This window comes from Rickettsia endosymbiont of Lasioglossum villosulum, from assembly GCF_964026455.1.
Lineage (GTDB): Bacteria > Pseudomonadota > Alphaproteobacteria > Rickettsiales > Rickettsiaceae > Rickettsia.
The window spans coordinates 1,441,786-1,499,456 of record NZ_OZ032152.1; the positions used below are offsets into that span (position 1 = coordinate 1,441,786).

The following is a 57,671-nucleotide window of genomic DNA, read 5'->3' on the forward strand; positions in this document are numbered from 1 at the left end:
GTTCTAAAATATTGTTAACTTTACTGACAAGCTCATTTTTGTTAGTCTTTAGGCTATTTTCTATATTTTTAAGTAACCCCTCTTTTTCTCTAATTAGCTTAATTACAAATTCACCGCAAACTGCTTCGATTCTACGAATACCTGCTGCAATAGCTGATTCGCTGGTAATTTTAAAGCAACCAATATCACCGGTATGTCTAACATGCGTACCGCCACATAGCTCGAGCGAAGTTTCGCCCATCTTAACTACTCTAACTTCAGAATCGTATTTCTCGCCAAATAATGCCATAGCTCCTTGTTTTACAGCATCTTCGGTAGACATAAGCGTAGTATCTACTTCATGATTATCTCTAATAATCTCATTTACCTTATCTTCAATTAAAATAATTTCTTCAGGAGTTAAAGCTTTAGGGTGGCTAATATCAAATCTCAAATAAGAAGTAGCAACGAGTGATCCTTTTTGCGTAACATGCTTGCCAAGTACCTGATGCAACACCGCATGAAGTAGATGCGTTGTCGAGTGGTGAATTCTTAAATTCTGTCTATATTTAACATCAATACTAAAATTAGCATTTTCATTCGTAGTAACCTTACCTTTTTTCAATATACATTTATGAACTATGATAGAACCTAGATATTTTAGAGTATCGACTACTTCTATTTCACAATTTTGGGTTTTAATTACTCCGATATCGCCCATCTGCCCACCTGACTCACCATAAAAAGGCGTTTGGTTGGCTATTAAGAGAAATTGCGTATCTATTTCGCTAATATCGTTTACTAAAGCATTATCTTTAATTAAAGCAACTATTTTTCCATCAGCTTCGTTAAGATTATAGCCTAAAAACTCTGTACTGCCATATTTTGCTTTAATATCAAACCATAGCTGATCGGTTTTAGATTCACCTGATCCAAGCCAAGATTTTCTAGCACGCTCTTTTTGCTCAAGCATTTGCTGCTCGAATCCTTGATGATCAACAGCAATATTACGATTTTTTAAAATATCTTCGGTTAAATCAAGAGGAAATCCATATGTGTCATATAACTTAAACGCTACTTCACCTGATAATCTACCACCTGCATTGAGGTTTTCCGTTTCTTCGGAAAGTAATTTTAAACCCCGCTCTAAAGTAGTTTTAAATCTAATTTCTTCCTGCTCCAATATACTGCTTATAAAGCTTTCTGCTCGTTTAAGCTCAGGGTATGTATTACCCATTAAATCAACAAGTTTCGGCAGTAACTTATACATTAGCGGCTCTTTTGACCCGAGTATATGAGCATGACGCATAGCTCTTCTCATAATGCGGCGTAGCACGTAACCACGTCCCTCATTTGACGGCACTACCCCATCAGCTATCAAAAAGCTACAAGCTCTTAAGTGATCAGCAATAACACGGTATGAGAATTTTGCTTCTGCCTCTACTTTCACCTTTAATATATTCTCTGTGAAACTAATTATTTCTTGGAATAAATCTATATCATAATTATTATTAACATGCTGTAGCACTGCTGTCATACGCTCAAGACCCATTCCAGTATCAATCGACTTCTTCGGCAAATCTATTCTGGTATCTTTATCAATCTGTTCATATTGCATAAATACCATATTCCAAATTTCGATAAAGCGGTCACCATCTTCATCTTTAGTGCCAGGTAAACCACCATATATTTGCTCACCATGGTCATAAAATATTTCTGAGCACGGACCGCATGGACCTAGATCACCCATTGACCAAAAATTATCATTTGTTTTAATTCTAATTATGCGGTCATCCGAAAACCCTGCTATTTTCTTCCAGTAAGAAGCTGCTTCGTCATCAGTGTGATAAACTGTTGCATAAAGCTTATCCTTAGGCAATTCAAACTCTTTAGTTAATAAATTCCAAGCATAATATATAGCCTGCTCTTTAAAATAATCACCGAAAGAAAAATTACCGAGCATCTCAAAAAACGTATGATGCCTTGCGGTATAGCCAACATTTTCAAGGTCATTATGTTTTCCGCCTGCCCGTAGCGATTTTTGACTGGTTACTGCTTTGTCGTACGGTCTTTTTTCTTGCCCAGTAAAGACATTTTTAAACTGTACCATACCAGAATTAACAAACATAAGGCTCGGATCGTTATGAGGAATGAGCGGACTGCTACTTACATGCGTATGATTATTTGCTTTAAAGTAAGATATGAATTTACTTCTAATTTCTTCGGTGGTAAATTTAGACATATTATATTATGATAAGTATAAAAATTAATTATATATAATGAATTATAATCAAAATAAACTTAATTTATAAAAAATATTCATGAAAAATATTTTTGACTTATTTAAACTGAAAAAAAATATTGTAGTTTTATTAGGCAATAAAGGCATTTTTCTTAGTGCTTTTCTTGGCGATAAAATATTAGATAAATTATTTATTCCTTATAAGGAAGAAGAGCAAATTGATTTAAGCTTATATAAGAATTTTTTTAATAAATTTTCCAAAAGCGATATTTACTTTTTACTTGATAACACTGAATGCAAGATGCGTCATGATCAGTTGCCAGTATTGCAATCTATAGTCAAGATAGATCCTATTGAACAATTTATTGCAGGGTATTTTGAAAAAGAAGATATTATAGCTCATTGTGTTTATGAGGTTACTTCTCAACCAAGCGAGATTTGGTCGCTTTTAATTATGTCATCTCCTTTAAGCGATATAGTTTCATGCGTAATAGAAAATAGATTGTTTAATTTTAAAGGAATGTATTTTTTAACGCTAGAACTACAAGTTATTATCAATAAAATAGTTCAAAATGTAGAAAATAATAAATTTGCAAATTATTTTCAAATTTGTGCTTTTGCAACACAAGCTAGCGGTATAAAGTTCATTATCAAACATAAAAATAATATAATCACCATTAGAAATTTTGAATATCAATTTGATAAGACAGCTAGCTATGTTCAAGGTATTATAGAACAGGAAATTAATGACTGCTTTATATTATTTAAAAACTATATCAATAATCTCAATAAAGAAGTTTGCATTATTCTTATAGTAGATGAAGAATTAAAATCTTTATTAGAGCCTATAAGCTTTGAAGATTATCGTGTAATCCTTGTTCCAGTTGATAACATATTAAACGAACCAAATTTAGAGAATACTCGACTTATAGATACAAATATCAGTAAATTACTTATCAAACATAAAAATTTTCCTGCTTCTAATAGTTATCTAAAATCAATAAAAAAGCTAACTATTATAAGAAGCTTAACATTTAAATTATCTGCTGCATTACTTGCAATACTAATAATTACTGCTGGTGTTATGAAATATCGTACAGATATAAATTATAAAGACACTAACTTTATTAATGAAAAATATTATGCCACAAATCAAGAATATGATAATATAAAATATAAATATCCATATATTAAAAATACTACTAGCCTTGCTGACTTATACGTAATAGACAAATTACTGGAAGCACCAGTACCATTACCATTTGAACTACTTGAAAAACTTATTATTACCCTTAATCCATCTTTTAAAGTAAAAGAAATAAAATGGGAATTAACAAATATAGATAATATTTTACTGGTTTCAAAAAGACACTTATTAATTAAACTATTGCTTAATTATAATACTCAAGGTATCTCGGTAGATGAGTCAATCAAAATGCTTAATGATCATATGACAAGCGTAAAAAATAAATTACCTCATTTGTATATAGATTACGTTATATATAAGGATAAAATAATTGATATATCAAATAGAGTAGAAATCCCTTTATTTGTTAGTATCATTGACGAAAAAACTTAAATTATTTAAGGTAAAGAGATGTTTCAAAAATATATTGTGTATTTAAAGAATCTTATATTCTTTCAATTTATTATATATTTTTTCTTTATTTCATTAACTGTTTGGGTAATAAAAAGTTTACAGCAAGAATATGCACAATCAATTCTTGATAAACAATTAGCTCAAGAAAGTTTAACTGAAGAAGTATTAAAGCTTTATTCCGTGCAAAATTCTAAAGAAGAAATTTTAGAATCCTATAAGAAATATGTCGATTTAAGTTTACCAAATAAAGTAACCTGCTTAAATTATCAAGAATTAATTCCTAAAATAAAAGGTTTGAGCAATAAATATAATCTACTAGAACCTATAGATATATCAATAAACTCAGTCTTTTTTAAAAATAATATTCCGGCAAACGAAAATGAAAATATTCGTGTAAATAATTATAGTATAAATATAAAATATGCAGCTGTGGATTTTATAACTTTCCTAAAAATATTTCATGAAATCTATTCTTATATGCCGCCTAACACGCTTATATCATTTGTAAGAGTACGAAATGAAGAAGTATTAACACCTAAAAATATTTACAAACTTTCAGTAGCTCACCCTCCTAACCTTATTTATGCCAAATTAATATTATATATACGAGAATTATCTTCAACATGAATAATATAGATACTACTTTATTTAAAAAAGACATTATTAATAATTTTATTAATAACCTTACCGAAATTACCTGCTCAACTCTTGCAAATATGCTTGCTATAGATTATGCGGTAAGACTTAATTCAAAACCTGAAGCTAAAAAATATATAAATGTATGTATTTCAAGGCTTAAAAATCACTTAAGGCTACGTGTTATTAATGATGATAGTTTTTCTCTAGCTCTAAAATTATTTGTAATTCTGATTACTCCAGAAGATGAGAATAATCAAAATATTTCTGAACAATCACAGGATATCGTAGCAGAAAATCTAGTAGAAATGTATTTTGGAGCTGAAAAAATAAGTAGCGAAGAAAAATTAAAAATAAAAAACGTGTTTAAAGTTCTTTTAAAAGAAAAGAATTTCGACGAAATAATTAATTATGCACAATCGCACGTAAAATTATTCCGTATGTCTTTAAGATATGGCATAAATAAGTATAAGACTCCCAACGAAATAAGTGTTTATATACAACAAGAATTTAGTAAAGTATTAGAAATATCTTCAGAACTTACAAGAAGAAGTAATCTATTTAAACAAACTACCGGGAAAATTGCCGGTGCTGCTTGTGCCCTTTTAGTCGGAGCGATTAGCGTTGCAACAGCAGGAGCAGCTTTTTCTATTGTAGTTTTGCCTGTTTCAATTTTTGCCGTGAAATATGCCCCTAAAATTGGTGAAAAAATTGGAGAACTAATTTTAAATAACGATAAAGCGATAAAACTGGAGCAGAATAATATTAATCAGATTATAGCGAAAATATCCAATAATAATGAAAATTTATTATCTCAAGAAAAAAGACAAAATATTCAAAAAAGCATAATAACAACACCAACTAAATTAAACGTCAAATTAGATAAGAAACTAGGACATGAAAAACATAGATAAAATAAATTAATCAGTTAAATATAATATTTCAAAACGTTTCTTATCAGCAAGCGACTGAGCTTTAGGAACTTCCGGATACTCCAGTAATAATGGCAAAAACAAGCTGCCTCCAATCACAATACGACTATTTTCGTTTTTAGGACGCAATCCCCATATATTTTGATAGGTCATAGCCATTAAGGTACTTTCTTTATTATGAACGTTGGGATAATTACCTATATATAAAAATACATGTCCTTCAATATGTATTATAGTAAGAAAAGGTTTTCCATTTTTAATTAGATAAGATAATCTTTCTAACGGAGTGGCAGCACTCATATCAACTGCATAAAAATTTTCCTTAATAAATTCTGCCTGAGCACCTGAGTTTCTAGGTAGCCATATACCAAAAGGTGTAAAAAGATTTTTTAATTCTGCAGAACAATCATTATAAAAATACATATTTCCCCAACCATAAGGTCTACCTATTAAACTACTCATAAGGTTTGCCATATTATGCTGAGTAAAGCTTAAAGGCATAACTTCAACATTTTCATTAGGTACTGATACATGTTTAATAATAGCTCGATTATTTTCTACTACTGGTATCATTAATTTTTTATTTGAGGTATCTTTACTATCTACTATAGGAAATACCGATCCTATATAAGCAGTAAATAAAGACCTGCCATTTAAATCTATAATATTTGTATTTGTTTGAGTAATCGCACCAAGCTTTAATTTAGCTGCTTTTTGCCAATTATCTATAAACCTGCTTGATGCTTTAGCGATGCCCCTACTTTCTACCCAAGTTAAAAACGATGAAGGGGCTATTACTAAAGACCAATTTTTATCCATAGTAGTTCCAACTACATATAGAGGTGTTCCTGCCCAAATAGCAGTTTCTTGAAGATTGTCGAAAGGATATCCTTGTCCAGCAATTTTATTGCTGTAAAAATGTACATCATTTGTTGGCAATGCTCTAGCATGTAAATTATCAATAGCTATAGCTCTATTATTAGGGTTATAATCTAAATTAGCGAATTGAGCTATATTCATATTATAAGTAATTTGATCAGCCCAAGCAGGTGAGTAAGGACGATAATTTTCAGCATAACCTATATCATTTTCTGCTTTTTTACCTCTATTGCTATATTTACTCACTATTTCTTCTTGTATAGATACTATATCTTCCGGAGAAGTTTTATGCAGAACTAAATTAACAAAATTTTGATCCCACGGAGATAATTTACCATATTTATACTCATAAAATAATTTAAAATGTCTCTGCTGCGTATCTACAGCTAATAATGGAGTATTATAATTAGGATCATTAGGATTTAACCAAGTAGAAACGTTTTGGTCGTATTTTTCTAAAGGGAATAACGTTAAAACTTCTTTGCCTTGAGACAAATTTTTATTATTAATTGAATTACAGCTCATTAATAAGCAAGAGGCTACTATTGATAAAATAATATATTTTTGCATTAAGATTAACCAATAAATAAAAGCTAAATAATAATTATCAGATTTATTAATGCAAGTAATATTTGAAAGCTACTTTTAATCATCTTTAAAGCATAATTATTATTTAATCTTTTTTAAAACTCATCTAAGATATATTTTTACTTGAGAATATAAAATATTCACCTTATTATCCTGTTAATATTAATATAATAGTTTTAAATGAAAAAAGTAGTAATATCAGGCATGGTAGGCAATGCCTTAGAGTGGTATGATTATGCATTATATGCCCAATTTGCTTATATTATAGGTCAGCATTTTTTCCCTGATTCTGAAATGCGTGATACTCTAACTTTTGCAGTATTTGCTGCAGGTTTTATAGTACGTCCTTTAGGAGGTATCATTTTTGGTAATATCGGTGATAGATTCGGTAGACGTATTGCTTTAGTAGTCAGCATTATAACTATGGCAGTGCCAACTGCTGGAATAGGTTTACTCCCAGGATATAAAACTATTGGGATTGCTGCACCTATTATTCTAACTATTATAAGACTAATTCAAGGATTTTCCTTAGGCGGTGAATTTAGCGGCTGTATTTCTTATATAGTTGAGCATGCTTCATTTGAGCAAAGAGGGCTTGCGGGTAGTGCCTCATTCGTTAGTATGTGCGGGGGCATGCTACTTGGGCTTATAACCGCTGCTGGTTTTTCGTATTTTATGCCGGCTGATATGTTATTTGAATGGGGATGGAGAATACCTTTTATTGCTGGATTATTCATTAGTTCGGTAGGTTTATATATTAGGAAGAATCTATCAGAAAGCCCTATATATAAGAAAGCTAAAGAGAGCGGTAGGCTAGCACGTTTTCCTCTACGGGAAACCTTAACAAAATACCCAAAAGAGCTAATCGTAGCACTTGGACTTTATATTACTGTAACTGCACCTTTTTATACTTCGACGGTTTTTATCGGCAATTTTATGCAAACTCTTGGATATACTAACCAACAAAGCGTTATTGTAAGTAGCGTAATATTAGTTGTTATGATGGTAGTGTTTCCAATATCGGCTTATATTTCAGATAGAGTAGGGCGTCGTCCTGTACTAATATGCGGTATTATTTTACTAATTCTATTAGTTTATCCTATTTTCATTTGCCTTGGATCAATGAATTTTGCTTTAGCAATCATCTCACAAATATTATTTGCCGGAATTATTGCTGTTTATATGGGACCTATACCGACAGTGCTAGTAGAAATATTCCCAACTAGCGTAAGGTTTACCGGTGTTGCACTTTCATATAACCTTGCTGCTGCTATATTTGGCGGTACTGCTCCGATGGTAGCAATGTTATTAATGAAAATGACCGGCGACAATTACGCAATCTCATATTATTTAATTGCACTTGCTTTAGTATCCTCTATAATCCTGAGATTTTATAAAGAGACATATAAAAAGAATTTGGTGAATTAATATGAGTGAGGTTTTTGAAGTACCTGGCGGTGAAGAGAAAGTATTATTACATACTTGTTGTGGTCCTTGCGTTGGTCCTTTAATGGAAAAAATGATGAGTAGCGGTATTAATTTTACGCTATTTTTTTATAACCCTAATATTCATCCTAAGCAAGAATATGAATTGCGTAAGAATGAAAATATACGTTTTGCCGAAAAGCATAATATCGAATTTATTGATGCTGACTATGATCCGCAAAACTGGTTTAAACGTGCTAAAGGCTTAGAGTTTGAGCCAGAAAGAGGCAAACGCTGCTCTATGTGCTTTGATATGCGTTTTGAGCGTACGGCTTTATACGCTCATGAAAATGGGTTTAAAGTCATTAGTAGCTCGCTTGGTATTTCCAGATGGAAAGACATGAACCAGATTAATGAATCGGGAGTTAAAGCAGCATCACATTATGAGGGTATAACTTACTGGACTTATAATTGGCGTAAAGACGGCGGAGCAAGTCGTATGTATGAAATTGCTAAAGAGGAGCATTTTTATAAGCAAGAATTTTGCGGCTGCACACCATCGCTTCGTGATACTAATAAATGGCGAGTAGCTAACGGTCGCCCGAAGATCGAGATTGGTAAAGAGTATTATTAGGTGTCATTACGAAGATGGTTTGTTCCTTGGCATCCCACAGATCGGCTTTGTTGCACGACTCGAAAAACGTCCATGTTGTCATACCGTGGCTTGACCACGGGGTAACAAGGGGAAATGATCCACGCAGGCAAACCACTACGGTATGACAAAGGAAACCGATTGACTTTTTTGTTTGAAGTAGTTAAAGCTATTTTGGGGTGTCGAAACCTTTTGTAGTATGGTGGATGCATCAGCCATAAAATGGTGCAATCCTTGTTGTTTGTATTTTTTATTATTTCTGGATCCCATGATCAAATCTATAATACCGGACTATCGGACAGTTTTTATTCTATGTCATTCTTGCGGAAGCAGGAATCCAGCATAAAGCGAGATACTTAAGCTTTTAATTTTAAAAGCTTGCTGCTTTTATGTTTATTTTTCTAGATTCCTGCTTCTGCGGGAACGACATATAAGGTCACCTATACCTGAATAAAATATAACATTTTTTTAAAACTAACTATCTGGCACTATAGACTTGGTTACGGGATGACGAGTAGATAATTATATATAGTAAGAGGTGAAACTGTCCCAAAATTCAGGTGTATTGCCTATATCAGAAACATGCACATTATCTTCTATATTTTGACTCGTACCAGCAAAATATTCGCAAATATTTTTTGCTAAAGGAGCTATTACCTCTAACGCATAATTAAAACCATATACAACTGTATTATAAAAACTATTACTACTTTTTACAGGTAATGTGTCTTCTATCATCGTAAAAATGTCTATACTTTCTAATAAATCTTCTATCATCATTAGTGGCTCTATACTTGTACTTGTAAAATTTTGTTCTTTATTTTTCATAAAAATTCCTTTAATATAAGTTAATTAATTATTAGTAAAGGCATTATACATAGTTTCAATGTTCATGTCAATATATATTATTAACAAATTAATAACTATTTAATAATCTGCTTTTATGAAATAAAGACCGCAAGCAGGGGCGGTAGGACCGGCAGCTTTTCTATCTGCTGCCTCTAAAACTTGCTGCATTTGTTCAGCTTGCCAAATATTTTTACCGACTAATACTAGGCTACCGACTATATTACGCACCATGTGATGTAAAAAAGAGGGGGCAGAAAAATATAATTTTATTTCCTCATTTTCCTTTATAATATCAAGATTTGTTAAGGTTTTGATGGGAGATTTTGATTGACAAGAGCTAGCTCTAAATGAAGTAAAGTTATGTTTACCTAAAAGATATAAGCTACTTTTTTGCATAGCTGAAATATCTAACGGCACACTAATCCACCAAACACGATCAAAATCAATTACTGATGGGTAGGGTCTATTAAGAATTCTATATACATAATGACGTGCTATTGCGGAAAAACGTGCATGGAAATTATTGTCTACCAATTCACAATTACACACTCCTACTATATATGGTCTTGTAAAATAATTAATGGCTCTGATAATTTTATAAGGTTCAAAATATTTTGAGAGATCAAAGTGTGCTATTTGACATATTGCATGAACTCCAGCATCAGTTCTACCTGATCCGAATAATGTTACTTGCTCACCAGAAAATTTATAGATCGCTTCTTCTAATATCTGCTGTACCGACATTACTCCCGATTGTCTTTGCCAACCCGCAAGATTCGTGCCTAGATACTCAACACTAATTTTATATCGATACATAGTTTTACAATTATCATGCGGTGGTGAGATCTACTCGTTGCATGGCTTCTATGTCATTCCCACAAAGTATTGCCCGCATGGATCAATTTCCCCTCTGTCATCCCGCGGCGGCGTTGCCCGCGTGGATCGAGAGTCGTCATTGCGAGGAGCGAAGCGACGTGGCAATCTCAGGAAATAATGATGAGATTGCTTCGTCAAAACTTACAGTTTTTCCTCGCAATGACGAGAAAATGATCTACGCAACAATGCCTCCCCACGAAAGCGGGAATGACATACAGGACATTTTCCAAGCTATACAACAACCTAGCAACTAGATAACAGTTTAGATTTAAGCCTCTAACAAATCAGAAGGGTTACCATCACCACGTTTTCCACCGCTTCTAAAGCTATTAAGCTTTTTGGATCTGATAGGATGTTGTAACTTTCTTAAGGCTTTTGACTCAATTTGTCTTATACGTTCTCTAGTTACTTTAAATTGCTGCCCTACTTCTTCAAGCGTATGATCAGTATTCATACCTATTCCAAAACGCATTCTAAGCACCCTTTCTTCACGAGGCGTAAGGGTTGCAAGCACTCTAGTTGTAACTTCACGTAAATTTGATTGAATTGCCGCATCAATCGGTGCTACTGCGTTTTTATCTTCAATAAAATCACCTAAATAACTATTATCATCACCATCCCCTACCGGATTTTCAAGGCTAATCGGCTCTTTAGCTATTTTCATAACTTTTCTTACCTTATCAATCGGCATAGAAAGTCTTGCTGCTATTTCTGCTGGAGTTGGTTCATAACCAAGCTCATTAAGCATTTGTCTTGAAGTTCTGATTATCTTATTAATTGTTTCGATCATATGCACAGGAATACGTATAGTTCTTGCTTGATCGGCAATCGCTCTTGTTATTGCTTGTCTAATCCACCAAGTTGCATAAGTAGAAAATTTATAACCACGGCGATATTCAAATTTATCAACCGCTTTCATAAGTCCTATGTTACCTTCTTGAATTAAGTCTAAGAATTGTAAGCCTCTATTAGCATATTTTTTAGCAATAGATATTACTAAGCGTAAATTCGCCTCTATCATATCTTTTTTCGCTTGCAACGTTTGTCGCTCACTTTTTTGGATAGTATTTACTAACTTTTTAAAATCATTAACTAGAAGACCGGTATTAATCTCTATCGCTGATAATTCAGCAATCATCTGATCTATATAATCCGATTCTTTAGTGAGCAATTCTTTCCAACCAGCTTTCTTATTTTTCAGCATTTTTTCTTTCCATGCTGCATTAATTACGGCTCCTATATATTCATCTAAGAAGTTCTGACGAGTTATTCCGTATTTTTCAGCAAGCTTTAAGAAGGCTGTTTCTTTATTTATTAAATCACGATTTATCCCATACATTTCAGATAAAATTTCTTCTGTTCTTTTAGAATTAAAATGTATTTCTGAAACTTCGCTAATTAATAGTTCTAAATTATCATTATATTTTTTACTATTTTGTAATATTTTTGGATCAGCAGACTTTTCAAAAGATTTTTTAGTTTCAATTAATAATTCCTCACAAATAAAAGCGATTTTTTTCATCCGCTCTATAATATTAGGCAATATCTGTGTTTCTACTTTAGACATTGATAAGATATTTTCTTCATGATCGTGATCGTGATCCTGCTCTTCTTCTTCATGATCACTATTATGATCGTCTTCACTTTCCGAATTCTCATCATCATGCATCATATTAGATTCTAGATCTATGAGATCACGCAGTAACATATTATTCTCATTAACTAAATCCGCATACCACTTTCTAAACTTATCCATAGCAATAGGACTTCTACATAATGCAGCGATCAATGTTTTGCGACCTTCTTCAATTCTTTTTGCTATTTCAACTTCGTTTTCACGAGTAAGTAGATCAATCCCTCCCATATCTTTCAGGTAAAGCCTTACCGGATCATCGGTAGTACCTATATTTTCTTCCTCTGTTTCATCTTCAGGTTCATGATCAATATTGGTGGATATTTTAAAACCTTCTTCCATTCCCATGTCATCAATCTTAATTGCGTCATCCTCGTTAGTATCTAAAATATCTACTTCCGCCTCGGAAAATCTAAACATAACTTTATCTATCTCTTCTACAGATGTCCCATCAGGAAGAGCTCTATTTATATCATTATAAGTAACCGAACCTTTTTTAGATTTAGCTTTTTTTAGTAAACTATCTATTTTATTTAGATTATTATTATCTGTATTTGTCATTAAATACCTATGGAATTAAGCTGATTAAGTTATAATAATATTTTATTGTGAAACCGCCATAAATCACGATTTCTACAGTTTGTTATTATCAATAATATGATTAATAAAAGATTCATTTAAGTCTTGTAATTCACTTGCAATCTTTAAGATTTCTTTTTTATAAAACAAAACTTTCTCATAATCATCAATGTTAGTTATAACATATTCTTTTGTAATATGTGCATATTCTTGCTGTAAATTTAATAGATAATATCTTTTGTATAACCATTGCCATAATAAATCTAAGCGAACATTATCTTTATTAAATGCTATATCTAAGAATAAGTTGTCTGCTTCTGATAATAATAAAAAAATATCAAAAAAGCTAGTTTTTTCCACAATTGCGGCAATTTCACCTGCCTCTACAGCATTATCAATAATCTCACTTAAGTACCAATTACGGAATTCTTCAAGTAGTTTATTACTAAAATTTAAATTTAATATAAATTCTTTAATTTCGAATTCTTGTAATATTTGCGGGAATTTTATTAATAAAGCACAAAAAGCATGCTCTAATATTTCAAGCTCTGAATAACCGCTACTAAGAGGCAGCAAGTTTACATTTTTAGCTACAGTCTTTTGCTGTTTTGTAACTAAATTTTGCCATATTTGATCTTTAAAAAACCTATAATAGCTAGCTCTTAAATTACTATCAGATATTTTACTGCAATAATCTTTTAAATTCTTTTCTAAATTAGCTTTATCTTCTGCTGTTTTAAAATTTTTACCAGCATATTCTATTTGCCAAATCATTTCCGATAAGCTTATCCTTGTATCTATAAGCTTTGTAAAAAAATCCGCACCATTTTTATTTACTGCATCATCAGGGTCTAGCCCGCTAAGTAGCCTAATAAAAGAAATTTTCTTTTCACTATTAATAAGCGGCAAAGCTAAATTAATTGTCCTAACGCTTGCCTTTATTCCAGCATTATCTCCATCAAGACATAATATAATTTCATCTCCTGCTCGCCATAATTTGTGCAAATGATTTTCAGTAACACTAGTGCCAAGGCTTGCTACTGCTTCACTAAATCCTGCTTGATGCAGAGAAATAACATCGAAATAACCTTCTACTAAAATCGAGTAATTTTTTTTATAGCTACTGCTTATGGCTTTATGCTCACCATAAAGAGTTTCGCTTTTTTGGAATACTACAGTTTCCGGCGAATTCAAATATTTAGGTAGACCTTGCCCAATTACTCTACCCCCAAAGCCTACTATTTTATTGTAAATATTTCTGATAGGAATAGTTATGCGATTTGAAAATAAGCTATATATTTCGCCATCTTCTCTTTTTCCTATAAGACCTGCTTTTCCAAGTTGCACATTTGTTATATTTTTATCATGAAAAAATTTCTCAAATTTGTTACCTCTAGGTGCAAAACCGATTGAAAATTCCTTTATTGTCTCATTAGTAATATTTCTTTCATTTAGATAGTTTAATATTTCAGGTGTTAATTGTGATTTAAAAAACTTATTGGCAAGTTCAAGAATATTTAAAATCTCGTCTGATTCTTCATAAAACTCTTTTTGCTTCTGGGTTAATTTTGGTATTTCTATACCATAATCGGTAGCTAATTTTATAGCAGAATCGCTATAAGATAAACCGCTAACATTGGAGGTAAATTTTATAACGTCACCTGATGCCTTACAACCAAAACAATAAAAAAATCTTTTACTATCACTAACTGTAAAAGATGGGGTTTTCTCTTGATGGAAAGGGCATAAACCTACATAATTACCGGATTTTCTAGTTAAAACTACCTTTTGACGCACTACATCGGATATGTTAATACGATTTCTTAAAACTTCATAAAATTCCGGTGCAAGCTTCATGTTTTAAATAATATAAGAAAGGATAGCTGTAGAAAAACAATAAGTAAGCGGAATTGATAAATTATCATTAACTTTCAAATCCTTTGAATAAAATTCAATTGCTGTAGTTGCTATAGAACTTATAATAATAATAATAAAACTAGTATTAAATCCTAAGTAAAAATACACTAATATACTTATAAAAATTGCGGATAGCAAGAATGCTGTAGAGCCTGCAAAAGACTTACCATTATTTAAACTATTGCCTATTTTTGTACCAACAAGAGCTGCTAGACAGTCAGAAACAATTAAAATCAGCCAGGAACAAATTGCCAAATTTTTAGGAAAAAGAAGAGCTGTTAAGAAAAAACCAAGCATCATAAAGCTAGAGCCACTTAAGGCAAAAGAGCCATTACTTTCATCTGCTCTCATAATTTTTGTAAAAAACTTAGTTACAAACTCACTAATTTTAATGCTACTATGACGTGATATATCTAAATACAAAGTCGCAGCAGTTACTATAAATAATAGTATAGTAATAGAGGTTCTTGAGATAAGTATATATATTAAAGGTAGTATTATAGCAGATAAATGAAAAGCTTTACGCTTTTTTTCAAAATCAAAATCTTCAATGTTCATGAGGTTAATAATTTATTTTTAGGTATACGAAAGATAATAAAGATGATATAATATCATACTAAAATTACCAATTTTACACAATAACAATATGATGGCAAAATGATGGCAAAATTTCCTATCACTGACCAAGGCTTTGAAAAATTAGAACATGAGCTTAAGCATTTAAAACATGTAGAGCGTAAAAAAGTTAGCGAAGATATAGCAGAAGCACGAGCACATGGCGATTTATCCGAAAATGCTGAATATGAAGCTGCACGTGAAAAACAAGCATTCGTAGAAGCTCGTATTAAACATCTGGAAGATATAACAGCAAGAGCAGAAATTATAAATGTTGCTAAATTGTCAGGTGATAGAATAAAATTTGGTGCTACTGTCGTGTTAATAGATGACGAAACTGAAGAAGAAGTTATGTATCATATCGTTGGTGAATATGAAGCTGATATAACTAAGAAAAGAGTTTCTATTGCATCTCCTATAGCGAAAGCTTTAATTGGCAAATCAGTAGGTGATATTGTGGAAGTTATGACCCCTGGCGGCGTTAAATCCTACGAAGTTGTAACAATAAAATATGAAGAATTAGTATTTTAATTGTTTTAGATATGTCTTATTCTGGATCAGAAATTTGTCTAAGGTTATGCTTACGAAAAAAAGATTACTCTGATCCACCCAACAAATCTCATATCATATCAAAATTAAAATCTTTTTTTAAAGTAGCTATACATCCAAAATTACATTATTTTTCTTGCTATTGCTTTTTGGTTTGAATAGTATAACTTGTGGTTGTTATAACCACAACTAATATACTATAAAAATAAAAAGGAAAATATATATGAAATATAAATGTGGTACTACATGTCCTCCTGTTAATGGTATTCCCTGTATTGTAATATGCCCTCCTTCTTCATATAGCTATGATTTCTCTCTTCCTAAGGATTTTAATATAAAAGCTCCAGCACCAAGCATTAGAAGTTCTAGTAATTGGGCAAGTGCAGGGCATACAACTAATAATTCTAACTATACTCCTTCAATACCAGCCCCGTTTATATCAAGTTTACCTAAATACGCCGTGAGTACTAACGCTTCAGAAAATAACTCTCCAAAAAATACTAGGCTAACTTCAAAACCTCAGTTCCAATCTCTATTGGAAAAAATTAACAATCCTCAACATGGAAGATTAGTACCTGAAAAAGTAATAAATCTCAGTAATAACAATTTGCAAAATGGTGATATACTTTTATTAGTTCAAAAGTTACAATATCAAGCGTTGAATTTAGATTTATTAGATTTTAGTAAAAATCAAATCAGTTTTACAGGGGTAGAAAATATATTATATTCTTTCCATTTTGATGCTCCTAATGGTAGATATATTGTAACTATGAATTTATCTAACAATATTATCGGTGATGATGGTGCAGAGTACATAGCTACCTCCCTTAAATGGGGAAGATATCCTCATTTAAAAGCTCTCGATGTTTCTGGTAATCAGATTACTCCTGCCGGTCATGGATACATTGCTCAGGCTTTAAAGGCTGTGAATCAGACAATAGCAGTTACGCTTGTTAAGTCAAAAGAAGTCTCTAAGGCAATTTTAAAAGAAACTATGAAGGGTATGTTGTATATAGCTAAAAATAATGGAATTACTACGAATGAAATGCTCACCAATGATCAAACTGTAGAGTATTGTAAGAAAGGAGGCATTAATGTCTTGAAAAATATTATATGGGGTGGAATTACATGCAATACTAAATTAGGCAGAGCAGTAGATTTAGCTGAATTAGATATGGGTACCATAATGAAAGATGTTGTAGTACAAATAGCTAATCCTTTGAAAAAGCCTTATGCTTTTGTTTGTACGACAGAAGAAATAATTTTTAGTGTGAGAGATGAGGATTTTGCCAATTGTTTAATTGGCGTTAATAATCTATTAGAGGAATAATGATAAAAATTTTTATTAACAGTATAACTAAAAAAATATTTAATTTTAAAGGTAGATCTAATATAAAAGAATACTTTATTTTTATATTTTTTGAGATAATTATTGTTGGAGCTTTACTATTAGCTGAAAGAAAATATGGGAGAACAGATTTTCTAACTTTAATAGCTGGAATAGTCCTAATTGTATACTTATTTGCAAATACATCTTTGACAGTACGAAGATTACATGATTGTAATTTATCAGGGTTTTGGTTTTTGCTGGGTATTATTTTTTCCCCTCTTATAGGGCTGTTGCTTTTATTTATTAAGGGTACATCTGGCTCAAATCGTTATGGTAAGCCTCCTATGGATTGAAAAATTTGAGACAAAAAAACAGGTAAGTTATGCTTTATGAGTAGAATAATGTCAGTTGTTTAGTTGGTGTTAATAACTTACTTAATGAGTAATATTAATGTTTCATTTATTTATTAGATGTTTTACAAAAAAATACTTTCAATTTAAAGGCAGAGCTAGTAGAAAAGAATATTTATCTTTTTTAATTTTTAATCATTTGGTGGTACTCCTACTAAAGATTTTAATTAAAATTACAGCCTTAAAAATTACAGCAATTTTTTTAGGTGCTTATTTATTAGCTTCTCTTTCCCCTTTCATATTAGTAGCAGTTAGAAGAATGCATGATATTAATTTAAGTGGTTGGTGGGGTTTACTATTAACTATAATCATTATTGTATTGAGACTGATACCTGATAAAAACAATATAGTTTCAATTTTATCTATAATAGTACTTATTATAGTTATATTCATTATATGTAAAAAAGGTACTTCTGGCTCAAATCGTTATGGTAAGCCTCCTATGGATTGAAAAATTTGAGACAAAAAAACAGGTAAGTTATGCTTTATGAGTAGAATAATGTCAGTTGTTTAGTTGGTGTTAATAATTTACTTAATGAGTAATATTAATGTTTCATTTATTTATTAGATGTTTTACAAAAAAATACTTTCAATTTAAAGGCAGAGCTAATAGGAGAGAATATTTATCTTTTTTAATTTTTGATTTTTCTATAGTGTTCTTACTCATGATTTTAATTAAAATTACATTATCAAATATTTTTATTATAGTATTAACTATTTATGGCTTAGTATCTTTCTTTCCTAGCATATCAGTAATAGTTAGAAGGTTACATGATTTCAATATAAGTTGGTGGAGTTATTTTTTCTTTTATTGTGTCAGTATGATTATAATAATTTATCTTATGATACAAGATGGATCTATCCGAAGAGGAGTGGAAATGTCAACAACAACATCTATTTTCTCTTGGTTAATATCGATATTTCAATGGTTAGTGTTATTATGTATTAAGGGTACTTCTGGTTCTAATCATTATGGTAAGCCTCCTATTAATTAAATAGTTCTGTACTTTAAATAGTTATTTGATTAATATTACCTGTTATTAAAGCTTTCTTAAAAATGGAATTCATTACTATACCAACTCCTATAGATTATCAAGATAGCTTAATGTTAATGGAAGATTATGTTAACAAAGTTATTGATGGTGAAGCACCGGAAGCAGTCTATCTAGTTGAGCATTTAGATGTATATACTGCCGGCACTAATTATAAGCAGGAAGAATTATTAAACCATAATAATATTCCTGTTATTTATATTGGTCGTGGCGGTAAGTTTACCTTTCACGGAGCTGGACAGCGTGTTATTTACCCTATCCTTAATTTAGCCTTACCGAATCGTACAAAAGACTTAAAGCTATATGTAAGAATGCTTGAAGAATGGATTATAAATAGTCTAGATATTTTTGGAATAAAAGCATATATTATAAAAAATAAAGTAGGTATTTGGGTAAAAACAAATGATGATATTCCATCAAAAATTGCTGCGATAGGAGTGAGAGTACGGAAATGGGTTACATATCATGGCATAGCCATAAATATTTCAACAGACTTAAGCAAGTTCAACGGAATTATTCCTTGTGGTCTTGAAAATTCTTTAGTAACATCTCTAAATCAACTAGGAGTTTATATTGAAATGACTGAATTTGATAAAATTCTTCAAGCTGAATTTATTAAAATATTCAAATGATACGAAAAATTGCCCTTACAATTTTAACAATATTTGCTATTTGGGCTAGCGGTTTTGTTTATTATTTATATCTGGTAAACTCTTATAAACCAAGTAGTAATACTGCTAATGCAATAATAGTATTCGCTGGCGGAGGACACAAAATTGAAACCGGAATTGCTTTACTAAAAGCTGGATATGCACCTATATTATTTATTACCGTTTATTACCAGCATTGAAACTTCCGATCAGCTAAAAAATCTACTAAAAGAAAATAACGTTCTAGAACAGCAAGTGATACTTGCTCCAAATAAAATAATGTCGGAAGACGATTATATTAAGAAAGCCTCAGATTTTATTTTAAAGTATAATATTACTTCTGTGCGTTTAGTAGCTTATAATTACGATATACCCTCTATAGTGAACAACCTTACAACAGCTATCTCATCTTCTAATAATAATATTTATATAGCTCCATATCCTGTTATTGCTAAACAACAAAACTATATGACGTTAATTAAACACTACAATAATTATTTATTAAGTTTATAAATCGCTTATCTACTCTTTATTAGATATATACTTATAATAGAAAATCTTATATAATGCTTTCCTATTAGTTACAAGATGGCATTATGTCTGATAAAATAAAGCATGATAAGTTTTTCCAAAAGGCTTTATTCTTGCCTACTACTTTGGCATTGTTGCGTAGTTCGAAAAACGTGTTCGGTGTCATACCGTGGCGGCATTGTTGCATAGATCGGAAAACGCCCTCGGTGTCATGCCGTGGCTCGACCACGGCGTCCAGTAGTTTAAATTAAAAAGGCATTTTAAAACCTGGTGGCAAACTCATACCGCTTAAAGCACCTGACATAGAATTTTGTGAATCTGCATCACATTTCTGTTTTGCATCATTAAAGGCGACTTTAATTAAATCTTCTAACATCTCTTTTTCTTCTGCTTTTAGCAGGGATGCATCTATTGAAACCTTTTCGACTTCACCTTTGCCGGTTGCTATGATCTCTACAAGCCCACCTCCTGCTTTACCAGTATATCTAGTATTTGCCATTTGCTCTTGTGCTTCTTGCATTTTTTTCTGCATTGTTTGAGCTTGTTTTAAAAATTGATTAAAGTTTACCATAATTTTATCCTTTAATTTTTAAGTAGAATATCCATAATTTTTGCATCAGGAAAGTGTTTTTTTATTAAACTAAAACCATCACCTGACTCAATTTTATCTGTTAATTGAATTTTTAGAGTCGTTTGTTGCTGCTCTTTCAATATTATAATTTCGATTTTTTCATTACTAAAAGCAAACAATAAATTTTCTATTTGTTTCTTTATTTTGCTTGTTATCTCAGAACTCACAATTTCTAATTTATTATCATAAAAATTTTTAAGCTCTATGCTATTTAATAAGAAATAATATATTTCTATTTCATTATTTTCATAAAGATACTTAAGAAAATCTACAATTTCAAATTTTTTTTTTATTTCTTCAGTAGATGGCTGTTTTAAATCTCTATTATCACTCGGTGAATCATCCAATGGTAACGAGGCTGAATATATTGATTTTATAATCAACATTTCAGTTTCAATAAGTTGATTATAGGAAATTTTGATTTCCGCTACCCCTTTACTATATATTTGCCATAAAATTGATAAATGCGGGAAACTAATTTTACTCAAAATATTTTTAATTCTATCATTAAATGACTCATATAACGGCATGCTATAGCTAGGCAACATTTTTACTTTACTAAGATAAGCTATAAATTCTGATACTGATTCTATAAATGTTTCAAGATTAACTGAAGAAGAATAAAGCTTATTTATTAGAGAAATACTATTTGCGATATCTCTATTAACTATATACTCACTAAATTCTAGTATAACATTATTGTCGACAAGCCCAAGCATCTGATTAATCGCTTGTCTTGTAATCATACTATCAGATTTAGCGGATAAACTAGCTGCCTGATCTAGAATAGATACCGCATCACGAGCAGAACCATCTGATTTATAAGCTATTACTCTTAAAGCTTCTATATCTGTTTTTAGACTTTCTTCTTTAACTATATACTCAAGTAGCTTAAAAATTTCTTCAAAGCTAAGACGTTTTAAATCATATCTTTGGCATCTTGAAATAATCGTTGCTGGGATTTTCTGCACTTCGGTTGTTGCAAAAATAAATATCACATGTGGAGGCGGCTCCTCTAAAGTCTTAAGAAGTGCATTAAAAGCACCTTTAGAAAGCATATGCACTTCATCAATAATAAATATTTTATACTTTCCTTGCAGCGGCTTATACTCAGCTGACTCTATAATTCTGCGTATATCATCAACGCTAGTTTTACTTGCTGCATCGATTTCAATTATGTCAGAGTGGTTATGGTTGTTGAAACTAACGCAATTTACACATTGCTCACACGTCTTAATATCATTACCTTGAGTAATTAAAGCAGAGCAGTTTACCGCTTTAGCAATAATACGAGCGGATGTAGTTTTACCGACTCCCCTAATACCTGTTAAAAGATACCCACCAGCTAGGCGATTATTCAGGATAGTATAACTTAAGACTTTTACAAGTACCTCTTGCCCATGCAGCTCAGCAAAGCTACTTGGACGATATTTCCTAGCAAAAGGGATATATTGATTATTTGAATTTATATCGGTCACGATTTAAATTTTAGAAATTATCGTCATTGCAAGCGACTGCAAGGAGCGTGGCAATCTCAGGAATTTTATACTCCTGCTTTACGAGATTGCTTCGTCAATTACTTCGTAATTTTCTCGCAATGACGGAAAACTGTTACTAGTAGTGACCCAGCGAATCCTACTCTGGCTGCTTCCTCTCGGACCTGACCAACTAAATAAGCACGATGCCCACTACTAGCATAATTAACATAACCTTTTTAGCTAGAAGAAACAACATATTTTTTTTCTATTTCTGATTTTGTTAACCTATTAGGTGGACCAAATATTTCAGGATTTTTTAACTTAAATAAATCTTCATCAAATTTTTGTACTTTGACTATATTATCAAATTTAATGGTTACTACATTAGTATCCTCAAATATTTTAAGCAACTCAATTTGTTTATTAGCTTTATTTAAAGTAATTTCACTATGTCGTTCTGTTACTTTGTGATAAATATTAATCCTTGGGAACTCTTTTTCATTAACAAATGATTCAACTACAAAATCTTTGTCGAAATTTTCATTATCCTCAAGTAAAAAATTAAATATATTTTCATCCCTAGCAATACGGCTTACTTGCTCCATATCATAATCATACATTGATACAAAATTTTTAGTACCTACTATAATTATAGGGAAAGGAGGGTAATAATTACATCTGAAGTTATAAGGCTTACTGATCAATAATTTTCCTTGAGTTATATTACCTTTAGAATCTTCTTGTGTAAAATCTACTGCAATCGATTTCATCGTACTCAAATATGTTTTTAGCTCTAAAATAGCCGCTTTATCATCTGATCCAAATGCCGCAATCGAATTTGTAAAAATATAAACGATAATTAAAAAAAATATCTTTTTCATTTTCATTGTTTTATATTGTAAATTATGTTTAAAATACCTTAGTTATATACTTAAAACAAATAGTATTTATGAAAATTGTTGCCTTAAGAGAAAAAGTAAAGCACGAAACACGAGTTGCTATAACGCCTGAAGTAGCTAGCCTTTTGGTTAAAAAAGGCTTTGCCGTTACTGTCGAGAAAGATATAGGGGTTTATGCTGGCTTTCTTGATAAAGAATATATAGCAGTAGGTGCTAAAATATCGGCTGTACCACTCGAAATTATTTCTGATGCTGATATTATATTAAAGGTTCAACCATCGCCTGTTAGCGATAAATATAGCGAGCTTGAATTTGCCAAAAAAGGGGCTGTTATTATCGGGCTTCTATCGCCTTATTTGAATCACGAATATATCAAAGCAGCAGCTAAAAAAAATCTTACTAGCTTTGCAATGGAATTAGTACCAAGAATTACCAAAGCTCAAAATATGGATGCTCTATCTTCACAAAGTAACCTAGTAGGATATAGAGCGGTAATTGAAGCGAGCTATCATTATACCAAAGCTTTTCCAATGATGATGACAGCAGCAGGCACTGTTTCACCTTGTAAAACTCTAATACTTGGTATCGGTGTTGCAGGGCTACAAGCAATTGCAACAGCAAAAAGACTTGGTAGCGTCGTTGCAGGATACGATGTAAGATCTGCAACAAAGGAACAAGTAGAGAGTTTAGGGGCTAAATTTGTTTCGCCAAAACTGCAAGAGGATCTACAAGATAAATCAGGTTATGCTGGGGAAAGCTCTGAAAGCTATAAAGTCAAGCAAGAAGAGTTTTTAGCAAAAATCATTAAAAACTATGATATAGTTATTACTACTGCACAAATTCCTGGAAAAAAAGCACCTTTGCTTGTTACAGACAAAATGCTAAAATCAATGAAGCATGGATCGATTATTGTTGATATAGCAACCGCAACGGGTGGAAATGTTGAAGGCTCGGAACTCGATAAAATCATTACTAAACATGGCGTTACTATAATAGGCTTATCAAACCTTGCTGCTAAAATTGCAACTGATAGCTCAAAATTATATTCTAAGAATTTATATAATTTTTTAAATTATGCACTCCAAGACGGCAAACTTAATATGGATGATGAGTTAGTGCAGTCTATGTTGGTTACTAAGGATGGCAAAATTGTGAACGAGAAGTTTGGGTAAATAGGCTTTATCTGTGTCATCCCGTGGCTTGACCACGGGATCCAGCATAAAGCGAGATAAATCGAGCTTTTTTTATTTGTATTTTTTATTATTTTACTGGACCACGTGGGCAATGCCTCCACGGGATGACACAGTAAGCTTAACTCACGACGTTAAACAACATTTTAAGAGAAAAAATATGAATCAATTACCAATAATAGCTAAGCAAGCTAGTGAAATTGCCCAAAATACCCAAGAACTATCAGATAAATTAAAAGATTTAGTGATAGATGGCAGCTTGCAAGTTGCAGCTTCTACTATTGATCCTTTAGTGTTTGCTGTAACAGTTTTTGTACTAGCTTCTTTTGTAGGCTATTATGTAGTATGGAAAGTAACTCCAGCATTACACACTCCACTTATGTCAATCACTAACGCTATTTCAGGTATTATAGTGTTAAGTTCTATGATAGCAGCAAGTAGTAGTGCTTTTGGTTTTTCTGGCTTGCTAGGGATTTTTGCAACGCTGCTTGCATCTATCAATATCTTTGGCGGATTCATAGTCACAAAAAGAATGCTAGAGATGTTTAAAAAGAAATCTTAATTGATTTTTCATTTTGTTTTACGATCAAATAACCCAGTCATAGAGTAAGCTAGTACGCTGAAAATGCAAATATATAAAATAGGGAATAGGGTAAAATTATATTTTTTTATTACCAATAGACATACATAATTAGCAGTACCAGACATTAGCATCGAGCCTATAGTATGCCCAAAACTTATGACACGATAACGCTCTCTAACTGCAAAAGATTTAATAACCACGCTATGAGCAAGAGCATTAAACGGAGCAACTGAAGCAGCTAGCATTAAGCTAGCAAAAAGCCCCAAATTAGTCATTTGATACTCTACCGCTATCGTAAAAATTATACTTGCTATAATGGTAGATATGAGGGCAGTTTTTAATACTATATTAACACGAATACGATCGGCAATAAATCCGGCGATTGGCATAAAAACAGCAAAGCATAATACTACTAATACCGAAAAGGAACTCATTATAACGCCGGTTGCAGGCAGCACAAGCGGTAAATATTGCTTCATGAAAATGATCGCAATTTGATATGTTGCCCCAAAACCTCCTGCTAAAAATATGAGAGGCAAAATATTCTTCCATTGTTTTCTGATCAAAACATTAAATTTTTGAATAGAATTATTATTACCAGCCTTTTTAAATTCAGGGGTTTCATCGAATTTCTGACGATAATAAAGAGTTACAAGCCCTAATGGTACGCTTAATAAAAATGGAATACGCCAACTCCAATCAGGAAAGATATGTGCATTAAAGAAGTTAGTTACCCCAATTCCCGATAATAATCCAATAACTCCTGTACATCTAGTGATAGCTGAAGCGGTAAATTGGTATTTTGGATCTAAATGTTCAATAACGTAAATTGCAGCACCATCATACTCACCTGCAATAAATATGCCTTGCATAAAACGGCATAAAACAAGGATTATCGTACTCCAAACTCCAAGGGTAGAGTAGTCAGGTAATAACCCTATTATTAAGGTAGGGATTATAATGCCAATAATCGTGAAACTAAGAGCTTTTTTTCTGCCATATTTATCACCTATACGCCCAAATATATAAGCTCCAAGAGGCTTTGACAGATATGCAACAGCATATACAGCAAAAACATTTACAAGTTTTGTTAATTGATCCGTAGCAGGGGAGAAGAATTTTTCAGCAATAATTGCAGCAGAAAATCCGTATAGGCTATAGTCGTAATATTCAATGATGGTACCTAAAAAAGCACCAAGCACTTTATTAGCAGATTTTTTTTGTTTCATTTTAGAGGTGTAATGTTATTTTCGGTGTCATCCCATGGCAACTTCACTTCTGTCATCCCGTGATTTATTCACGGGATCTAGTAAAAGAATACGAATATTAAAAGCTCGATTTCTCGCTTTATGCTGGATCCCGTGGTCAAGCCACGGGATGACAAATGACCGCTTTAGTCGTTACTTAAAATCCTTCAAAGACCTTTATGTAAAGGTGGACTTCATATATCTAAACTTAAATGAGTATTAGACAGGGACGATGTCCTAAAGTTAGTGGTAGTCCTAGGCTAATATTAAGCTCACGAACCAAGCAGCCAAACGTTAATATATCACTTTTCCATCTTGCGTGCAAGGTTTTCTAGATAACCTGCTATAGTGGATACGGTTTCTGCAAATTTTTCTTCGTCTTGGGAATTTTTTTGAAGACTATTGGTCTCAATCTTATTAGCAAGATGTGTTATTTCGGATTGAGCATTAAGTAGGGCTATAACAAGCAACAAATCAAATGATGCAGCAGGATTTACTGCTTTGATTTCGCTTATTTTTTCATTTAATTTATTTGCTAAAAATAATAATTTTTCCTCTTCACCACTATTACAATATAATTGAAAGTTTTTATTATTTAATGTTATCGTAACAATTGCCATAATTATTTTTGTAATTTTTTTATTTCTTCAAGTTCATTAACATAAATGTTAATCTGATCTAATATTCTTACATAATCATTTCTTAGTTGATTATTTTCATTTTGTAATCTATGGATCTCATATTGATTATTTGCAAGCACATTTAATAGATTATCAAGCCTATACTCTACTTGTTGCATTAAGCTCATTAATATTTCATTATTCATTTTTTAAGCTAACTCTATAAATGGATAAATTATTATAATAATAGATAACATTACAATAGACATAAATATCAACTGCTTCTTATATCTATAATTTACTAAGGCTTTATTTTTATTTCTACTTAATAATTTTTCTTGTTCATTATTTTTTTTAGTTTCTAACTGCTCAGCATTACGATCTCTTATGTTAAGGTAATCTAAATATAATTTTAGGTAACCTTTTACATATACTTCCCCTGGTAAAACATCTAATTTCCCTTCTTCTAAAGCTATTAAATATTTTTTTCTAATTTTTAAATCTAGAGATACTTGGTTTAAGGTTTTACCCAAATCTAATCTGGTCTGCTTAAGCATTGATGGCATAATTATTCAAGTTTTTGTAAAAATATTTCGAATTTTTTATTTACTAAAATTATTACATTTAAGTCTATAACTTCCTGAGATTTAATTTCTTTAATAAAATCAAGAAAATTCTTAATTAAACTTTTATTATTATCAATCCATAAATCTAAATCAATAGTTGTTTGAGATTTATTAATAATTTTTATTAATAATCTACGTTGTTTGTCATATAAGTCATCTTTTAAGGATTGTAGACCCAAACGACGCCAATATGAATCGTTTAATTGTCTATCACAAGTTTTACGTAACCAGTCTAAACTAAACATATTACCGATTGTAAAATAAGCTTTTGCCATTTCTTCATCATTACCTGATACTTGTTTCGTTACATGTATTATATCAAATACCGAAATCAAACTATCAAAGGTAAGAATATCTTTAGCAAATGATTTGTCTATTCCGTTACTTACATAATAGTTTAACTTTTCTTCAAACTTTATTTTTGCTTCTCCGGCTAGTAAATTACCTACTACTTCTCTTAGATTCTGTGCAGGTTTTTTAAACTCTTCTATGGTTTTACTAATATTAATTGGATGTTTTAAATTTTTGATAACCCAAGAAATACCACGACGCATTAATTTTGTTATCTCAGTAAACATATCAATCTTAATGTTATAATCGATATTAGTAGCTAGATTGCTTACCTTTTCCCATATATCATCAAGTTCAAAAATTTCACAAATAATAGTATATGATCTTATTATGTCGCAAAGAGGAGCACCAGTTTCACGTTTTGTTATGCTAATAAGTGGTCCACCAAGCTGATTAACTATTTTATTTATTACAACAGTTTTAATAATTTCATGCTTAAGAGGATGAGATAAAATTTCTTCACGAAACTTCTCTTGCATTATTTTAGGAAAATAATTTACAAGATAAGAATCGAAATATTTATCATGAGAAAAGGTTGAGTTACGTAATTCATGAGAAGCCGATCTTTTACTATATGAAAGTAATAAGCAAAGTTCAGGATGAGTTAATACTTCCCCGTTTATGGCTCTTCTGTTTAATTCTTCGGAAGTTGGTAAAAATTCATTCTCACGTACTAATATTTTTTCTTCTTCTAAAATATCTATAAACTGACTGAATATACTGACTGTTAAGGTAGGCGATAACTGCATAATCGTTATTGCTTCGGTTTGCTTATAATTATCCTCTAAAACCAATTCTTCAACTTGCTTTGTCATATCAATTAACAGCTTGTTACGCTCATCTAAAGTAACCTTACCGGAAGCAACAGAATTACTAAAAGCAACTTTAATATTTACTTCATGGTCAGAACAATCAACACCTGCTGAATTATCAATAAAGTCGGTATTGATGCGTCCACCTTTTTTGGCATACTCAACTCTGCCTCGTTGCGATACACCGACATTTCCGCCTTCCGCAACAACCTTTGCTCTAATTTCTTCACCATTACATCTTAAATTATCGTTCGCTTTATCGCCGATCTCTAAATGATTCTCTGTTTTCGCTTTAATGTAAGTGCCTATACCGCCATTCCATAGCAAATCAACTTCAGCTTTTAAAATAGCTTTAATTAGCTCTTCAGGTGATATTTCACTATCATTTACATCGAGTAATTTTTTAATTTCCGGTGATAATTTTACCGACTTGCTACTACGCTCAAATATCCCGCCGCCTTTAGAAATCAGCTTACTATCATAATCAGACCAGTTAGAACCTTTTAAATTAAATAGACGTAAACGCTCATTAAAGCTTGTTAAAGGATCAGGGCTTGGGTCAATGAATATGTGCTTATGGTTAAAAGCAGCAACTAGCTTAATAGCTTTCGAGCGAAGCATCCCATTACCGAACACGTCACCAGACATATCGCCTATCCCTGTGACAGTGATAGGGTCTTTCTGTACATCTATACCTAAAGTCTTGAAATGATTAGTTACTGAAATCCAAGCACCTTTAGAGGTAATAGCCATTTTCTTATGGTCGTAACCGGCAGAACCGCCTGAAGCAAAAGCGTCATCAAGCCAATAATTATATTCTCTGGAAACACTATTAGCATAATCTGAAAATGAAGCTGTTCCTTTATCGGCAGCAACTACTAAATATGGGTCTTCCTTATCGTAAATAATGATATCTTGAGGGTGTACTACCTTGCCATCAACTATGTTATCGGTAATATCTAGTAAACCTCTAAGGAAATTCTTATAACACTCAACGACCTTTGCCATATATTCATCACGACTCATTCCCTCATCAGTAAAGTGAAGATAAAAACCGCCCTTAGAACCAACAGGTACTATAACAGAATTTTTAGTCATTTGTGCTTTCATAAGCCTAAGCACTTCATATCTATAATCTTCTGCTCTATCTGACCATCTAAGTCCTCCACGTGATACAGGACCACCTCTTAAATGTACTCCTTCAAAACTTCTTGAATAAACAAATATTTCAGCAAATGGGATCGGTTGAGGTAAATGGGGGACTTTAGAGGAATCGAACTTAAATGAAAAATAATGTTTGTTAGGTTGATAGTAATTTGTTCTAGTAACAGCCTCAAGAATACCAAGCATACTACGCAGTACTTTATCCTCACTACTTACTTCAACTTTTAATAAATAATCATTTAATTGTTTTTTGATATCTTTGAAGTCGTGATCGAGATGTTTAGGGTTAAATTTTATATCAAATAGATTTACTAATTTTTTCGTATATTCAGGATGTTTAAGAAGTGTCAATTGCACATAACCCTTGCCGTAACTAAAACCTGTTTGATGTAAATATCTTGTTAGAGCTTTGACTAGTTTAACTTGCTTCCAGTTAAAACCGACAAGTACTATTAATTTACTTAAAGAGTCATTAGCAAGCATGCCAAGAACCATTTTGTCTAAGGCTTCTTCAACATTTATTTTTAGCTCTTGAATATTATCTTTTACTGGTACTACGGAAGTTAAAATAAAATTATATATCCAGCTTTCTTTAATCTCACCGACTTCTTTAATTACAAAGCTCTGTTCGTCGATTGCACTAAAGCCTAAATTTTCTATTGGTGGTAATATATTAGAAAGAGCAAGACTTACTCCTGGACTATATATTTTTAGATAAAATTCTGATTCACCTGTAGCAATCAAATTAAACATGCGTCTTTGATTCCTACTTGCTTCAGTTAAATATTCAATATCTGTTAAAGCTATTTCAGGAGAAAATTTTTGCCTATAATCAGCAGGAAAAATATTATCAAATAATTTAAAATTAATTCCTGCTTGATATTCACCAAATTTTTTAGAAAGTTTCAAATAAAAATCTTCACTCCAACATCTAGAAATACGATCTAAATCTTGCTGAATTTTTTCCGCTTCAAAATTTATTTTATGCTTATCTTGTGCTTCAAGGGTGACAAAAAGATAAGAAAAGCTGCCTACTACTTCAGTGATATAGTTAGATAGGATTTTACTGCCGAATTTCTCAGCTAAATAACAATCTATCATGTTATGTATTTCAGAAGTTAGACGCTCTCTAGGTAAGAAAATTATAATATTTAAAAAAGAACTCGACCAATCATATTGAATGAATAATTTAAGCTTCTTACTCATCATACTAGAAAGCATATGTAAGCACATGCAATATAAATCACCTTGATCAATTTGAATTAAAGCTTCACGAGGTAAGGACTCCATTAAAATTTTTAACTTATCAGCATTATAACCAGACAATGCAAAACCAGCTTTCCCTATTACGAAGTTAAATTTCTGCCTAAGAATTGGGATATTACTTATTGAATGGTAATACATATTTGAGTTATATATACCAAAAATTATACTTCCTGAAATATATTCACCAAAAGAGTCAAATTTCTTTACTAAAATATAATCAATTAAATTATCTGTATGAATAAGCGAGGCACTATTTATTTTACCAAGTATTATTAGCTGGTTTTGATATAATGGGCTAGCGGAACATTTTACAATGTCTTCAATCTCATCTTTTACTTCTTGCCATATTTTTGTTGTCCCAATCTTATTACTTAATTTTGTAGAATTTACTTCAAAATCAATAGTACCTAATAAAATTAAATTATCATTTTGTAACCAACTTAAAAATTCTTTAGCCTCTACGGAATTCAGTTTCTCATTATCGATTATATTTTTAGATAAATCTTGGAGCTTTGCCTGCATATTTGGCAAGGAATTATGGCTTTCCTCAAGCTCATCTAGCCTATCATTTATAGCTTTTGTTAGTAAATTAGCTGCACTATCATCAAAATTTCCGAGGATTGTTAAATGTAATATAGATTCTGATTTTTTTTCTGCGGCTGAATTTTCTAGTATTTTTTCTAGGTTGCCTTTACTATCACGAGTACATTTTATTACCGGATGCAACAAAAATTTAGTTTGCAGTGCTTTATTCTTAAGAAGACATACGATAAAATCAACAATATGCGGTTTATTATCAAGCAATATTAACACATTTATTGCTGGATCGTTTTCAATAACAGTATTTGTTATTGATATTTTCCTCTCGCCTTTTTCTCTATACTTAAAAAAGTTAAAAGCTTCATCGGCAAAATCAAAAAATAGTTTTTGTTTATTCTCAAAATCATAATCAATAGGAATATAACTTAAAAATTTTTCAATAAATTCGACATATAAAGAATTTGACTCCTGTTTTTTGCTAAGTTCTAAAATTTTAGCTTTATGGTTTGGTATTTGACAGTTTAACCGACCGGAATCTAAAAGAGGTGTTTTTGGCGTCATGATTTTCTCAAGTAAATATAGCTTATTTAATTTGTTATTATATTATATATTATTTAATAAACAATACTCTTCTGCTTTAAAGCTTTGTAGAAGAGTTATTAAGGTGACATCGTTTTATATTAGGAGTATTAAAAAAATGGAAACGATATTTGCACAAAGCTCTAGCTTTGGTAAAGCAGGGGTAGCAGTTTTTAGAGTTTCTGGAGCTAAAAGTTTAGAAGTTTTAAAGTTACTAACTGGTAAATCTAATTTTAAACCACGCTTTATGTATTACCAAAAACTTACTTCCCCAGAAAGCAATGACTTAATCGATAATGCTATGGTTGTTTATTTCAAAGCACCTAATAGCTTTACCGGCGAAGATGTGGTAGAAATTCATACGCACGGTAGTAAAGCCATCTCTATAATGCTTACGAATGCTTTACTGAATATACCTAGTGTTCGTTTGGCAGAAGCAGGGGAATTCACTAAAAGAGCTTTTCTAAATAATAAATTCGATTTAACTGCAGCAGAGGGCATTGCCGATTTAATTAATGCTGAAACAATTATGCAACATAAACAGGCAATTAGGCAAGCAGGGGGAGCACTTGAAGAGCTATATAATAGCTGGCGAAGTCAATTGCTGCGGATTATATCTTTACTTGAGGCATATATAGATTTTCCTGATGAAGATATACCGGAAAGTGTATTAAAAGATGTTACAAATACTCATAAAACACTTATAAACACAATATCCGAATATCTTAATGATAACAGAAAAGGGGAGTTGCTCCGAAGTGGATTAAAGCTTGCAATTATAGGACCACCAAATGCTGGCAAGTCTAGCCTACTTAATTTCCTGATGCGAAGAGATATTGCAATTGTCTCAAATATAGCAGGTACTACTAGAGATATAATTGAGGGGCATTTGGATATAGGCGGATACCCTATTATTTTGCAAGATACAGCAGGTATAAGAGGCGAAAGCAATGATGTTATAGAACAAGAGGGGATAAAGAGGGCAATAGATTCAGCAAAAAAAGCCGATATTAAAATTGTGATGTTCGATGCTGAGACTTTAGACTCTACAGTCAATGAAGATATAACAGGTTTGATTGATGAAAATACTATTGTAATAATAAACAAAATTGACCTTATTCCCGAAAATAGAATATTTAATATAGAAAATAAATATAGATGCTTAAAGGTTTCAATTAAAAACAATATAGCTTTACCAAGTATATTAAAAAACATTGAAGAAATTGCTGAAAATATGGCAGGTTTTACTGAAACGCCTTATATAACAAATGAACGCCATCGCCATCACCTTAAGCAAGCTCTTGCCTATCTAAAAGATTTTAACCTTGATAATGATTTAGTTCTAGCAACTGAAGATATCAGAATGACTATGCGTAGAATAGGTGCTATTACAGGCATTATTGATGTTGAAGAAATCCTCGGCGAGATATTTAAGAATTTCTGTATAGGGAAGTGATGAATTATTAGAAAAACTTCTTGCTTTTTCTTGCGATAGTTAGTAATAGATTTTTATCACTCACAATATATTAAAATTAGATAAAATTATGAAAAAGAAATTAACTAACGAAGAAGTTGATAGATTAAAAAATATCATGGAAGCACAAGAAGCAAAAAGAAGAGCAGAATATTTAAGAGAGGAAAAAGAAGCAAATATTATTAAGGAAGAATCAGTAAGTTTAGAAAATACATATGATAGTGAAGTAGTAGCAACTATGTTGAGCATAATAAATGAATATATGCCACCTTATGCTCGAGGATTTAAAGAAGTTGCAATTAAGGAACAACACTATCTTCAAGCCGGTCATAAATTATTTAATGAGGGTGATTATCAAACAGCAATGTTTGCCTATAAGAAAGCTTTCGAATGTGGAAACGTAAAGTATGAGAGTGGAAAAACACATTTTGATCTTAATTTTGATGTTGAACCATTTTTAGCTATAGGAAATGTTTTTGAAATTGAAGAGCAATATGATAAAGCAATGGCATTCTATAAAAGCCATAAAACAAAAAGATAATTTTCAAATTTCAGAAAGTACAACAGTGATGTTTGAAAATCAACTTGATTATTATAATAAATCTCTTGCAAAAGCTTATTGTTATAAAGCTCTATTATTAGAAAAATTGAAAGCAATTGATGAAGCTTTGCAAAATCTTGATGAAGCCATAAAATATAATAAGTTTTCATGTGTAGCTTACTGGGAAAAAGCAAATATTTTAAAAGAAGCAGGACAGTTTGATAAAGCAATAGCAGTTTATGATGAATTGATGACTCATGAAAGAAATATGAGCGATAACGATAGAATTGTCACTGAAACTTATCATTATAAAGCACAACTTTTAAAAAGGATGGGTAAAAACGAAGAAGCTATTGTAAATTTTGACGAATTTATTACTTCTGACAAGGGATATTTAACTCCAAAGAAGATCAGTTTACAAGACGCTTATTGGGAAAAAGCAGAAGCTTTAGACAATTTAAATAAAACAGGCGAGGCTAATTACTGTAAAGGTCTTGCTTTATATTATTCAGAAGAAACAAATGATCATAAGGAATCTATAGCTTTTTTTGATGAAGCTTTAAAATATGCTAAGGAAGCTGACAATATCTTCTTATATAACTTTTATAAGGGTTGTTCATTAGTTAAATTACATCAAGAAATTGAGGCAAATGAATGTTTTAATAATGCTGAGGCTAATGCTAAACATCAAAATATACAAATATTTTTACAAGCATTTACACAGTTTAATAGTCAAATTATTGAACGGCAGTTTAGTGAAATAAATACAGATGACTTATTAACAAAAAGAGAAAGTTTCATACAAGACTTTACTCGGCGAGTATTATTAAAACTAAATAAACCAGATTCGGGTAATTATATTGACAAAGAATTGGAATTCTTGACTAAACAATTAGGAGAACTTAATAGCTCACTAAGTTTGGAAATAAGCGAAACTAATCAAACTACTTCAGATGTTGCTGAATTTGTACCACCTATGGGTGAAGACACCAATATGCAAGATCATCATGATATTAATTAATAACGTTTTGCTGAAATTGCTATATAATTTACTCTACTCGGTGTTATCTAGTTGCTTGTACCTGCGGTATCCAGAAAATAATAAAAAATACTAATTTTATTAGTATTTTTTAACTGGACCCCGTGAATAAATCACGGGGTTATAGGAGTAAGACTACCCCTCAAAAATAACATCACTGTAAAATGACAATTTGGAGCTGAATAATTACCCAGTAATCTTTGTACAACGGTAAAATTGAGAGATAAATTATTACTGCTATTCTATATATCATCCCTTACGTTCGCTCAATACTTAATTTATACCTTTATTAACTTGACGGTGCCATCGATTGTTTTTGGGGAGGATTACCTTTTAAATAATCTACTAAATAGCGAGCAAATTGGTTATTTTGAACTGGCAAACTTACAATATTTTTAATATCCTTTCTAATGGAAGATAAAGGATCATTTTTATTTTTTATATTCATAATATAACCATGTAATTCTTCTTTATTATTCGCAGTATACATACCTTGCTGCATCATTTTTCCAATTTCATTTAAAGAACTTTTAACAGGAGTATAGATGATAGGTCTTCCTGTCAAAAAGAACTCTGCCATAGTAGAGCTAAAATCACCTATGTACAAATCTGCAGTCATTATAGTATCTAAGAAATCTCCACTATCTTCAATCCTAAAATTTTTTAAACACAATAATTCCTTAATAAGCATATTATAAGAATGACGCTTCATAATTTTTGTATTTTCGACCAATTGCCATTCTAACAATGGATGACTATAAAATACAAAGTCAATATTACTATCAGTTTTAACAAGAGTAATAAAGTAATCAAGATATTTTAAAAAATTAGAACTCTCTGATGTTCCTGTCCATCTAGGTTTCCAGACTATTCTGAAAGATTTTTCTCTCGAAAGACTCCAACGTTTTGGGAAATCTTCATAATTGTGTAAATATTTTTCACATTTTAAGTATCCTATAGCTTTTGCCTTTTCAGGCATTTTTTGATTGATTTCTTTTTCTATATATTGATTTTCTACAAAAATTTTCCACATTACTTTTGTAAAAGGATTTTTTTCTAACAATCCCTTGTAGAGACCCGTATGTTTTATCATGTTAAGACCATAAGAAATATGTGCAATGCGAGCGTACTGAGCAACATGAGTAGAATGAAACAATTCGGATTGCCTATAGTCATCGTATAAAATTTGATATATAACAAGATCAGGAGAAAAAGATTCAATATCTATATACTCTTTTGAACATGAGTTATATCCCATTACATACGGTATGTTTCTTTCGTCAAAATAATTAGCTAGCTCTTCGATATTATTGAATACATAGTTTTTATTTTCACATGGGATAAGTATAAATTGTACATCAAAGAATTTATCCTGTTTAATTTCATTATAAAAACTTTCAAATAAATTAAATGTAGGATTTTGAATAATAAGAATTATTTTCATCTAATGGTCCTTAAGAAAAAACTAAAATATCGGTCTGTAGAAGTTAAGACGGACTGTTGAAAAAGTGCTTTATACCTAATCCTTTCTATGTAATAACTTAAAATTTTACTAAATAAACGCATTTTAGCGTAAACTAAGAGTTTATATTTTGTAATATATTTAAATCATTGTAGACTTTTTCAACAGCCCGAAGATTTAATCTTACAGATATTTAAAATCTAAATGTATGCTTCTGTTAAATTTTTTAACTTTTGTTGTTCTTCATATTTTTGCTTATATTCTGTATTTAGCAAGATGTTTTTCTCATGATTAGAAACTCTTCTCGTGATTTCATATGCATTTGTTGCCTTTCTGTTCCATATATAGCCTAATTTCGGCACCGTCAAGTTAATAACGGTATAAATTAAGTATTGAGCGATGGTAATAACAATTGTTCACGTTTTTGTGATGATATTTTTTTAGTTAATAGAGATAAACCGATACATCGCTTAACTCTTGAAATTTGAGTTTCAATTAGTGTCCTAATTCCATAACAGTATTTTGCGTCATTGCGAGGAGGCATTCCTTGGGTAGATCAGTTCCACTTTGGTCATCCCGTGTAGGCATTGCCAGCGTGGATCGAAAAACGCCCTAAGGTAGTCATCTAGTTGCTTAACCACGGAATCCAGAAGAACAATAAAAAATACTAATAATATTAGTATTTTTTAACTAGACCCTGTGATTTATTCACGGGGTGACAGGAGTAAAACTAACCTATGCTGGCAACGCCTATAATTTAATCAACTGAGATTTATTTCCAAACTCTTCTATTCCTTTTAAATCGGTGGCTGTGACCCATAATTGTAGATTGATGCTTATAAAAAATTCGGTTAAATAGTTTCGTCTTCTATCATCTAAATGAACAAATACCTCATCTAAAAGCAAAATAGGAGCTGTTTTAGTTAACTTTATAGCATAATTCATCTCGGCAAGTATTATTGCAATTAAAATAGCTTTCTGCTCACCAGTAGAGCAAAATTTTGCCAAGATATTCTTATATTTATGCTTAACCAAAAAATCACTTTTATGGACTCCAAAGCTGGTGCGACCAAGTAATTTGTCTTTATCTCTTGTTTTATGAAGCTCTGCTGCAATAAAACCAACAACATCTTCTTCGCCGTTTAATATTTTCTGCTCTACCATGCCATCAATTGATAACTCAGCTTTTGGGAATTCGTTTTCAAGTTCATCAATTGCTTGCTGCATAAACTCTAAAGTTTTGAGACGATTATTAGCAATGTAGATTGAAGTGTCAGCCATTTTTTCTTCAATAGTTTTAAGCCAATTATTATCCCACATATCTTCAGCTAGAATTTTATTCCGCTCCTGCATATAATGTTCATATTTACTAACTAATTCTGCATGTTTTGGATCAAAATTATAAACTATTCGGTCAAAAAATTTTCTTCTATCACTAGTACCACTTGTAAAAATCCCTTCCATTTGAGGAGTAAGCCATACCATACTGGTAAATTTACTTAACTCATTATTGGCGATCTTAGAATTATTATATTCGGTTGTTCTTCTATTGGATATGCGTTTGATTTGTGTGCTAAACTCTGCAAGCCCAAGCTTACTTTGCAATAAAGCCCTAACAGAGCAATGATCTTCTGACTCTCTACATATATCAGCAAGCCTTGCTGATCTTAAACCTCTACCTGGATAGAAAAGCGATATTGCTTCTAAGATATTAGTTTTACCACTGCCATTTTCACCAATAATAGTTATTGGAATGTTATCGGTTTTTAGCTCGAGATTTTTGAAATTACGATAATTCTCAACTATTAAAGAATGTAAGAAAATATTTTTCATTTAAAATTAAATTATTTAGATACAATATTCATGCCATCAAGAAATTGCCATAGCAATTTTGCTCCTTCTATTGCTCCTTGATATGTTAATTTTTGTTCCTTTGCGTCTAAATCCTCAATCAAGTTTGCACATTCTTGAGTATGCCATTGATCAATTTCGCTATGAACAGTGAAAAATTGTAATGTTTTGTAATCTGAAATTCCATAGAATTTTTTTAATCCTTGAATTTTGGAGTCAGATACTTCCGGAGTTTGACGCTCATAAGCATAAAGAGCACCAAGACCTTCAGCAAAAGATTTTTCTGTTAATTTAAAATAACCTTGAACAAGTTTTTTGGTTGAGTTTAGTTCAGGTTCTAAAGTAAAACTGCTTCTTGAACAACCTAACCCTTCAGCAAAACGTTTCCATAATTCCGGATGATTTTCGTCTCCTTGTTCTTCTTCTATAAGATTACCAAGTAATATCTGTCTAGTTTCTATATCACTACATTTAGAATGTATTGCACTTATATAGCGTGGAAAAGCTGCAACATGATGATAATATTCTTTTGCATAAGTTTGTAAAGTAGAATGACTAAGTTTTCCCATATTCCATAATTGATAAAATGGGTGATTTAAAAGATTATATTGTTTAAGATCTGTATTGAGCTGTTCTAAAAATTTCACGTTACTTCCTTTTATTATTAATGTTTAGTAAATTTGTAAATTTTATAATCGTTTGTTTTATCGATCATCATTGAATCCCAACCCTCTAAAAGATCAAGAGGGAAAAAAGTATCACCTTCGTAGTCTTTATTTATCTTTGTTAGTAGAAACTCATCGATAAGATTTTGTTTTAGAAAAAAAGTAGCTATTTCTGCACCTCCAACCATAAAAATTTTTTTATCGCTAAAAAGCTTTATCACTTCCCAAAACTCATCCAAAGATTTCACAAAAAACACGCCATTATCGAAAAATTGAGTAGGTATATTTTTTGAAAAGACAATACAAATACAGTTTTGCAAGATTTTAGAAGGCAATGAGTCAAAGGTTTTATGCCCCATGACTATAATATTATTTTTCACTATTTGATAAAAATACTCAAATTCTTTAGGGTAAGACCAAGGCATTTGACCTTTCAGACCTATTATTCCGGTAGGATCGCATGCCATTATGCCGGTAATTTTTATAATAAGAACCTCCAAATTAAATTTAGGATAAGACTTTAAAAAATTTTATCCTATACTGACGTTTTAACTATTTGCTTTGCTGCGAAAAATCTTTGATGATCTTCAACATTATGCACTCGTAAATAGTTGACCACATTTTCAGCTAAATATTTTGATATTGCTATTGTTTCTAAATCTCTTTCTTTTGCGATAGAATTATAGAAAGCAGAAATATAAGATTTTCTTGAGTGACCAACTAATATCTCACATCCTAATTTTTTAAATTCTTGAATATTTTGTAGTATATGTAAATTTTGGTAAACAGACTTTCCAAAACCTATACCAGGATCAAAAATTATATCTTTTCTATCAAATCCACATTTTTCTAATTTTACTATTTCTTGCTCTGCCCATATATTTAAGCTAATAATCGGAGATTTATCAAAATCAAGACATTGCTGTTTTTGTGGCGGAACGGTTAGCGAATGCATAATAACAATTTTACAATTATAATCTGCAATTAATCGTAATGTATCATTATCTAAATTAGTTTTAACTAAGTTAATACAATGAACGGGATATTTTTTTAGAATTCGTTTTATCACTTCAGGTGAAAAACTATCGATACTAATAAGGGCTTCTGTTTTTTCTATAACTCCTTTTAGCTCTTCAAGAACACTATCAAGCCTAGTATATTCTTCATCCTCACTAATCATAAAAGCAGAGGGACGTGTTGACTGAGCACCAAGATCGATCATACTAGATCCTGCATCCATTAAATGTACAAAATTCTTAACGGCATCTTCCTTATGAAAACTCAAACCTCCATCAGAAAAAGAATCAGGAGTAATATTTAAAATACCAACAAATTGAGGATTTAAAATAAGCGAGCGTATAACCCCTTGATTTTCGATTAAATGGGCTATTTCTGCAAAAGTTTTATCGTTATAGAGGTTATTATCAGGGCAAATATAACGGCATTCTATGCTCAAGCTTGCAATAAGATGAATAAGAAACGGTCTATTTAATAATTGGGAATGAGGTATTTTTAAATCTGGTAAATCTATATAATAATTATCCCAAAGTAAAATATCTAGATCAATAACTCGTGGACACCATTTATCATAATTGTCTTTTCTGCCTATTTGCTGTTCAATCTTTTTAAGCACAGTTAGCAATGCATTGGGCAATAAAGCAGTAGTACCTTGTACCACCATGTTAAAATATGGCTTATCCCAACTACTATCTGCGTTAGGTGGTAGAATAGCTTGCGTCTCAAAAATAATAGATTGCCTAAGTAGTACAAAACCATAGCTTTTGAGTAAATTTAGAGCTCTTCTAATATTTAAAAATCTGTTGCCTGAATTACTGCCTATAGAAATATAAATCATATACTATTTTTCCCTGAGTAAGAAAAAGAGACCCCGCCATGTACTCCTGAAACTGGTGATTTTAATTTAGTAACAGTTACCTTTAAAAAAACTTTTTCTGATTTAGTTTTGATAAGATCATGATAAATAATATCATATATTCGGGCTGCTAAATATTCGATAAGATTAAAGCGATTCTCCTGACAAATCTTTTGTATCAGTCTTACAGTTTCTGCATAGCAAATGGTATCATCGATATTATCAGTTTGAGTAGCTAGTGGAGGAGTAGCGAAAATTAGTTTTATATTAATTTCTACAGCTTGAGCATGGTGTTTTTCTTCAGAGCCGCAACCAAGATGTATCCAAGTTATTAATTTTTCAATATTAAGTTCGCATGAATGATTTAAGTTGAAAGTGCTTTCTCCATAATAATTGAATTAATTTTATTAAACTATAAGGCTTTTGTAGAAGAAGACAATATTTAAATTGAAATACCGCCGCTTTTTTTAAAACCGGCACGAGCTCTTTCAAGCTTTTTAATAAGTTTAGGGGAATATGATTTGATATCTCTTGGCTTTCCACCCTCATATTTTTGGGCTAATTTCATTCCACCTCTAATAAAATTATAGGCAAAGTTCATTAATTTTGTCTCACCGGCTATCCTTTTCGGATTCATAAACATATAAATCTGATAAACAGCAAAACTTTTGATCAAACGCTTTAGGTCTATTCTTGCCTGCTTAGTTAAGCCTTGTAATTTATCTTTCGGGTTTGCAAGGTTTTTATTAGCATCTCTAACAATTTTGGAATGTTGATGCATTAAATAGTTACTGACTTCGGAAATATTTTTACTGATAAGTTTTTCATCCATCTTCAGCATTTTAAGCTTTAGATTTTTAGTTTTACCTAAATATTTGCGGATCAATAAAATAATTTGTGATTGGAGTTGAGTTAAATCCATAGTTTGTTCATTTAAGATAGCAAGTATCTGCTCTATCTCATATTCAAAATCTTCATTTTGGCTCAACTCCTCAAAAAGCTCTTCTACTTCTGTGCTTTCAAGTACAAGCGAGTCGCTAATACCCATTAAAGCATCTTTTATTTGCTCAGCAATTTTTTTTGTATCATCAGCTGGATAATCTTGAGTCATATCTAATTTGTAATTAAATATATTTATTTTATACTATCACCTCATTTTTACTTGTCTATAAAAATTATATTAAGATATTTTAATTACCTGAGTCTGAGTAATAATCAGAATCGTCACCACTTAGTAAAACATCCTTAGGATTGTAAATAGGGCGTGAGAAATCTACAGATGTATCTTGCTCTATATTTTGAGGAATATCAAATTTTTCTGCTAATTCCTTATATCCTGTAGCTTGCATAAAATATTCTGTTTTATTATTATTATTCGGTAAAACTGTATTTGCTAGATTTCTATATATATCAGATAATTTTAAGTAATCCTTAGGCTCAACTATTCCTTCCATTTTACCTATAGCAATAAGATAAGCTTTTGTTGCATCATCTATTCTGCTGTGTTTTTTATAATATCCTGCCTGCAATAAATACTCATCTGCTAAATTCCTATTATTTATCTGAGAGTTATGCATCATATCATCGATTAATCCATTAAATGCTTTTTCCTCATCATCAATACATTTAGTTTTTCTTAAATATTCTAATGCTTTTGCATATTCTCTTTGCTGTAAATATATGTTACCGAGTTTTGTATTTGCTTTAACAGAATCTAGTGCAGCAGCTTTTTTATATAAATCTATTGCAGAAGGTATACTTACAACTTGTGCATGCTGACAATAAATTTCAGCTAATTGATTTTTGTACAATTCATCTTGTTTATTATGAAAAGCGATAGATCCATGCGTTGCTATTAATAACTCCCCTAACGAATTATAAGCACTCTGTTCTTGCATAGGTGCTATTTGGCTATGTAGTAGCTTACTATATATTACTTCAGTAAAACTTTTTTCATCAATAGATTTAAATGCTGTAATACAAGTCCAAAGAGATTTAGCTTGTTGCTCACTAATCGAACTTACTAATTTTTTAAAGTTACTTATACTATCAAGTATGATCTTAGACATATCTAAAGATTTAAAAGATATACAATGAATATTGTTTGTTAATGTATCTGTAATATCCTTTAAATTTTGAATCTTAGCATCTTTAATAGATTTTAAAAAAGCTTTTAGATTTTCTATGTTATTTATTTGATTTATATCTAAAATCTTACTATTTTTTATATCTTGATAAAAGTCTTTAATAGCATCATTTAGCTTACCAACGAATGAAAACTCATCACTTTTTAATACAGTTTTAAAAGACTCTTGGGATGAGCTATTTGTAGAGCTTATTTGTTTCTCTCTAATATATCTAGGATGTTTAGGGTGTTTAGGATGATTGATCATAATTAACCTATTACTTAGTTGTTTTTTCTAATTAAATCTAAACTTTTAGATTAGCTTAATAATTTAGATAAATTATTTAATAAATCTTAACTAAAAAGATTTGATGTGATAAAAATAACACTAAACAAATATTGCAATATTTATACGCATGTATGATTATTTTTACTTTATTTACTAGACTAATAAGCTTTATAATTGTAGTTATTTCTAATTATGTATAAATTTTAATAATATATTTTCGTTAACTAATTTCGGCAGGGTATGAAAAAACATAAAAACCAAATGTACCTAATAAAAATCTTCATAGCCTTAGCTGTAATCACTGGCATAATATATCTATATTTATTTTACTCTTCGTTTGAACCATCTCAGATTTATATTAATACGAAAGTTAGCGATAAAAATAATTCTCAAGCCATCAAATTCGCTCTTAAGAATCAAAAAGGGAAAGTTTTTAATGATAAAGATTTAAAAGGACATCTAAGCCTAATTTACTTTGGCGTTACTTACTCGTTAGATGATGAGAATGCATTGAAAAAGATAGAGGATATTATAAAGATTTTACAAAAAGAAAATATCGTAGTGCAGACAGTATTTATTACTCTAGATCCAATAAATGATACAAGCGAAGTACTCAAAAAATATCTTGAAAATATAGATAATAATTTTATAGGTTTAACCGGTACAATAGATGATATTACGCAGGTTGCTAATGAATTCAAAGTATTTTATGAGCCAAAAACATTTGATACAGAAACCGGTAAATATGAACTAAAACACTCTAATTTTGTATATTTAATTAGTAGCGATGGAAAGTTTCTTAAACATTATTGCTTAGGCTTACCTAAAAATGATAGGTAAAGGTTTTCGTCATTGCGAGGAGGCATTGTCTGCATGGATTAGCTTTTGTCATCCCGTGGCGGCTTTGTTGCGTGAATCAGTTTTCCAGTTGTCATCCCGCGAGCTTGTAGCGGGATCCAGTTAAAAACACTAATAAAATTAGTATTTTTTATTATTTTTTGGATCCGTGGACAAGCAACTAGATGACACCTAAACTCATAACCCCACTAAGCTTTTTGCAAAATCGTGTCGGTTAAATATTTTCAAATCTTCTATCTGTTCGCCTATACCAATAAAATATATCGGTAAATTAAATTTCTGCACTATCCCGACAATCACGCCAGCTTTAGCACTACCGTCAAGCTTGGTTACAATAAGACCGGTTAAATTAGTAGCCTCGTTAAAATGCTCCACTTGGTTATAGGTATTTTGTCCAGTAATAGCATCTATCACTAAAACGCTATGAGTAGGGAGGTCCTCGTCTACTTTCTTGATAACTTTCACAATCTTAGTAAGCTCATCCATCAAGTTCTTTTTATTGTGAAGTCTGCCTGCTGTGTCAATAAAAAGTATATCGATATTTTGCTTAATTGACTCTTCTACTGCTCTGTAAGCAACGCTTGCAGGATCTGCTGCCTCTTCGCCGGTAATAAGCAAAGCTTTTGCTCTGGTTACCCAACTATCTAACTGATTTACGGCGGCGGCTCTGAACGTATCACATGCGGCAACTGCTACTTTTTTACCCTGCATTCCATACATTGCAGCAAGCTTACCGATAGTGGTTGTTTTACCTGCACCATTAACACCACATACTAAAACCACGTTTAGTTTATTTTCATTTAAAGTGAAAGGAATTTCTGATTCTAATAATTGCTGTTCAATAAGATTTGCTAGAGTTTCTTTTATTTCGGTAGTTTCAACTTCTTTATCGAATTTGAGCGATTTAAAATCTTCGATAATTTTAGCTGCTACCAAACTTCCCATGTCAGTTGAAATTAATAGCTCTTCCAGCTCCTCTAATGTTTCTGCATCTAGTTTTTTCTTATAAAATATCTTATTAATACCTGCTGATATTTTACCTGAGGTCTTAGATAAACCTTGCTTTAATTTGCTAAATATCGAAATCATTTTTTGTTTATGTTTATTCTAAAATGCGTTGTTATACTTATGATCTGTGATCCTGTAACTTTTTTGTTATATGGATCGAAAAGTATTTTTCAATTGCTCGCAATGACGATTCGTTATCCATGCAATAACACTGACTTAAGCACTTCCTACTTGGAAAGAGAAATGTGCCTCATCAATGCCTAAATGCTTTAATGCATTATGCCATTTATTTTCAGGATTATCAGCAAAAATAAATTCTTTATCACAATCCATAACTAGCCATAGATTTTCTTCTAGCTCTTTTTCAAGCTGCCCTGCTTTCCACCCAGTATATCCTACAATTAATAAGCTGTTTTTAGGTCCTTTACCGAAAGCTATATCTTCTGAAATTTCTAAATTAGAGCTTACTGCTAAATCATTATGAAAATCTAATAATAAGTTTTTATTATAATCTGTGGAATGTAAAAAGAATCCTTTTTCATGCTCTACAGGTCCGCCAAGATATATAGGCACCATAACAGGATTTACTATTTCATCATTTTTTATTTTAAAAAATGATTTTAAATCTATATGATTTACTAAACGATTAAACATTAATCCTATTGCACCTTCTTCTGTATGTGATAACATATAAATCAAGGATTTATGGTAGATACCTTTTGTAATTACATAAGGTGTTGAAACTAGTGTTTTACCGGATAGGTTATAAAAGATCTTATCATTCATAATAAAACTAGTATTATAATAGTTATTTATTAAGTATATAAGATTTAAATTCAATTATTCAATAGAAGTTAACAATAATGATCACATTTTTTGATATTACTATTTTTTCTATTATCACACTTTTTTCGTTTTTTGGATTATACCAAGGGATAATAGGTTTTTCGACAAGAATACTCGGTTTTATTACCTCGATAATGTTAACATATTTCTTATATCCACATATTTCGCAAATAATAAGCAAATACGTACATAATGAGGTTGTAAGAGTAATAAGTAGCGGGGTTATATCCTATATTATTTCTTTAATCTTATGCATTTTTATCGTCTATAAATTCCTAGCAATAATTTCATTTATGAGGAATGGTTTCATTGATCGATTTTTGGGATTATTAGCCGGTTTTGCAGTAGGAGCTGCTATTTCAGCCGTGATATTTTTTATAACAATGATTTTTACATCTGAAAATTATTATAAAAGTAAATCTTTAGAGGATTTCATAGCAAGCAGCAAAAGCAATAAATATTCAGGAGTGCTTAAAGATTCTTTAACTACAGAATATTTTGATGAATTAAATAAAAACATAATAGTTATTATCCCTGTTGAGACTTTAAAATCAGTTAAAACCTTAAACAGTAAAAAGATTTAGGTAATTTCAAATCTAATGATGAAAATAACCAATCTTCTCAAGAATTAGATGATGAGCTTAATGATAATGATGCATTTTCCGATGTGGATGATTAGAAAAAACGCTCGATGTCGTGTGATGGCATTTCTCGTGTGGATCAAGAGTCATCATTGCGAGGCATTGTTGCGTGGATACCAAATCGTCTGAGCTACGCGAATGAAATGAGCGTGGCAATCCAGAAAAAATAATAAAAAATACTAATAATATTAGTATTTTTTAGCCGATCCATGCGACAATGCCTTATTCCGAGGAGATTCGTAGAATCGACTTGGCAATCTCATAAAGTGGAATTCCTGAGATTAATTAGTCGAACTTTCAGTTTCTTCTCACAATGATGTTTTTTGTCTTAAGAGTCTTTAGTTTCTTTGTTTTGGCTTGATGCGGATTCTAGCATCGCTACTGCCTTATTTAGTTCTACTTGGCTACAAAGTCCAAGTAATACAGGGTCACGTGGATGAATAGATTTCATATTCCAATGGCTGCGGGTTCTAATAGCATCGATGGTAGTTTTAGTAGTACCAATAAGCTTAACTACTTGATTATCTTGAATATCTGGATAATTACGTAGTAACCAGTATATAGCATCAGGTTTATCTTGGCGTCTTGCAATTGGTGTATATTTAGCACGCTGTTTTTTCTGATTCTTCATTAATTCATAGGCAGGGCTATGAGAAATTTGTAGGACATTTTTAGGGTCTTTGCTACAACGATCAATTTCCTCCAGAGTTAGCTGACCATTTGCAATCGGGTCAAGCCCTTTAATAGATTGTGCTACTTCACCATCTGCCATACCTTTTATTTCAAGTTCATGAATACCACAAAAATCAGCAATCTGCTTAAAAGTTAATGAGGTGTTTTCAATTAACCACATAGCCGTAGCTTTTGGAAGTAGCGGTAATATTTTTTGGGAATTCATGATATTTGTTTTTTAGCTTAATAAGAAAGGTTATAACAAATTGTGCTATTTAAGTCAATCTTCATTTATGTCATCTCGTGGACAAGCAACTAGATGACACGAGGACGTTTTTCGATCTATGTAACACATTCTAGTCTTCATTTAGAAACTTGACAATTTCTTCAACTACTTTCTTAGCATCACCAAATAACATAAAGGTATTGTCGTGATAAAATAACTCATTTTCTATACCAGCATATCCTGAAGCCATAGAACGTTTAATAAACAAAACGCTACGAGCTTTTTCGACATCTAAAACAGGCATACCATAAATCGGGCTATCTGGATCATTTTTAGCAGCTGGATTAGTTACGTCGTTTGCTCCAATAACTAAAACTATATCGGTAGTAGCAAAATCTCTATTAATCTCTTCAAGCTCTAAAACTTTCTCATAATCAATATTAGCTTCAGCAAGTAGCACATTCATATGCCCTGGCATTCTACCTGCTACAGGATGTACAGCAAAACGTACGTTAATGTCTAACCCTTCTAATATATCAACCATTTCTTTTATAATATGCTGAGACTGAGCTACTGCCATACCATAACCAGGAACAATTATAACAGATGATGCATTACGCAATAAATTTGCTGCATCTTCAGGGCAGCTTGCTTTTGCTACCTTATCATCATTTATATTTTTACTAGCACCACTAGGAGCTGGTAAAAATGCACCAAAAATAACTTTGATTAAGGAGCGATTCATTGCCTTACACATTATATAGCTAAGTATAGCACCGCTACTACCAACTAAAGCTCCAGTAATAATCAACAAACTATTACTAAGGGTAAAACCTATACCGGCAGCTGCAAAACCTGAATAGGAATTTAACATCGATACTATCACCGGCATATCAGCACCGCCTACCGGTATTATAAGCAATACCCCAATTAGCAAAGATAGTAATATTATTAGGTTAAATAGAAATATATTTTCTGAGCGAATAAACAACACTATTAATGCGACTAATAATATTGTAGTCACTAAACATACATATTGCTGACCATAAAATTTTAATGGGCTGCTTTTCATTAAGCCTTGTAGCTTTAAAAAAGCAATAATTGAACCGCTAAAAGTTAAAGCACCTATAGATACACCTAGTGATATCTCTATCAAAGAACTGATAGGCAAGCTTCCTGCAATACCTATAGCAAAATTTTCAGGAGCAAGTACAGTAGCATAAGATACAAATACCGCAGCAAGACCAACAAAAGAGTGAAAGCCTGCAACTAATTGCGGCATTGCCGTCATAGAAATTTTAAGAGCAATTACCCCGCCTATTATGCCCCCAACTAATATAGTAGCTATAATAGGTAATTTATGGGCAAAATCAGGCAGAAAGAAAGTAACACCGACTGCTATTGTCATCCCCAAAATACCTATAGTACTGCCTAAACGTGCTTGTTTCTGTGATGACAAAAACTTGAGCGATAGAATAAAGCAAATAGCAGCTATGAGATATAATAATTGGATAATCTGTAAGGACATAGGTTAATATGTTTTATTTATATGTTTGCGTAAATTATATCCTCTGTCATCCCGTGGCGGCATTGCTGCGTGGATCAGTTTTTCCGTCTGAGCTAAGGAAATTACAAAGTAATTGACGAAGCAAGGAAGTATAAAAAATGCTATAAATTAGCATTTTTTATTATTTTTTCTGGATTGCCACGCTCCTTATAGTCGCTCGCAATGACGATTATACTAAAAACTAAATCCTATACCTATAGAAACTACTAAAGGATTAAGCTTAGTTCTAGAGGTAACATTTTTATTTCCTACTAAACTTGGCTTATATACAATTTTAGGATTTAAATAATATTGTTTTATGTCTAAATTTATTACTGTGTCATCTTTAGCATAGAAATCCAGACCTATTTGTCCTACAAAACCATTTCCGTTTCTTATCTTAATACCGCTAGATTGAGTGATCATATATGAACCATGATAACCTAGCCCTACATAAGGTCTAATGCCACCGAAAGGTGCCATATGAAATTGTCCTGTAATTGTTGCTGGGATCATGTAAAGAGGCTTGCTTTTACCAGGTGTTGCTCCAACGCCATAGTTATAGGATACATTACTAAGCACTGAATTTTTAGTACGTAAAACATTAAAACCTAAAGATAATTCAGTAGCAAAATAATTGTTGAAGAATATAGTAGTAGATATATCACCACCATAACCATTTTTTACAAACTCACCTATTGGAAGAGGCTGAGGAACTGTAGGAGCGGGTAAGTTTTTTTGCTTAGCATGTGCAAAAACTCCGTTTAGACGCATTTTAACGAGTAAACTTCCTTCATTTTCATAATATGGAATATCATCATAATTATATTCCGGTACAGCATTTACATCAGCTTCCATGCTTTTAGCAAAGCTATTAATGCTTATGCATGATACAAACAAAATTACTCCTAACCTTTTAGACATTCTTATCATAGTTACAATCCTTTACTTGCTTAAAATTCATTATTATATTATAATATAAGCTTTTCATCGTTATGTATTTATATTTTTTAGAAGATAAGATTCTTTCATATCAAAAGTCAAGAAATTTAAATAAAATTATAGAAATTACTGGAGTATATTAATGAATGATGCATTAAAAACATATTCAATAGGTATAGGTTGGTTCTTACTTAGTTTAGTAAGTAGTAGTGCTAACGATGTAATGTCTAAATATTTAGGAACTAGATTGCACAGTTTTGAAGTAGCTTTTTTCCGTTTTTTCTTCAGTAGCATAGTTTTATTACCTTTCGTTGCTTATTATGGTAAAAATACCTTAAAAACAAGTCGTCCTTTTGTTCATATTTTAAGGGGATTATTATTATTTTTTGGTATGACTTCGTGGACTTACTGCTTAAGTATTGCACCTGTTACTACTGCGACTGTTATAAGTTTTTCTATCCCCCTATTTACTTTAATACTTGCCGTATTTTTTCTTAATGAAAATATCATTTGGCAAAGATGGGTAGTGACAATAGTAGGATTCGTTGGGTTAGTAATTACGCTTAAACCTCATGCCGAGGATTTTAACCCCGAAATGCTCTATTTTGTTTTAGCAGCTATTTCATTTGCTATGCTTGATATTATAAACAAAAAATTTGTGGTAAAAGAGTCAATGATTAGTATGCTATTTTACTCAGCAATAGTAACTGCTGTGGTATCGATACCTGCTGCAGCTAACTACTGGCTTACTCCAACTCTTTTTGAATTAGCGTTGTTATTTATCTTAGGCAGTAGCGGGAGTTTAATATTATTTTTGCTACTTAAAGCTTTTTCTATGGTAGATGCTACCGCTACCGCTCCTTATAGATATTTAGAGCTTGTGATTTCGGCAATAGCAGCATATTTCATATTTAACGAGTTTCCAGACAAAAGTACATTGCACGGGGCAGTAATCATAATTCCAGCAACTTTATTTATAATATATTCTGAAAAAAAAGCCATGAGCAAAAAAATATGAATCGAAAAAAAATAGTATTTTCAAGCGGCATAGCCAACACTTTTGAATGGTATGATTATGTACTATTCGGTTACTTTGCACCGATAATCGGAACTAAGTTTTTCCCAAATGATGATGCTAATACTTCTTTATTGCAGGCTTTTTTAGTCTTTGCTATAGGGTATTTGGCAAGACCACTTGGAGGCATATTTTTCGGTGTTATTGGTGACAAATTTGGCAGAAAAGCAGCCTTAACTGGTGCTTTATTCTGCATGTCTGCCCCAACTGTATTAATTGGAATATTACCGACCTACCATACTATCGGTATCACTGCCACTATTTCAATGATTGTTGTTAGAATCTTACAAGGGCTGTCAATGGGCGGAGCTTTAACTGGTTCTATCTCGTTTGTTATTGAGCATACTTATCCAAAGCATCGAGGTTTTACTGGCAGTATTTCAATGTCTAGCATATGTGCTGGTTTACTGCTTGGTTCTTTTGTTTCTTATATCGTCAAGAATATCTTAAACGCTGAACAGTTTGATAGTTTCGGCTGGAGGATACCTTTTTTACTTGGTTTCTTTATTCTTTTTGCAGCTTTTTATATTAAGAACCATACGCATGAAACGCCAAATTTTAAAAATTTAAAAGAACAGAAAAAGATACAGAATTCGCCGCTAAAAAAAGTTATTACTAAGCATTGGTTTGATATATTAATTTCGATTTTTATCAATGCTCCAGGTTCGATAATATTCTATTTGCATGCAATTTATTTAGTGTCATTTTTAAAAATCAGTCGTAACTTTATTGAAAATGAAGTAAACAGCCTAGCAAGCGTATGTTATGTAATTATGATAGCTATAACATTACTTAGCGGTTATTTATCCGATGTTATAGGTCGCAGGAAAATTTTTGTAATTAACCTTGTAGTGATTATTATAGCAACTCCATTTTTACTTAATAATTTTGAAACAGGTAATTTCACCGGCGTAATTATTTCACAATTTATACTCGCAGTGCTTGCTGCTAGCTATATTGGTCCTGAGCCAGCTTTGCAGGCAGAATTTTATCCTACCGAAATACGTAACACTGCACTCTCGCTTTCATATAACACCGCTACAACTATATTTGGTGGCACTACTCCACTTGTTTTTGAGTATCTAGTACAAAAAACAGGTCAAGTTACTTCTGCAGTTTATTATATCATCTTAAGCTGCATTCTTGCATTGATAGCATTATTCTTTTACAAAAACCGTACATAAATATACTCGTTTTATTTGAAAAATTGGCTAAATAATCTTTTACAAGCCTATCTTGGACAGTAAAAATTCAGAAGATGCTGCTATTCACTTTGAAGAATTCTATATTTTTAAAGAGATTGATATGTGTGGTAAAGCCTTTGGATAGTAGAGGAATAATATAACAAATTCCAAATTTCTCTTGATTTAATAATAAATATGTGGCAAAAAGAGTTTGGAATAAAATTCTAAGCTCTATAAACATTTCTAAAAAGATTTATAAAGCTTAAGCTACTATAGCTCAGGGGTAGAGCACTTCATTGGTAATGAAGAGGTCGGGGGTTCAATTCCCCCTAGTAGCACCACAAAATCCTCTTAGTACTGATTATTAAATTGCAATGGTTTTTATCGTAATTGCATGGAGTTTTTTATTTAATACCTCAGATAGAGCATTTTTTACTAGTTTATGTTGATTAATTAAAGTAAGTCCTTTAAACTGTATATCTGATAATTCTAATGCATAATGGTCTTGATCACCTACTAAATCGGTAATTTTAATTACACCATTTGGAAAAGATTTTTTAAGTATTTTTTCTAATTCTTCTGCAGATATTGCCATTATTTTATTAATTCCTATATAATATATACGTTATTAATTACTATATTATCTATAGAGTTCTATTGATAATAATGATTCTTGCGAATATAATTAATACTAAAATAATATATTACAGTAACATGAAAAAAGAAAGCGAAGAACTAAAATTATTTATTTTAGAATGTCTAAATGAAAAGAAAGCAGAAGATATCGATGTAATTGACTTGAGTGGTAAAAATAAGATAACTGATTATATTATATTTGCTAACGGCAGGTCAACTAAGAATGTTGGAGCAATAGCTGAATATGTGGCATTAGAGTTAAAAAATAAAGCCGGTATAAGCACTAATATAGAGGGGCTTGGTAAATCAGAGTGGGTACTAATAGATGCAGGTACTATTTTGGTTAATATCTTTTACCCTGAAGCAAGAACACATTTTAAACTTGAAGAAATTTGGAAAAAATAAATATTTTTAAATGAACGATCACATACTTATTAATGTTATAATTTTACTTGGTACTGCAGTCTTTATCGTGGCTATACTTAAGCGATTTAAGTTAAGTCCGGTACTTGGCTATCTAATTGCTGGAGCTGCAATTGGTGATCATGGTTTAAAAATTGTAACATATGACCAGACTAAGTTACTTGGCGAACTTGGTGTAGTATTTCTATTATTTGCGATAGGGCTTGAGCTATCTTTCGAGCGATTAAAAGCTATAAGACGGTATGTTTTTGGGCTTGGTACTTTACAAGTTCTAACAACCGCCATAGTAATTGCCGGTGCGATGGTGCTTATAGACGGCAATAGTAGTGCTGCTATTATTACCGGAGGCGGACTTGCACTTTCATCTACAGCCCTTGTTATGCAGGTCATTGAGGAAAACCGTAACCAATCAACACAAATCGGTAGAATTTCTTTAGCAATTCTGCTACTTCAAGATTTGGCTGTAGTACCATTGCTTGTAATAGTACCACTGCTTAGCGGTAATAGTCAGGCTTCTCTTGCGACAGCACTTGGTATTGCGTTTTTAAAAGCCATTGCTGCTTTACTTACTATATTTGTTGCGGGTCGTGTTTTACTTCGTCCAATATTTTCATTCATATCTTCCGAAAGTAATAGTGCTAATGAGCTACCTATTTCAATGACTTTGTTAATAGTGCTTTCTGCTGCTTGGGCTACTGAAACTTTCGGCTTATCGCTAGCACTTGGAGCTTTTGTTGCTGGAGTATTAGTTGCTGAAACTGAATTTAGACTACAAGCTGAAGAAAGTATTTACCCTTTCAAGAGTCTGTTCTTAGGGCTATTCTTCATGACTGTCGGTATGAATATCGACACACTTGAAATGTATGAAAAACTATCTCATATCCTTACTTTATCTATTGCTTTAATAGGTATCAAAACCTTAATAATAACAGCTTTTTGTATTTTATTTGGGTTTAATAAAGGTGTTGCTTTTTATTCAGGGCTTTTATTATCGCAGGGCGGAGAATTTGCTTTCATATTATTTAGCTTAGGTAAAGAAAGTGGTGTTTTAGAAGAAAGTAGTGCTAACATATTATTGCTTGTTGTTACCTTTACTATGGCACTTACACCGCTACTTGCAGCATTAGGACGAAAAATTGCTGAAAAAGTCGATAAAGGTCTCGGCAAGACCCCAACGCAAATTATAGAGCTTGGTACAAGAGATTTAACAAATCATATTATTATTGCGGGGCTTGGTAATATCGGTAAAATGGTCGCAAGGGTTTTAGAAGCTGAAGGAACAAGCTATGTAATATTAGATTTAGACGAAGATAGAGTTAAGGAAGGGTTAACAGACGGTTTTCCAGTTTTTAAAGGTGATGTATCACAGGCAGATACTCTAAAAGCCCTTGGTACAGATAGGGCTCTTGCTATCATACTTACTATGAATAATCAAGTAACTATAAAGAAATCGCTTAAAACAATTACCGCTAACTATCCTGATATGCAAGTTATCGTGAAGCTAAAAAGCCTTAAAAATTCCAGAGAGTTCTATGATTTAGGAGCAACCACGATTATCCCTGAAAGTTATGAAACAGGCCTTCAAATTGGCGGTACTGTTTTAAAATTCATAGGCATTAGCGAGCAAGAAATCAATAGAATAAAAGTACAATTTAGGCTTGGTAATTATATAGTAGCAAAGAAAGAGGATAGCTTATCGGAAGTAGAGTATAATGATTAAGATTCTCATTGCTTTAATTGCAATAATACTATCAACAACAATTAATGCTGATAATAAAAAGTTACCCATTCCAAGATTTGTTTCAATAAAATCTAATGAAGTTAATGCACGAAGCGGTCCGACTACGAAAGCAGCAATAGAGTGGGTTTTTGTTAAAAAAGGTGAACCAGTAGAAATAATTGCCGAATATGAACAGTGGCGACAAGTACGTGATATTCATGGCGAAAGTGGCTGGATACATTCAAGCGTCTTATCAGGTAGAAGATCAGTAATTATTATTGCTGATCAAGAGATCGAATTACTTAAATATGCAAATATAGAGAGTAGAGTAATAGCAAAATTAATGCCTAAAGTTCGCTGTGGCTTAAAAAAATGCAAAGAACAATTTTGCCAAATTACCTGCAAAAATTACACTGGTTGGGTACTTAAAAAAGACCTCTGGGGGGTGTATGATGATAAAGATAGGTATTAAATGAAGACCGAATTACCCGAACGCTCTTTGCATATTAGAGGTAGGCTTGAGTCTATAAAATCGATGTCATCCCGTGGCTTGCTAACTAGATCCAGCATAAAGCGAGATAAATCGAGCTTTTAATTTAAATAGTATAATGAAACAATATTATGTATATATATTAGCAAGCCAGCGTAATGGTACATTTATATTGGCATAACCTCAAATATTATAAAACGTATTTACGAGCACAAAAATAAAATAGTTAAAGGATTTTCTTCTAAATATAACACAAATAAATTAGTTTATTTTGAACAATATAATGATATTATAGCGGCAATTAGTCGTGAAAAATTACTAAAAGAATATAAAAGACAATGGAAGTTAAATCTAATTGAATCTCAAAATCCAGAGTGGCATGATTTAAATGAAAACCGTATTACCTGAACGCTCTTTGCATATTAGAGGTAGGCTTGATTTTATAGTGCAGCAGATTTTAGAGCTTGCCCAAGACAAAATCGCCATGATTATCCTGTACGGCTCTTTTGCTAGAGGCGATTGGGTACGTGATCTACCTAACGGCTATCATAGTGATACGGATATTTTGATTATCTTAAAGAAAGGTAAGTATAAAGGTCATGCTACTTTAAACCTAAAAGATAGAATATATACAAGATTAAAAAGAAAAGGTGTAATAAAAGATCAAATTATCCCTTATGATTCACGGATATCAATAATTTTAGAATCAATAGAAGAGATAAATAGACAATTAGAAAAAGGACGTTATTTCTATACCGATCTTAAAAAAGAAGGGATACTTTTATACGACAGTGGTGAGTATATTTTAAGCGAGGCTAAAGATTTACCTTGGAGTGAGATGAAAGAAATCGCTCAAGATTATTTTGAAGAGTGGTTTAAGAGTGGTAAATATTTTTTAAAAACTTCTAAAAATGCTTTGGAAGAAGAAATTTTTAATATCAGTGCTTTTTTGCTTCATCAAGCTACCGAAAGTTTATACAGTGCTATTTTATTAGTTTTCTCTAATTATAAACCTAAGTTGCACGATATAGAAGAATTAGGTGGCATGGCAAAAAATTATGATAGTGAGTTATTACAAGTTTTTCCTATTGCAACGCATGAACAAAAAGAATGTTTTGAGTTGTTAAAAAAAGCTTATGTTGATGCACGATATGATAAAAATTATAAGATCACGAAAGAACAGCTGCTTTATCTTATTGAGCGAATAGAAAAATTAAAAGAAATCACTGAAAGGATTTGTACAGCAAGGATTGGTGGGTAGGTTGTCATCCCGTGGCGGCATTGCCAGCGTGGATCAGTTTTTCCATCTGAGCTAAGGAAATTACGAAGTAATTGACGAAGCAAGGAAGTATAAAAATTGCTAATTTATAGCATTTTTTATTATTTTTCTGGATTGCCACGCTCATTTCATTCGCTCGCAATGACGACTCTCGATCCACGCAACAACGCCTGCTTGATTACGGGGGTGACACAGTAGGTGACGTTTTCATCACCTGCAATACTTTAAACAACCCGCCCATTTCTTTCAGAGATATCAACCTATTTACTTGTCTCTCTATTAGCTCTGCTTGCTCGGAATTAAGTTTGTTTTGCAGCGTTTGCTTGCGTAGTAAAATCCCATTTTCTATTAAAAAATTATGTTGTAAGATTGTATCTATTATATTTATCTTGCTATTTTGAGCTACTGTTTTGAGTACATAAAAATCTACATGGGCTGATAAATCTGCCTCCCCTAAATTCTCAATTATTGGGCAATATTTATGATTTTTTATAGCTTGCAAGGTTGAGTTATATTGATATCTAGTCCTAATATTCGGGTTTATATCATAGCCGTAATCTATTATAAGACCGCTTCCGCCCAATTCTTTTATATGCTCGGATATAAATTTCATAATCTCTATAGATTTATAGGACTCTTCAAACACTGCTCCGTCTTTCGCATCTAAATGTGTCTTCTGTAAATATTCTTGTAATTGTTTACTAACAGCTATTTTATCATACTTGATTTTCCCATCTACCGGCTGCACTACAAATATTCTTTCATACCATGATTCTTTTACTTTGATATATTGCTTTATCGGCATAGCATCAAAGAACTCATTAGCTATTATTAGAGCGGGTTTTTTGGGGATATCCTCTATAGATACGTACCAATTAATCGGTAAATCAAAGTTT

General features: G+C 31.6%; 53 protein-coding genes, 1 tRNA gene, 1 other RNA gene and 3 pseudogenes (2 of these 58 only partly in view). 27 read left to right on the top strand and 31 right to left on the bottom strand.

Features of this window, described 5'->3' with window-relative positions; translation table 11 throughout:
* Positions 1-2,221, bottom strand: partial view of an alanine--tRNA ligase gene (gene alaS, locus AAGD49_RS07185; RefSeq protein ID WP_341788544.1) — the 5' portion only. It extends 413 nt beyond the left edge of the window; 2,221 of the gene's 2,634 nt are visible here — the first part of the coding sequence; its start codon is at positions 2,219-2,221; its stop codon lies beyond the left edge, outside the window.
* A gap of 79 nt (positions 2,222-2,300) precedes the next feature.
* On the opposite strand from alaS, the gene AAGD49_RS07190 reads away from it, so the two are divergent.
* Genes AAGD49_RS07190 through AAGD49_RS07200 form a run of 3 tightly spaced genes read left to right on the top strand, consistent with a single transcriptional unit; the run spans position 2,301 to position 5,371 of the window.
* Positions 2,301-3,800, top strand: a complete 1,500-nt coding sequence (locus AAGD49_RS07190; protein WP_341788545.1) for a hypothetical protein — start codon at positions 2,301-2,303, stop codon at positions 3,798-3,800.
* Between the two features lie 18 nt (positions 3,801-3,818).
* Positions 3,819-4,448 (top strand): hypothetical protein, encoded by a 630-nt coding sequence (locus tag AAGD49_RS07195; RefSeq protein ID WP_341788546.1) that lies wholly within the window; start codon positions 3,819-3,821, stop codon positions 4,446-4,448.
* Entirely contained in the window at positions 4,445-5,371 is a 927-nt protein-coding gene (locus tag AAGD49_RS07200) for an RP853 family protein (RefSeq protein ID WP_410525912.1), read from the top strand. Before AAGD49_RS07195 ends, AAGD49_RS07200 begins: the two co-directional genes overlap by 4 nt.
* Before the next feature lie 6 nt (positions 5,372-5,377).
* Here AAGD49_RS07200 and AAGD49_RS07205 read toward each other — a convergent pair whose 3' ends face one another.
* Positions 5,378-6,838, bottom strand: coding sequence for an SH3 domain-containing protein (locus tag AAGD49_RS07205; protein WP_341788547.1), 1,461 nt, complete (start codon positions 6,836-6,838; stop codon positions 5,378-5,380).
* A gap of 198 nt (positions 6,839-7,036) precedes the next feature.
* On the opposite strand from AAGD49_RS07205, the gene AAGD49_RS07210 reads away from it, so the two are divergent.
* Together AAGD49_RS07210 and AAGD49_RS07215 are read left to right on the top strand one after the other, a co-directional pair.
* The gene (locus tag AAGD49_RS07210; protein WP_341788548.1) at positions 7,037-8,284 is read left to right on the top strand and encodes a metabolite/H+ symporter; all 1,248 of its coding nucleotides are present in this window, start codon (positions 7,037-7,039) and stop codon (positions 8,282-8,284) included.
* A gap of 1 nt (position 8,285) precedes the next feature.
* Positions 8,286-8,915: an epoxyqueuosine reductase QueH gene (locus AAGD49_RS07215; protein ID WP_341788549.1), complete on the top strand. Its 630-nt coding sequence runs from the start codon at positions 8,286-8,288 to the stop codon at positions 8,913-8,915.
* 540 nt (positions 8,916-9,455) lie between these two features.
* Here the strand turns inward: AAGD49_RS07215 and AAGD49_RS07220 are convergent.
* The 5 genes from AAGD49_RS07220 to AAGD49_RS07240 form a co-directional block, all read right to left on the bottom strand.
* A complete protein-coding gene (locus AAGD49_RS07220; RefSeq protein WP_341788550.1) occupies positions 9,456-9,761 on the bottom strand; it encodes a hypothetical protein in 306 nt (101 codons plus the stop codon).
* 99 nt (positions 9,762-9,860) lie between these two features.
* Positions 9,861-10,598, bottom strand: coding sequence for a tRNA pseudouridine(38-40) synthase TruA (gene truA / locus AAGD49_RS07225; protein WP_341788551.1), 738 nt, complete (start codon positions 10,596-10,598; stop codon positions 9,861-9,863).
* Positions 10,599-10,926: 328 nt separating this feature from the next.
* On the bottom strand, positions 10,927-12,852 hold the full coding sequence (gene rpoD, locus AAGD49_RS07230) for an RNA polymerase sigma factor RpoD (protein WP_341788552.1): 1,926 nt from the start codon (positions 12,850-12,852) through the stop codon (positions 10,927-10,929).
* A 72-nt stretch (positions 12,853-12,924) separates the two neighbouring features.
* A complete protein-coding gene (gene dnaG / locus AAGD49_RS07235) occupies positions 12,925-14,727 on the bottom strand; it encodes a DNA primase (protein WP_341788553.1) in 1,803 nt (600 codons plus the stop codon).
* Positions 14,728-14,730: 3 nt separating this feature from the next.
* Entirely contained in the window at positions 14,731-15,345 is a 615-nt protein-coding gene (locus AAGD49_RS07240; protein WP_341788554.1) for a diacylglycerol/polyprenol kinase family protein, read from the bottom strand.
* Positions 15,346-15,444: 99 nt separating this feature from the next.
* On the opposite strand from AAGD49_RS07240, the gene greA reads away from it, so the two are divergent.
* From greA to AAGD49_RS07275, 7 genes and pseudogenes are all read left to right on the top strand, one after another.
* Positions 15,445-15,933: a transcription elongation factor GreA gene (gene greA / locus AAGD49_RS07245; RefSeq protein WP_341788555.1), complete on the top strand. Its 489-nt coding sequence runs from the start codon at positions 15,445-15,447 to the stop codon at positions 15,931-15,933.
* A gap of 241 nt (positions 15,934-16,174) precedes the next feature.
* Positions 16,175-17,281, top strand: a complete 1,107-nt coding sequence (locus AAGD49_RS07250) for a hypothetical protein (RefSeq protein ID WP_341788556.1) — start codon at positions 16,175-16,177, stop codon at positions 17,279-17,281.
* On the top strand, positions 17,281-17,634 hold the full coding sequence (locus AAGD49_RS07255; RefSeq protein WP_341788557.1) for a DUF805 domain-containing protein: 354 nt from the start codon (positions 17,281-17,283) through the stop codon (positions 17,632-17,634). Before AAGD49_RS07250 ends, AAGD49_RS07255 begins: the two co-directional genes overlap by 1 nt.
* A gap of 97 nt (positions 17,635-17,731) precedes the next feature.
* Positions 17,732-18,142: a DUF805 domain-containing protein gene (locus tag AAGD49_RS07260; protein ID WP_341788558.1), complete on the top strand. Its 411-nt coding sequence runs from the start codon at positions 17,732-17,734 to the stop codon at positions 18,140-18,142.
* A gap of 97 nt (positions 18,143-18,239) precedes the next feature.
* Entirely contained in the window at positions 18,240-18,686 is a 447-nt protein-coding gene (locus tag AAGD49_RS07265; protein ID WP_341788559.1) for a DUF805 domain-containing protein, read from the top strand.
* 62 nt (positions 18,687-18,748) lie between these two features.
* Positions 18,749-19,375, top strand: a complete 627-nt coding sequence (gene lipB, locus AAGD49_RS07270) for a lipoyl(octanoyl) transferase LipB (protein WP_341788560.1) — start codon at positions 18,749-18,751, stop codon at positions 19,373-19,375.
* Positions 19,372-19,906: pseudogene (locus AAGD49_RS07275) on the top strand (YdcF family protein). Before lipB ends, AAGD49_RS07275 begins: the two are co-directional and overlap by 4 nt.
* Positions 19,907-20,171: 265 nt before the next feature.
* Here the strand turns inward: AAGD49_RS07275 and AAGD49_RS07280 are convergent.
* The 4 genes from AAGD49_RS07280 to AAGD49_RS07295 form a co-directional block, all read right to left on the bottom strand.
* Positions 20,172-20,495 carry a YbaB/EbfC family nucleoid-associated protein gene (locus AAGD49_RS07280; protein WP_016948420.1) on the bottom strand — a complete coding sequence of 108 codons (324 nt, stop codon included), beginning with the start codon at positions 20,493-20,495 and terminating at the stop codon, positions 20,172-20,174.
* A gap of 11 nt (positions 20,496-20,506) precedes the next feature.
* Positions 20,507-22,033, bottom strand: a complete 1,527-nt coding sequence (gene dnaX, locus AAGD49_RS07285; protein ID WP_341788561.1) for a DNA polymerase III subunit gamma/tau — start codon at positions 22,031-22,033, stop codon at positions 20,507-20,509.
* Between the two features lie 128 nt (positions 22,034-22,161).
* An RNA gene (gene ffs / locus AAGD49_RS07290) (signal recognition particle sRNA small type) lies at positions 22,162-22,255 on the bottom strand.
* A gap of 14 nt (positions 22,256-22,269) precedes the next feature.
* The gene (locus tag AAGD49_RS07295) at positions 22,270-22,914 is read right to left on the bottom strand and encodes an outer-membrane lipoprotein carrier protein LolA (protein WP_341788562.1); all 645 of its coding nucleotides are present in this window, start codon (positions 22,912-22,914) and stop codon (positions 22,270-22,272) included.
* A gap of 68 nt (positions 22,915-22,982) precedes the next feature.
* Here AAGD49_RS07295 and AAGD49_RS07300 point away from each other — a divergent pair, with 68 nt between their 5' ends.
* Together AAGD49_RS07300 and AAGD49_RS07305 are read left to right on the top strand one after the other, a co-directional pair.
* Positions 22,983-24,104: an NAD(P) transhydrogenase subunit alpha gene (locus AAGD49_RS07300; RefSeq protein WP_341788563.1), complete on the top strand. Its 1,122-nt coding sequence runs from the start codon at positions 22,983-22,985 to the stop codon at positions 24,102-24,104.
* 178 nt (positions 24,105-24,282) lie between these two features.
* Positions 24,283-24,684 (top strand): NAD(P) transhydrogenase subunit alpha, encoded by a 402-nt coding sequence (locus AAGD49_RS07305; RefSeq protein WP_341788564.1) that lies wholly within the window; start codon positions 24,283-24,285, stop codon positions 24,682-24,684.
* An 8-nt stretch (positions 24,685-24,692) separates the two neighbouring features.
* Here the strand turns inward: AAGD49_RS07305 and AAGD49_RS07310 are convergent, their stop codons facing one another.
* From AAGD49_RS07310 to AAGD49_RS07330, 5 genes are all read right to left on the bottom strand, one after another.
* Positions 24,693-25,934 (bottom strand): MFS transporter, encoded by a 1,242-nt coding sequence (locus AAGD49_RS07310; protein WP_341788565.1) that lies wholly within the window; start codon positions 25,932-25,934, stop codon positions 24,693-24,695.
* 320 nt (positions 25,935-26,254) lie between these two features.
* Positions 26,255-26,572 carry a cell division protein ZapA gene (locus AAGD49_RS07315; protein WP_341788566.1) on the bottom strand — a complete coding sequence of 106 codons (318 nt, stop codon included), beginning with the start codon at positions 26,570-26,572 and terminating at the stop codon, positions 26,255-26,257.
* 2 nt (positions 26,573-26,574) lie between these two features.
* The gene (locus AAGD49_RS07320; protein ID WP_012151542.1) at positions 26,575-26,778 is read right to left on the bottom strand and encodes a hypothetical protein; all 204 of its coding nucleotides are present in this window, start codon (positions 26,776-26,778) and stop codon (positions 26,575-26,577) included.
* A gap of 3 nt (positions 26,779-26,781) precedes the next feature.
* Complete coding sequence (locus AAGD49_RS07325; protein WP_341788567.1) at positions 26,782-27,138, bottom strand: helix-turn-helix domain-containing protein; 357 nt, start codon at positions 27,136-27,138, stop codon at positions 26,782-26,784.
* A 2-nt stretch (positions 27,139-27,140) separates the two neighbouring features.
* A complete protein-coding gene (locus tag AAGD49_RS07330; RefSeq protein WP_341788568.1) occupies positions 27,141-31,892 on the bottom strand; it encodes an NAD-glutamate dehydrogenase in 4,752 nt (1,583 codons plus the stop codon).
* A gap of 136 nt (positions 31,893-32,028) precedes the next feature.
* Here AAGD49_RS07330 and mnmE point away from each other — a divergent pair, with 136 nt between their 5' ends.
* The 3 genes from mnmE to AAGD49_RS07345 all read left to right on the top strand — a co-directional run bounded on the left by mnmE (position 32,029) and on the right by AAGD49_RS07345 (position 34,946).
* Positions 32,029-33,366, top strand: a complete 1,338-nt coding sequence (mnmE, locus tag AAGD49_RS07335) for a tRNA uridine-5-carboxymethylaminomethyl(34) synthesis GTPase MnmE (RefSeq protein WP_341788569.1) — start codon at positions 32,029-32,031, stop codon at positions 33,364-33,366.
* Positions 33,367-33,454: 88 nt separating this feature from the next.
* Positions 33,455-33,925 carry a hypothetical protein gene (locus tag AAGD49_RS07340; protein WP_341788570.1) on the top strand — a complete coding sequence of 157 codons (471 nt, stop codon included), beginning with the start codon at positions 33,455-33,457 and terminating at the stop codon, positions 33,923-33,925.
* Positions 33,879-34,946, top strand: a complete 1,068-nt coding sequence (locus AAGD49_RS07345; protein ID WP_341788571.1) for a hypothetical protein — start codon at positions 33,879-33,881, stop codon at positions 34,944-34,946. Before AAGD49_RS07340 ends, AAGD49_RS07345 begins: the two co-directional genes overlap by 47 nt.
* Before the next feature lie 307 nt (positions 34,947-35,253).
* Here the strand turns inward: AAGD49_RS07345 and AAGD49_RS07350 are convergent, their stop codons facing one another.
* The 8 genes from AAGD49_RS07350 to AAGD49_RS07385 all read right to left on the bottom strand — a co-directional run bounded on the left by AAGD49_RS07350 (position 35,254) and on the right by AAGD49_RS07385 (position 43,208).
* Entirely contained in the window at positions 35,254-36,408 is a 1,155-nt protein-coding gene (locus AAGD49_RS07350; RefSeq protein ID WP_341788572.1) for a hypothetical protein, read from the bottom strand.
* A gap of 768 nt (positions 36,409-37,176) precedes the next feature.
* The gene (recF, locus tag AAGD49_RS07355) at positions 37,177-38,259 is read right to left on the bottom strand and encodes a DNA replication/repair protein RecF (protein ID WP_341788573.1); all 1,083 of its coding nucleotides are present in this window, start codon (positions 38,257-38,259) and stop codon (positions 37,177-37,179) included.
* An 11-nt stretch (positions 38,260-38,270) separates the two neighbouring features.
* On the bottom strand, positions 38,271-38,924 hold the full coding sequence (locus AAGD49_RS07360) for a CADD family putative folate metabolism protein (protein WP_341788574.1): 654 nt from the start codon (positions 38,922-38,924) through the stop codon (positions 38,271-38,273).
* Between the two features lie 17 nt (positions 38,925-38,941).
* Positions 38,942-39,409 carry a dihydrofolate reductase gene (locus AAGD49_RS07365; RefSeq protein WP_341788575.1) on the bottom strand — a complete coding sequence of 156 codons (468 nt, stop codon included), beginning with the start codon at positions 39,407-39,409 and terminating at the stop codon, positions 38,942-38,944.
* Positions 39,410-39,477: 68 nt separating this feature from the next.
* Complete coding sequence (gene folP / locus AAGD49_RS07370; protein WP_341788576.1) at positions 39,478-40,797, bottom strand: dihydropteroate synthase; 1,320 nt, start codon at positions 40,795-40,797, stop codon at positions 39,478-39,480.
* Positions 40,794-41,159, bottom strand: a complete 366-nt coding sequence (locus AAGD49_RS07375; protein WP_341789247.1) for a dihydroneopterin aldolase — start codon at positions 41,157-41,159, stop codon at positions 40,794-40,796. The genes folP and AAGD49_RS07375 overlap by 4 nt, the downstream gene beginning before the upstream one ends.
* Before the next feature lie 98 nt (positions 41,160-41,257).
* Positions 41,258-41,926 carry a DUF5394 family protein gene (locus AAGD49_RS07380; protein WP_016948083.1) on the bottom strand — a complete coding sequence of 223 codons (669 nt, stop codon included), beginning with the start codon at positions 41,924-41,926 and terminating at the stop codon, positions 41,258-41,260.
* A 79-nt stretch (positions 41,927-42,005) separates the two neighbouring features.
* Positions 42,006-43,208, bottom strand: a complete 1,203-nt coding sequence (locus AAGD49_RS07385; RefSeq protein ID WP_341788577.1) for a hypothetical protein — start codon at positions 43,206-43,208, stop codon at positions 42,006-42,008.
* Between the two features lie 261 nt (positions 43,209-43,469).
* Between AAGD49_RS07385 and AAGD49_RS07390 the strand changes: the two genes are divergently transcribed.
* The gene (locus tag AAGD49_RS07390; protein ID WP_341788578.1) at positions 43,470-44,069 is read left to right on the top strand and encodes an SCO family protein; all 600 of its coding nucleotides are present in this window, start codon (positions 43,470-43,472) and stop codon (positions 44,067-44,069) included.
* A 195-nt stretch (positions 44,070-44,264) separates the two neighbouring features.
* On the opposite strand, the gene ftsY is transcribed toward AAGD49_RS07390, so the two are convergent.
* On the bottom strand, positions 44,265-45,176 hold the full coding sequence (ftsY, locus tag AAGD49_RS07395) for a signal recognition particle-docking protein FtsY (protein WP_341788579.1): 912 nt from the start codon (positions 45,174-45,176) through the stop codon (positions 44,265-44,267).
* Positions 45,177-45,311: 135 nt separating this feature from the next.
* The gene (locus tag AAGD49_RS07400; RefSeq protein WP_341788580.1) at positions 45,312-45,881 is read right to left on the bottom strand and encodes a YqgE/AlgH family protein; all 570 of its coding nucleotides are present in this window, start codon (positions 45,879-45,881) and stop codon (positions 45,312-45,314) included.
* Between the two features lie 77 nt (positions 45,882-45,958).
* On the opposite strand from AAGD49_RS07400, the pseudogene AAGD49_RS07405 reads away from it, so the two are divergent.
* A pseudogene (locus tag AAGD49_RS07405) lies at positions 45,959-46,620 on the top strand (CvpA family protein).
* A gap of 290 nt (positions 46,621-46,910) precedes the next feature.
* Here AAGD49_RS07405 and AAGD49_RS07410 read toward each other — a convergent pair.
* The 3 genes from AAGD49_RS07410 to AAGD49_RS07420 all read right to left on the bottom strand — a co-directional run bounded on the left by AAGD49_RS07410 (position 46,911) and on the right by AAGD49_RS07420 (position 49,959).
* Positions 46,911-47,480 carry a cell cycle transcriptional regulator TrcR gene (locus AAGD49_RS07410; protein ID WP_341788581.1) on the bottom strand — a complete coding sequence of 190 codons (570 nt, stop codon included), beginning with the start codon at positions 47,478-47,480 and terminating at the stop codon, positions 46,911-46,913.
* Positions 47,481-47,610: 130 nt separating this feature from the next.
* The gene (locus AAGD49_RS07415) at positions 47,611-49,008 is read right to left on the bottom strand and encodes an NAD(P)(+) transhydrogenase (Re/Si-specific) subunit beta (protein WP_341788582.1); all 1,398 of its coding nucleotides are present in this window, start codon (positions 49,006-49,008) and stop codon (positions 47,611-47,613) included.
* Positions 49,009-49,221: 213 nt separating this feature from the next.
* Entirely contained in the window at positions 49,222-49,959 is a 738-nt protein-coding gene (locus AAGD49_RS07420) for an OmpW family outer membrane protein (protein ID WP_341788583.1), read from the bottom strand.
* Between the two features lie 151 nt (positions 49,960-50,110).
* Between AAGD49_RS07420 and AAGD49_RS07425 the strand changes: the two genes are divergently transcribed.
* The 3 genes from AAGD49_RS07425 to AAGD49_RS07435 all read left to right on the top strand — a co-directional run bounded on the left by AAGD49_RS07425 (position 50,111) and on the right by AAGD49_RS07435 (position 52,568).
* Positions 50,111-50,986 carry a DMT family transporter gene (locus AAGD49_RS07425; RefSeq protein WP_341788584.1) on the top strand — a complete coding sequence of 292 codons (876 nt, stop codon included), beginning with the start codon at positions 50,111-50,113 and terminating at the stop codon, positions 50,984-50,986.
* Complete coding sequence (locus AAGD49_RS07430; protein WP_341788585.1) at positions 50,983-52,227, top strand: MFS transporter; 1,245 nt, start codon at positions 50,983-50,985, stop codon at positions 52,225-52,227. The genes AAGD49_RS07425 and AAGD49_RS07430 overlap by 4 nt, the downstream gene beginning before the upstream one ends.
* Positions 52,228-52,493: 266 nt before the next feature.
* Positions 52,494-52,568 (top strand) — tRNA-Thr (locus AAGD49_RS07435).
* 23 nt (positions 52,569-52,591) lie between these two features.
* Here AAGD49_RS07435 and AAGD49_RS07440 read toward each other — a convergent pair.
* Entirely contained in the window at positions 52,592-52,822 is a 231-nt protein-coding gene (locus AAGD49_RS07440) for a BolA/IbaG family iron-sulfur metabolism protein (RefSeq protein WP_016948072.1), read from the bottom strand.
* 119 nt (positions 52,823-52,941) lie between these two features.
* Here AAGD49_RS07440 and rsfS point away from each other — a divergent pair, with 119 nt between their 5' ends.
* From rsfS to AAGD49_RS07465, 5 genes and pseudogenes are all read left to right on the top strand, one after another.
* Entirely contained in the window at positions 52,942-53,268 is a 327-nt protein-coding gene (gene rsfS / locus AAGD49_RS07445) for a ribosome silencing factor (RefSeq protein WP_341788586.1), read from the top strand.
* A gap of 10 nt (positions 53,269-53,278) precedes the next feature.
* On the top strand, positions 53,279-55,006 hold the full coding sequence (locus AAGD49_RS07450) for a monovalent cation:proton antiporter-2 (CPA2) family protein (RefSeq protein ID WP_341788587.1): 1,728 nt from the start codon (positions 53,279-53,281) through the stop codon (positions 55,004-55,006).
* Positions 54,999-55,478, top strand: coding sequence for an SH3 domain-containing protein (locus AAGD49_RS07455; protein WP_341788588.1), 480 nt, complete (start codon positions 54,999-55,001; stop codon positions 55,476-55,478). Before AAGD49_RS07450 ends, AAGD49_RS07455 begins: the two co-directional genes overlap by 8 nt.
* Before the next feature lie 136 nt (positions 55,479-55,614).
* Positions 55,615-55,904, top strand: a pseudogene (locus AAGD49_RS07460) (GIY-YIG nuclease family protein).
* On the top strand, positions 55,885-56,757 hold the full coding sequence (locus tag AAGD49_RS07465; RefSeq protein WP_341788589.1) for a HEPN domain-containing protein: 873 nt from the start codon (positions 55,885-55,887) through the stop codon (positions 56,755-56,757). The pseudogene AAGD49_RS07460 and the gene AAGD49_RS07465 overlap by 20 nt, the downstream one beginning before the upstream one ends.
* A gap of 196 nt (positions 56,758-56,953) precedes the next feature.
* Here the strand turns inward: AAGD49_RS07465 and AAGD49_RS07470 are convergent, their stop codons facing one another.
* Positions 56,954-57,671 carry the 3' portion of a class I SAM-dependent methyltransferase gene (locus tag AAGD49_RS07470; RefSeq protein WP_341788590.1) on the bottom strand. It continues 383 nt past the right edge of the window, so the window shows 718 of its 1,101 coding nt (coding positions 384-1,101); its start codon lies beyond the right edge, outside the window; its stop codon occupies positions 56,954-56,956.

Coding starts and splice junctions, on each gene's coding strand:
- AAGD49_RS07190 (WP_341788545.1), top strand. CDS start 2,301: ATGAAAAATATTTTTGACTTATTTAAACTGAAAAAAAATATTGTAGTT.
- AAGD49_RS07195 (WP_341788546.1), top strand. CDS start 3,819: ATGTTTCAAAAATATATTGTGTATTTAAAGAATCTTATATTCTTTCAA.
- AAGD49_RS07200 (WP_410525912.1), top strand. CDS start 4,445: ATGAATAATATAGATACTACTTTATTTAAAAAAGACATTATTAATAAT.
- AAGD49_RS07205 (WP_341788547.1), bottom strand. CDS start 6,838: ATGCAAAAATATATTATTTTATCAATAGTAGCCTCTTGCTTATTAATG.
- AAGD49_RS07210 (WP_341788548.1), top strand. CDS start 7,037: ATGAAAAAAGTAGTAATATCAGGCATGGTAGGCAATGCCTTAGAGTGG.
- AAGD49_RS07215 (WP_341788549.1), top strand. CDS start 8,286: ATGAGTGAGGTTTTTGAAGTACCTGGCGGTGAAGAGAAAGTATTATTA.
- AAGD49_RS07220 (WP_341788550.1), bottom strand. CDS start 9,761: ATGAAAAATAAAGAACAAAATTTTACAAGTACAAGTATAGAGCCACTA.
- truA (WP_341788551.1), bottom strand. CDS start 10,598: ATGTATCGATATAAAATTAGTGTTGAGTATCTAGGCACGAATCTTGCG.
- rpoD (WP_341788552.1), bottom strand. CDS start 12,852: ATGACAAATACAGATAATAATAATCTAAATAAAATAGATAGTTTACTA.
- dnaG (WP_341788553.1), bottom strand. CDS start 14,727: ATGAAGCTTGCACCGGAATTTTATGAAGTTTTAAGAAATCGTATTAAC.
- AAGD49_RS07240 (WP_341788554.1), bottom strand. CDS start 15,345: ATGAACATTGAAGATTTTGATTTTGAAAAAAAGCGTAAAGCTTTTCAT.
- greA (WP_341788555.1), top strand. CDS start 15,445: ATGATGGCAAAATTTCCTATCACTGACCAAGGCTTTGAAAAATTAGAA.
- AAGD49_RS07250 (WP_341788556.1), top strand. CDS start 16,175: ATGAAATATAAATGTGGTACTACATGTCCTCCTGTTAATGGTATTCCC.
- AAGD49_RS07255 (WP_341788557.1), top strand. CDS start 17,281: ATGATAAAAATTTTTATTAACAGTATAACTAAAAAAATATTTAATTTT.
- AAGD49_RS07260 (WP_341788558.1), top strand. CDS start 17,732: ATGTTTCATTTATTTATTAGATGTTTTACAAAAAAATACTTTCAATTT.
- AAGD49_RS07265 (WP_341788559.1), top strand. CDS start 18,240: ATGTTTCATTTATTTATTAGATGTTTTACAAAAAAATACTTTCAATTT.
- lipB (WP_341788560.1), top strand. CDS start 18,749: ATGGAATTCATTACTATACCAACTCCTATAGATTATCAAGATAGCTTA.
- AAGD49_RS07280 (WP_016948420.1), bottom strand. CDS start 20,495: ATGGTAAACTTTAATCAATTTTTAAAACAAGCTCAAACAATGCAGAAA.
- AAGD49_RS07295 (WP_341788562.1), bottom strand. CDS start 22,914: ATGAAAAAGATATTTTTTTTAATTATCGTTTATATTTTTACAAATTCG.
- AAGD49_RS07300 (WP_341788563.1), top strand. CDS start 22,983: ATGAAAATTGTTGCCTTAAGAGAAAAAGTAAAGCACGAAACACGAGTT.
- AAGD49_RS07305 (WP_341788564.1), top strand. CDS start 24,283: ATGAATCAATTACCAATAATAGCTAAGCAAGCTAGTGAAATTGCCCAA.
- AAGD49_RS07310 (WP_341788565.1), bottom strand. CDS start 25,934: ATGAAACAAAAAAAATCTGCTAATAAAGTGCTTGGTGCTTTTTTAGGT.
- AAGD49_RS07315 (WP_341788566.1), bottom strand. CDS start 26,572: ATGGCAATTGTTACGATAACATTAAATAATAAAAACTTTCAATTATAT.
- AAGD49_RS07320 (WP_012151542.1), bottom strand. CDS start 26,778: ATGAATAATGAAATATTAATGAGCTTAATGCAACAAGTAGAGTATAGG.
- AAGD49_RS07325 (WP_341788567.1), bottom strand. CDS start 27,138: ATGCCATCAATGCTTAAGCAGACCAGATTAGATTTGGGTAAAACCTTA.
- AAGD49_RS07330 (WP_341788568.1), bottom strand. CDS start 31,892: ATGACGCCAAAAACACCTCTTTTAGATTCCGGTCGGTTAAACTGTCAA.
- mnmE (WP_341788569.1), top strand. CDS start 32,029: ATGGAAACGATATTTGCACAAAGCTCTAGCTTTGGTAAAGCAGGGGTA.
- AAGD49_RS07340 (WP_341788570.1), top strand. CDS start 33,455: ATGAAAAAGAAATTAACTAACGAAGAAGTTGATAGATTAAAAAATATC.
- AAGD49_RS07345 (WP_341788571.1), top strand. CDS start 33,879: ATGATAAAGCAATGGCATTCTATAAAAGCCATAAAACAAAAAGATAAT.
- AAGD49_RS07350 (WP_341788572.1), bottom strand. CDS start 36,408: ATGAAAATAATTCTTATTATTCAAAATCCTACATTTAATTTATTTGAA.
- recF (WP_341788573.1), bottom strand. CDS start 38,259: ATGAAAAATATTTTCTTACATTCTTTAATAGTTGAGAATTATCGTAAT.
- AAGD49_RS07365 (WP_341788575.1), bottom strand. CDS start 39,409: ATGGCATGCGATCCTACCGGAATAATAGGTCTGAAAGGTCAAATGCCT.
- folP (WP_341788576.1), bottom strand. CDS start 40,797: ATGATTTATATTTCTATAGGCAGTAATTCAGGCAACAGATTTTTAAAT.
- AAGD49_RS07380 (WP_016948083.1), bottom strand. CDS start 41,926: ATGACTCAAGATTATCCAGCTGATGATACAAAAAAAATTGCTGAGCAA.
- AAGD49_RS07385 (WP_341788577.1), bottom strand. CDS start 43,208: ATGATCAATCATCCTAAACACCCTAAACATCCTAGATATATTAGAGAG.
- AAGD49_RS07390 (WP_341788578.1), top strand. CDS start 43,470: ATGAAAAAACATAAAAACCAAATGTACCTAATAAAAATCTTCATAGCC.
- ftsY (WP_341788579.1), bottom strand. CDS start 45,176: ATGATTTCGATATTTAGCAAATTAAAGCAAGGTTTATCTAAGACCTCA.
- AAGD49_RS07400 (WP_341788580.1), bottom strand. CDS start 45,881: ATGAATGATAAGATCTTTTATAACCTATCCGGTAAAACACTAGTTTCA.
- AAGD49_RS07410 (WP_341788581.1), bottom strand. CDS start 47,480: ATGAATTCCCAAAAAATATTACCGCTACTTCCAAAAGCTACGGCTATG.
- AAGD49_RS07415 (WP_341788582.1), bottom strand. CDS start 49,008: ATGTCCTTACAGATTATCCAATTATTATATCTCATAGCTGCTATTTGC.
- AAGD49_RS07420 (WP_341788583.1), bottom strand. CDS start 49,959: ATGATAAGAATGTCTAAAAGGTTAGGAGTAATTTTGTTTGTATCATGC.
- AAGD49_RS07425 (WP_341788584.1), top strand. CDS start 50,111: ATGAATGATGCATTAAAAACATATTCAATAGGTATAGGTTGGTTCTTA.
- AAGD49_RS07430 (WP_341788585.1), top strand. CDS start 50,983: ATGAATCGAAAAAAAATAGTATTTTCAAGCGGCATAGCCAACACTTTT.
- AAGD49_RS07440 (WP_016948072.1), bottom strand. CDS start 52,822: ATGGCAATATCTGCAGAAGAATTAGAAAAAATACTTAAAAAATCTTTT.
- rsfS (WP_341788586.1), top strand. CDS start 52,942: ATGAAAAAAGAAAGCGAAGAACTAAAATTATTTATTTTAGAATGTCTA.
- AAGD49_RS07450 (WP_341788587.1), top strand. CDS start 53,279: ATGAACGATCACATACTTATTAATGTTATAATTTTACTTGGTACTGCA.
- AAGD49_RS07455 (WP_341788588.1), top strand. CDS start 54,999: ATGATTAAGATTCTCATTGCTTTAATTGCAATAATACTATCAACAACA.
- AAGD49_RS07465 (WP_341788589.1), top strand. CDS start 55,885: ATGAAAACCGTATTACCTGAACGCTCTTTGCATATTAGAGGTAGGCTT.